Annotated in this window: 46 protein-coding genes and 1 riboswitch (2 of these 47 cut by a window edge); of the genes, 15 read left to right on the top strand and 31 right to left on the bottom strand. The window is 70.8% G+C overall.

Annotation, left to right across the window (positions count from 1 at the left end; genetic code table 11):
- Positions 1 to 1111 carry the 3' portion of a zeta toxin family protein gene (locus WJM95_RS18770; RefSeq protein WP_339130873.1) on the top strand. The gene continues 170 nt to the left of window position 1, outside the view, so the window shows 1111 of its 1281 coding nt (coding positions 171-1281); its start codon lies off the left edge, out of view; the stop codon is at positions 1109 to 1111.
- A gap of 71 nt (positions 1112 to 1182) precedes the next feature.
- Here WJM95_RS18770 and WJM95_RS18765 read toward each other — a convergent pair whose 3' ends face one another.
- The gene (locus WJM95_RS18765) at positions 1183 to 1716 is read right to left on the bottom strand and encodes a hypothetical protein (RefSeq protein ID WP_339130872.1); all 534 of its coding nucleotides are present in this window, start codon (positions 1714 to 1716) and stop codon (positions 1183 to 1185) included.
- A gap of 163 nt (positions 1717 to 1879) precedes the next feature.
- On the opposite strand from WJM95_RS18765, the gene WJM95_RS18760 reads away from it, so the two are divergent.
- Together WJM95_RS18760 and WJM95_RS18755 are read left to right on the top strand one after the other, a co-directional pair.
- The gene (locus WJM95_RS18760; protein ID WP_339130871.1) at positions 1880 to 4423 is read left to right on the top strand and encodes a hypothetical protein; all 2544 of its coding nucleotides are present in this window, start codon (positions 1880 to 1882) and stop codon (positions 4421 to 4423) included.
- Positions 4424 to 5074: 651 nt separating this feature from the next.
- Entirely contained in the window at positions 5075 to 5659 is a 585-nt protein-coding gene (locus WJM95_RS18755; protein ID WP_339130870.1) for an NAD(P)H-dependent oxidoreductase, read from the top strand.
- Positions 5660 to 5668: 9 nt separating this feature from the next.
- On the opposite strand, the gene WJM95_RS18750 is transcribed toward WJM95_RS18755, so the two are convergent.
- Genes WJM95_RS18750 through WJM95_RS18740 form a run of 3 tightly spaced genes read right to left on the bottom strand, consistent with a single transcriptional unit; the run spans position 5669 to position 9067 of the window.
- Positions 5669 to 6580: an ABC transporter permease gene (locus tag WJM95_RS18750; protein WP_339130869.1), complete on the bottom strand. Its 912-nt coding sequence runs from the start codon at positions 6578 to 6580 to the stop codon at positions 5669 to 5671.
- The gene (locus tag WJM95_RS18745) at positions 6567 to 7760 is read right to left on the bottom strand and encodes an ATP-binding cassette domain-containing protein (RefSeq protein WP_339130868.1); all 1194 of its coding nucleotides are present in this window, start codon (positions 7758 to 7760) and stop codon (positions 6567 to 6569) included. Before WJM95_RS18745 ends, WJM95_RS18750 begins: the two co-directional genes overlap by 14 nt.
- A 32-nt stretch (positions 7761 to 7792) precedes the next feature.
- Entirely contained in the window at positions 7793 to 9067 is a 1275-nt protein-coding gene (locus WJM95_RS18740) for a DUF2092 domain-containing protein (RefSeq protein WP_339130867.1), read from the bottom strand.
- A 345-nt stretch (positions 9068 to 9412) separates the two neighbouring features.
- On the opposite strand from WJM95_RS18740, the gene WJM95_RS18735 reads away from it, so the two are divergent.
- Positions 9413 to 10006, top strand: a complete 594-nt coding sequence (locus tag WJM95_RS18735) for a hypothetical protein (RefSeq protein WP_339130866.1) — start codon at positions 9413 to 9415, stop codon at positions 10004 to 10006.
- A 235-nt stretch (positions 10007 to 10241) separates the two neighbouring features.
- Here the strand turns inward: WJM95_RS18735 and WJM95_RS18730 are convergent, their stop codons facing one another.
- Positions 10242 to 11252: a polyprenyl synthetase family protein gene (locus tag WJM95_RS18730; RefSeq protein WP_328554042.1), complete on the bottom strand. Its 1011-nt coding sequence runs from the start codon at positions 11250 to 11252 to the stop codon at positions 10242 to 10244.
- A 521-nt stretch (positions 11253 to 11773) separates the two neighbouring features.
- Here WJM95_RS18730 and WJM95_RS18725 point away from each other — a divergent pair.
- Complete coding sequence (locus WJM95_RS18725) at positions 11774 to 13768, top strand: CocE/NonD family hydrolase (protein ID WP_339130865.1); 1995 nt, start codon at positions 11774 to 11776, stop codon at positions 13766 to 13768.
- An 863-nt stretch (positions 13769 to 14631) separates the two neighbouring features.
- Positions 14632 to 14824, top strand: a riboswitch (cyclic di-AMP (ydaO/yuaA leader).
- Positions 14825 to 14827: 3 nt separating this feature from the next.
- The gene (locus WJM95_RS18720; RefSeq protein ID WP_339130864.1) at positions 14828 to 15598 is read left to right on the top strand and encodes a LysM peptidoglycan-binding domain-containing protein; all 771 of its coding nucleotides are present in this window, start codon (positions 14828 to 14830) and stop codon (positions 15596 to 15598) included.
- Between the two features lie 149 nt (positions 15599 to 15747).
- On the opposite strand, the gene WJM95_RS18715 is transcribed toward WJM95_RS18720, so the two are convergent.
- Positions 15748 to 16557: an HAD family hydrolase gene (locus tag WJM95_RS18715; protein WP_339130863.1), complete on the bottom strand. Its 810-nt coding sequence runs from the start codon at positions 16555 to 16557 to the stop codon at positions 15748 to 15750.
- Positions 16558 to 17123: 566 nt separating this feature from the next.
- Between WJM95_RS18715 and fahA the strand changes: the two genes are divergently transcribed.
- Complete coding sequence (fahA, locus tag WJM95_RS18710; RefSeq protein WP_339130862.1) at positions 17124 to 18353, top strand: fumarylacetoacetase; 1230 nt, start codon at positions 17124 to 17126, stop codon at positions 18351 to 18353.
- A 227-nt stretch (positions 18354 to 18580) separates the two neighbouring features.
- Here the strand turns inward: fahA and recQ are convergent, their stop codons facing one another.
- Positions 18581 to 20641 carry a DNA helicase RecQ gene (gene recQ, locus WJM95_RS18705; protein WP_339135667.1) on the bottom strand — a complete coding sequence of 687 codons (2061 nt, stop codon included), beginning with the start codon at positions 20639 to 20641 and terminating at the stop codon, positions 18581 to 18583.
- Between the two features lie 290 nt (positions 20642 to 20931).
- Here recQ and WJM95_RS18700 point away from each other — a divergent pair, with 290 nt between their 5' ends.
- Positions 20932 to 21675: a hypothetical protein gene (locus tag WJM95_RS18700; RefSeq protein WP_339130861.1), complete on the top strand. Its 744-nt coding sequence runs from the start codon at positions 20932 to 20934 to the stop codon at positions 21673 to 21675.
- 59 nt (positions 21676 to 21734) lie between these two features.
- Here the strand turns inward: WJM95_RS18700 and nuoN are convergent, their stop codons facing one another.
- From nuoN to WJM95_RS18630, 14 genes are read right to left on the bottom strand one after another with little or no spacing between them, the layout of a single operon-like run.
- Entirely contained in the window at positions 21735 to 23393 is a 1659-nt protein-coding gene (gene nuoN / locus WJM95_RS18695) for an NADH-quinone oxidoreductase subunit NuoN (protein ID WP_339130860.1), read from the bottom strand.
- A complete protein-coding gene (locus tag WJM95_RS18690; RefSeq protein ID WP_339130859.1) occupies positions 23390 to 24961 on the bottom strand; it encodes an NADH-quinone oxidoreductase subunit M in 1572 nt (523 codons plus the stop codon). Before WJM95_RS18690 ends, nuoN begins: the two co-directional genes overlap by 4 nt.
- A gap of 5 nt (positions 24962 to 24966) precedes the next feature.
- Positions 24967 to 26880, bottom strand: a complete 1914-nt coding sequence (nuoL, locus tag WJM95_RS18685; protein ID WP_339130858.1) for an NADH-quinone oxidoreductase subunit L — start codon at positions 26878 to 26880, stop codon at positions 24967 to 24969.
- A 14-nt stretch (positions 26881 to 26894) separates the two neighbouring features.
- Positions 26895 to 27194, bottom strand: coding sequence for an NADH-quinone oxidoreductase subunit NuoK (gene nuoK, locus WJM95_RS18680; protein ID WP_009190046.1), 300 nt, complete (start codon positions 27192 to 27194; stop codon positions 26895 to 26897).
- Entirely contained in the window at positions 27191 to 28009 is an 819-nt protein-coding gene (locus WJM95_RS18675) for an NADH-quinone oxidoreductase subunit J (protein ID WP_339130857.1), read from the bottom strand. Before WJM95_RS18675 ends, nuoK begins: the two co-directional genes overlap by 4 nt.
- Positions 28006 to 28635, bottom strand: a complete 630-nt coding sequence (gene nuoI / locus WJM95_RS18670; protein ID WP_339130856.1) for an NADH-quinone oxidoreductase subunit NuoI — start codon at positions 28633 to 28635, stop codon at positions 28006 to 28008. Before nuoI ends, WJM95_RS18675 begins: the two co-directional genes overlap by 4 nt.
- Positions 28628 to 30001 (bottom strand): NADH-quinone oxidoreductase subunit NuoH, encoded by a 1374-nt coding sequence (gene nuoH, locus WJM95_RS18665; RefSeq protein WP_339130855.1) that lies wholly within the window; start codon positions 29999 to 30001, stop codon positions 28628 to 28630. Before nuoH ends, nuoI begins: the two co-directional genes overlap by 8 nt.
- Positions 29998 to 32502 (bottom strand): NADH-quinone oxidoreductase subunit G, encoded by a 2505-nt coding sequence (locus tag WJM95_RS18660; RefSeq protein ID WP_339130854.1) that lies wholly within the window; start codon positions 32500 to 32502, stop codon positions 29998 to 30000. Before WJM95_RS18660 ends, nuoH begins: the two co-directional genes overlap by 4 nt.
- Positions 32499 to 33851: an NADH-quinone oxidoreductase subunit NuoF gene (gene nuoF / locus WJM95_RS18655; RefSeq protein WP_339130853.1), complete on the bottom strand. Its 1353-nt coding sequence runs from the start codon at positions 33849 to 33851 to the stop codon at positions 32499 to 32501. Before nuoF ends, WJM95_RS18660 begins: the two co-directional genes overlap by 4 nt.
- Positions 33848 to 34690, bottom strand: a complete 843-nt coding sequence (nuoE, locus tag WJM95_RS18650) for an NADH-quinone oxidoreductase subunit NuoE (protein ID WP_339130852.1) — start codon at positions 34688 to 34690, stop codon at positions 33848 to 33850. The genes nuoF and nuoE overlap by 4 nt, the downstream gene beginning before the upstream one ends.
- Positions 34687 to 36027 (bottom strand): NADH-quinone oxidoreductase subunit D, encoded by a 1341-nt coding sequence (locus tag WJM95_RS18645; protein WP_339130851.1) that lies wholly within the window; start codon positions 36025 to 36027, stop codon positions 34687 to 34689. The genes nuoE and WJM95_RS18645 overlap by 4 nt, the downstream gene beginning before the upstream one ends.
- Complete coding sequence (locus WJM95_RS18640; protein WP_339130850.1) at positions 36024 to 36764, bottom strand: NADH-quinone oxidoreductase subunit C; 741 nt, start codon at positions 36762 to 36764, stop codon at positions 36024 to 36026. The genes WJM95_RS18645 and WJM95_RS18640 overlap by 4 nt, the downstream gene beginning before the upstream one ends.
- Complete coding sequence (locus tag WJM95_RS18635) at positions 36761 to 37315, bottom strand: NADH-quinone oxidoreductase subunit B family protein (protein ID WP_339130849.1); 555 nt, start codon at positions 37313 to 37315, stop codon at positions 36761 to 36763. The genes WJM95_RS18640 and WJM95_RS18635 overlap by 4 nt, the downstream gene beginning before the upstream one ends.
- Before the next feature lie 14 nt (positions 37316 to 37329).
- A complete protein-coding gene (locus tag WJM95_RS18630) occupies positions 37330 to 37689 on the bottom strand; it encodes an NADH-quinone oxidoreductase subunit A (protein ID WP_037627175.1) in 360 nt (119 codons plus the stop codon).
- A 723-nt stretch (positions 37690 to 38412) separates the two neighbouring features.
- Between WJM95_RS18630 and WJM95_RS18625 the strand changes: the two genes are divergently transcribed.
- Positions 38413 to 39246 (top strand): C40 family peptidase, encoded by an 834-nt coding sequence (locus WJM95_RS18625; protein WP_339130848.1) that lies wholly within the window; start codon positions 38413 to 38415, stop codon positions 39244 to 39246.
- A 99-nt stretch (positions 39247 to 39345) separates the two neighbouring features.
- Here the strand turns inward: WJM95_RS18625 and WJM95_RS18620 are convergent, their stop codons facing one another.
- Positions 39346 to 40647 carry a geranylgeranyl reductase family protein gene (locus WJM95_RS18620; RefSeq protein ID WP_339130847.1) on the bottom strand — a complete coding sequence of 434 codons (1302 nt, stop codon included), beginning with the start codon at positions 40645 to 40647 and terminating at the stop codon, positions 39346 to 39348.
- Between the two features lie 98 nt (positions 40648 to 40745).
- Between WJM95_RS18620 and WJM95_RS18615 the strand changes: the two genes are divergently transcribed.
- Positions 40746 to 41252: a GNAT family N-acetyltransferase gene (locus tag WJM95_RS18615; RefSeq protein ID WP_339130846.1), complete on the top strand. Its 507-nt coding sequence runs from the start codon at positions 40746 to 40748 to the stop codon at positions 41250 to 41252.
- 176 nt (positions 41253 to 41428) lie between these two features.
- A complete protein-coding gene (locus WJM95_RS18610; RefSeq protein WP_339130845.1) occupies positions 41429 to 41761 on the top strand; it encodes a PASTA domain-containing protein in 333 nt (110 codons plus the stop codon).
- 60 nt (positions 41762 to 41821) lie between these two features.
- Here WJM95_RS18610 and WJM95_RS18605 read toward each other — a convergent pair whose 3' ends face one another.
- The 5 genes from WJM95_RS18605 to WJM95_RS18585 all read right to left on the bottom strand — a co-directional run bounded on the left by WJM95_RS18605 (position 41822) and on the right by WJM95_RS18585 (position 48058).
- On the bottom strand, positions 41822 to 42517 hold the full coding sequence (locus tag WJM95_RS18605; RefSeq protein WP_339130844.1) for a demethylmenaquinone methyltransferase: 696 nt from the start codon (positions 42515 to 42517) through the stop codon (positions 41822 to 41824).
- A 143-nt stretch (positions 42518 to 42660) separates the two neighbouring features.
- Positions 42661 to 44193 (bottom strand): reprolysin-like metallopeptidase, encoded by a 1533-nt coding sequence (locus tag WJM95_RS18600; protein WP_339130843.1) that lies wholly within the window; start codon positions 44191 to 44193, stop codon positions 42661 to 42663.
- A gap of 116 nt (positions 44194 to 44309) precedes the next feature.
- Positions 44310 to 45494: an acyltransferase gene (locus WJM95_RS18595; RefSeq protein ID WP_339130842.1), complete on the bottom strand. Its 1185-nt coding sequence runs from the start codon at positions 45492 to 45494 to the stop codon at positions 44310 to 44312.
- Positions 45495 to 47699, bottom strand: coding sequence for a glycosyltransferase (locus tag WJM95_RS18590; protein WP_339130841.1), 2205 nt, complete (start codon positions 47697 to 47699; stop codon positions 45495 to 45497).
- A complete protein-coding gene (locus WJM95_RS18585) occupies positions 47696 to 48058 on the bottom strand; it encodes a hypothetical protein (RefSeq protein WP_339130840.1) in 363 nt (120 codons plus the stop codon). Before WJM95_RS18585 ends, WJM95_RS18590 begins: the two co-directional genes overlap by 4 nt.
- A 308-nt stretch (positions 48059 to 48366) precedes the next feature.
- Here WJM95_RS18585 and WJM95_RS18580 point away from each other — a divergent pair, with 308 nt between their 5' ends.
- Positions 48367 to 49395 (top strand): chitinase, encoded by a 1029-nt coding sequence (locus tag WJM95_RS18580; RefSeq protein WP_339130839.1) that lies wholly within the window; start codon positions 48367 to 48369, stop codon positions 49393 to 49395.
- A 278-nt stretch (positions 49396 to 49673) separates the two neighbouring features.
- On the opposite strand, the gene WJM95_RS18575 is transcribed toward WJM95_RS18580, so the two are convergent.
- From WJM95_RS18575 to WJM95_RS18560, 4 genes are all read right to left on the bottom strand, one after another.
- Positions 49674 to 50273, bottom strand: a complete 600-nt coding sequence (locus tag WJM95_RS18575; protein WP_339130838.1) for a hypothetical protein — start codon at positions 50271 to 50273, stop codon at positions 49674 to 49676.
- Between the two features lie 7 nt (positions 50274 to 50280).
- Positions 50281 to 51480, bottom strand: coding sequence for a cyclic dehypoxanthinyl futalosine synthase (gene mqnC / locus WJM95_RS18570; RefSeq protein ID WP_339130837.1), 1200 nt, complete (start codon positions 51478 to 51480; stop codon positions 50281 to 50283).
- Positions 51481 to 51624: 144 nt separating this feature from the next.
- Complete coding sequence (locus WJM95_RS18565; protein ID WP_339130836.1) at positions 51625 to 52362, bottom strand: A24 family peptidase; 738 nt, start codon at positions 52360 to 52362, stop codon at positions 51625 to 51627.
- A gap of 131 nt (positions 52363 to 52493) precedes the next feature.
- Entirely contained in the window at positions 52494 to 55526 is a 3033-nt protein-coding gene (locus WJM95_RS18560; RefSeq protein ID WP_339130835.1) for a BTAD domain-containing putative transcriptional regulator, read from the bottom strand.
- Positions 55527 to 55991: 465 nt separating this feature from the next.
- On the opposite strand from WJM95_RS18560, the gene WJM95_RS18555 reads away from it, so the two are divergent.
- The 3 genes from WJM95_RS18555 to WJM95_RS18545 all read left to right on the top strand — a co-directional run.
- A complete protein-coding gene (locus WJM95_RS18555) occupies positions 55992 to 56843 on the top strand; it encodes a helix-turn-helix transcriptional regulator (RefSeq protein ID WP_339130834.1) in 852 nt (283 codons plus the stop codon).
- Between the two features lie 9 nt (positions 56844 to 56852).
- Positions 56853 to 57056 carry a DUF397 domain-containing protein gene (locus WJM95_RS18550; protein WP_339130833.1) on the top strand — a complete coding sequence of 68 codons (204 nt, stop codon included), beginning with the start codon at positions 56853 to 56855 and terminating at the stop codon, positions 57054 to 57056.
- A gap of 105 nt (positions 57057 to 57161) precedes the next feature.
- Positions 57162 to 57671: the 5' end (the start) of a putative adhesin gene (locus WJM95_RS18545; protein ID WP_339130832.1), read on the top strand. The gene runs 1080 nt beyond the window's last position; the window shows 510 of its 1590 coding nt (coding positions 1-510); it begins with the start codon at positions 57162 to 57164; the stop codon falls past the right edge of the window.

Below are 57671 nucleotides of genomic sequence, written 5' to 3'. Positions count from 1 at the left end.
CTCCGCGATCCTGGAGGAGTTCACGGCGCGCTGCACGGGCATGCCCCGCGACGGCCATGCCGCTCTGCTCACCGCCGGGGCGCCGGGGGCCGGGAAGGGCGGCGCGCTGCGCGGGCTCGGCGAGTGGCAGGGGCGCGACGACGAACTGGGCCGGGCCCTGGAACGGGCACACGGCATCGACGTCCGCGACTACGTGGTCCTGGACCCCGACCAGTTCAAGGTCGCGATCTTCGAGCACGGCGGCTCGCCCCATCTGCCGCACCACGCAGGCGCGTTGTCCGACGGGCGACCGCTCGCGCCGTCCGAGACGGCTTCGCTCACGCACCGCGAGTCGGCCTTCCTCCAGGATGTCTTCGAGCAGTGGGCACGCGGCGAGGGCTACAACCTCCTCTACGACGCGACCCTGCGCGACCAACGCTGGAACGAGAAGCTCCTCGGCGATCTGCGCGCCGACGGCTACGACCGGCGCGTCCTGCTCTCGGTCGAGGTCCCCGTCGAGCAGTGCCTCGCGCAGAACGCGGCCCGCTGGCAGCACGGCCGCACCGAGTTCGACGCGGGCCGTGACCGGTACGGCGGGCGCATGGCCCCCGAGGTCATGATCGAGGACCTGTACGCGCGCAGCACCTCGGGGCGCGGGTTCTCCGTCGGCCGCGAGAACGCGGAGAAGCTGGTCGAAGGGGGACTGGCCACCGCGCTGATCACCTCGGAGCGGGGGGTGTTCCCCGGCGGCCGGGGAACGGGGGCGGCTCTGGGTGCGGCTCCGGGGGTGGCCCCTGTGTCGGGGCTTGGTGTGTCGGTCGGGGTGGGGTCGGGGGGCGGTGTGCCGGTTGGTGCGGTTCCAGGGGGCGGTGTCCCGGGCGGGGTGGCGCCGGGGGGTGGCGTGCCGGGCGGGGTGGTGTCGGGGGGTGGTGTGCCGGGCGCGGTGGTGCCGGGGGGTGGTGTGCCGGGCGGGTTTCGGGTGGGCGATGCCACTGTTCGGGTCGCCACCGCGGCCCGGCTGCGGTCCGGTGGCGGGAGCGCCGTCCCGGCGGCCGGGCGGACACCGGGCGCCGCGTCCCCGGCGGCCGCAGGCGTACCGCGCGTGGTCCCCCGGGCCCCGCGAACGCCGTGAGTGCGGGGAGCCCCGCGGGTGCGGGGAGCTCGGGAGCCGGGGTGGGGCTATGCCCCCGGCCGGGGGCCGACCTAGTCGAGGCTGTCGAGGATGCGGCGCTTGCGGGCGATGTTCTCGAGGAGCGCGGTCCGCTCGAAGCGGTGCGGGGTCCTGTCGTACATCGCGCGGCCGCGCTCCGAGGTGAACAGCTCCTCGGGGACGCGATCGGCGTCCCGCGGAAGGAACTTGAGGACTTCCTCGACCGCGGCGAGCGCGAACGCGGAGCCCTCGCGCTGCTCGTGGCGCCCGGCGGGCGGTGTGTGCAGCAGCCTCAGCCCGGTGTCCGTGGCCACCTGGTCGGCGACCCACAGGAACTCCCCGGGGTCAATGATCCGCGAGGGCTCGGATCCGCCGAACGCCGGTGGCGCGGGCGGGAGTTCGTCGGTGAGCCGGAACGCGAACGAGCGGGCGCGGCCGCACTGGGGGCAGACACCCTCGTACACCGCGACCAGGACACCGTCACGCTCGTCGAGACGGTGCTCGCGCTCGAAGCTCTCCACCCCGCACGCGCACGCGTGCAGGTCCATGTAGAGGTGTGCTTCCTGCGTCGAACGGGCGATCAGCATGCCGAGATCTTACGTGCCACGAGGCCGTTCAAGGGGGAAAGCGCCAGTGGAGCAGGAACCGCTCGACCGCGGGAACGCCGGCCGTTCCGACCGGCCCGAGGTCCGGAGGGACGCGCGTCCCGGCCCTTCCGGCCCGGGTGCGGGACCGCGCGCGGAGCCCGTCGTGATCACCGCGACCGACGTCGCGGGCAGCCGTTTCGTCTCGGGCACCGGCGCCGCGCCGGAGCCCGGCCGGCAGGCTGCCGTCGTCGCCCAGGCGGAGAGCACGCTGCCGATGGTGGTGCGGAGCCTGTACGGGCAGCGGCTCGGCTCCGTCGAGCTGCGGTCCGGTGCCGCGGGCGACCGCTTCTTCGCGCTCACCGACGACCGGGGCCGGAACCTCACCCTGCGGCTGGACGCCGTACCGCTCCCCTCGGGGACGGTCGCGCGGACCCACGTCAACACCACCTCCGACCAGCACGTCGTCCAGCTCTCCGACCGGATGGACCCGCGCCAGGTGGGCCGGGCGCTGAGCCACGAGGTCGGCGAACTGCTCGCGGTGCGGGACCGGGCCACCCGTGCCGCCGCCGGTGACCCCGAGGTCGCGGGCGTCGCCCCGAACCGCGGTGACCTGCTGTCCCGCGGCGGGCTCGGGAACGCGGAGCGGCGCCTTGGCCTCACCGAGGAGGACCTCGGCCGGATCGGCGAACTGAACCACCTGGCCGCCCTGATGAACGACGCCACCCTTGACGCCTCCCAACGCGCCGAAGCCAGAGGCGAGTTGTCGGCGCTCATCGATCACATGGGGTTGCGTCCGCAGGCTCCGGCCGATGCGGACCAGCGCGCGGCGGAGCTCCAGGCCGCCGAGGTCCGCCGTGACCTCGCCGACCCCCATCTGACGCCGATGGCGGTCGGCGCTCTGCGCGAACTGGCCGTCCCCGTCGAGCGGTTGGGCGCGGCCGATGCGGCCGAGCTGTACGCGTTCCGGTCGCGGGCCGAGCACGCCCGGCCTCTCGGCGCGTCCGTCGCGGCCCCGCCCCTGCCGGGGCTGCGGCCCGACGGTTCCCCCGTCCCCCGCGAGGAGCTCGCCGCCGCGGCGGCCCGCGCGGCCGACGAGCGCACCCGGGCCGGAGCCGCCACCCTGGACGAGCTGCGCGCGGAGATCGCGGCGACCGGCGAGTGGCCCACCCGTCAGGTCGTCGTCGGCGGCGGGGCCAGCCTCGTCGGACGCGACCCCGGAGCCCTGCTCGTCGACGCACGCGGCCGCTGGCATCTGGACCCGGGCGAGGGCATCGTCCAGTCCCCCGACCAGACGCGGGACATGCGGGCCAGCGGGCTCGGCGACGCCCACCAGTTCGCCGACCCGACCTCGCGGGTACCGCGCGACGCGGTCCGCCTGTGGGAGGACCAGCTCGCCGTGCGCGGACCGCTCGTCGACGGGACCGCAGCCCTGGTGCCGGGTCCTGACGGCCGTCTCTACGCCCACATCCGGCCCGCCGACGGCTCTCCCGAGCTCTATGTGAAGGTCGAGGGCACGCCGACCGTGGCCACCGGGCTGCCGCCGGAGATGGTGCCCGGCGTCGACCGCTGGGACGCGGTGAACCTGCCGGAGGCGCTCGACGCCGTACGGGGGCGGCTGCCCGCCGATTCACCGGCGCACGACCGGCTGACCGGGGAGGTCGGCGCGGAGCGGGCGCTCCAGGTGCTGCGGGAGGAAGGGGTCCTCGACACGCTGCGCTCGGACGGCGGGGCGCGGGCCGCGCTCCAGACGCTGGACGCGACCGCCCTGTGGGAGCGGGCGCGGGCCGCCGCGCCCGGGCGTGTCTTCATCGGGGACGAGATCGCCGAGGGCCGCTTCGACGCGCGTGCCGCGGGCGCGGCGGATGCCCCGAAGACGTGGCTGGTCGCGGGCGCCGGCGGTACGGGGGTGGCGAACGCCGAGATCATCCTGGAGGCCGACCCCGAGGCGCGGGTCACCGTCTACGGGCCGAACCTGCCTCCCGCGCTGGAGAACCAGGTGCAGTTCACGGCGCTGCGGGAGCGGTTCGTGAGCGAGTACGGCGGGGACGGCCGCCTCACCATCGACATCGCTCCCGGCAACCGGGTCGGTGCCGTGCGGATGTCCACCGGGCCGGACGGCAGGGCTCGGTTCCGGGAGGGGAGCGTGGAGGCGGAGGCGTATGTGGCGAGCCTCGGGCGGACCGCGCCGATGCCGGAGGCTCTCCGGGAGCTGAGCGAGCGGACGCGGGCCGGGGGTGGGCGGGTGCGGGGTGACTTGATGTTCGACCGGGACCGGCAGTACCTCGGGTACGGCGTGACGTTCGAGGCGGGGGGTGGGCAGCACCGGGTCGAGGTGACCGGTGCGGCGTCGCAGTTGCTGCCCCGGGACGTCTTTCCCCGGGACACCCAGGCCGCCCTGACCGCGATGGCCGTCCGGCAGGTGCCCTCCCAGAGCGGCAACGCGGCTCCGGGGTTCGCTCCCGTGGCGCAGCAGACGGCGTTGCTCGCGGAGGCTCGGGTGCGGGGGACGGTGGAGCGGCACGCGTCCGTTCCGGAGAGCTGGGGGAGGCCGGCGGTGGCGGGCGCGACGGCACCGGCCAATCCCGTGGCGAACGCGGCCCGACTTCAGTCCGGGCGCCGGTCCGCGCCTCCGGGCGGGGGCGTGCCGGGCGCTGCCGCTCCGGGGCCGGCTCCCCGGGTGCAGCGTCCTCCGCGTCCGGGGCGGTAGGCAGGTGGGTGGGTGGGTCGGGGCCGTGCCGGTGCATCAGCCCGTCGCCGTTGGGTGAGGAGTGACCGTCGGTGGCGACGGGCATCGATGTACCGGCACGGCCCCTCGCGCCCGGATCCCGGCTGCGGGTGCGGTGCGTCGTGGTGCCCGGTCCACCTTCCAGCCCCGGCCGCGGAAGGCTTCAGCCCCCGGCCGCGGAGGGCTTCAGCCCCCGGCCGCAGAAGGTCTCAGCCCCCAGCTGCGGAAGGTTTCAGCCCACGGGCCCGCGAATCGTCAGCCCCGGTCGCGGAAGATTCGGCCCCTGGCTGGCGAAACGTCAGCCCAGGCTGCCGCAACGTCGGCCCAGGCCGTGGCCATGTCAGCCCCGGCCGGCGAAGGTTTCAGCCCCTCCGGCGTTTGAGGAGCGGGGGCTGGGGCGGAGCCCCGGGGGTGGTCTCCCTCTCCCCACCCCTTTGGGTCCGGGGAGCGTTCAGCCCCTCCGGGGATTGAGGAGCGGGGGCCTGGGGGCGGAGCCCCGGGTTCGGGTTGGGTAGGGGCGGAGGGGGCGAGAGAAAGGAGCCGGCCCAGTTGGAGGAGGGTGGCCTGGACGTGTAGATGCGCGTGCATATATTGTGGGCGCGTGTAATCGGCCGCCGCCTCCCAGGGGGAACCATGACTCGCAGATTCCTGTTCGTGCTCGGCAGCAGCCGCCCCGGCGGCAACACCGAGACCCTGGCCCGCAGAGCGGCCGAACAACTCCCCGCGGACACGGAGCAGCGCTGGCTCTCCCTGACAGAACACCGGCTCCCCGACTTCGAGGACCTCCGCCGGGACAGCGAGCACGTACGCCCACCCGCCCCGAGCCCGGCGGCCACCCTGCTCGACGCCACCATCGCGGCCACCGACATCGTGATCGCCTCGCCGCTGTACTGGTACTCGGTGTCCGGACAGACCAAGCGCTACCTGGACCACTGGTCCGGCTGGCTCCGTACACCCGGCGTCGACTTCAAGGCCACCCTGGCCGGCCGCACCCTCTGGGGCGTCACCGCGCTCGCGCACGAGGAGCCCGAGGTCGCCGGCCCGCTGATCGGCACGCTGAACCACACCGCGGCGTACATGGGGATGCGCTTCGGCGGAGTCCTGCTCGGCAACGGCAGCAAGCCCGGCGACGTACTGAACGACACGGGCGCGCTGACCCGCGCGAAGACCTTCTTCGCCCAGGAGGCACCGCTCGCCCGTTTCCCGTACGAGCGGTGACGCGTCCGCTCAGGCGGTGATGTCCTTCGTCGTGAACCGCGCCCATGCGGCCGACCCGAACACGGCGACGTACAGGCCCTGGAGGCCCAGGTCGCGGACCAGGCCGTCCCAGTAGACGGGGTCGCGCATGAGGTCGGCGAAGGACAGCCAGTAGTGCGAGAAGAAGTACGGCTGGAGCGCGTGCAGTTGCGGGATCTGGTCGAGGATCTGGACGGTGATCAGGAGGCCGACCGTCGTCGCCATGGCCGCGATGCCGCTGTTGGTGAGCGTGGAGACGAACAGGCCGAGCGCGGCGACCCCCGTGAGCGACACGGCCACGACCAGGGCGATGAGCAGCGCCCTGCCGAGCCCCTCGGCGAAACCGATACGGGTCCCGGAGATCGTCGTCAGCTCACCCAGCGGGAACAGCAGGGCGCCCACCGCGAAGGCCGACACCGCCACCACCAGCGTCGCCACCAGGCAGAAGGTCATCGTCGTCGCGTACTTCGTGAGCAGCAGCCGGGTACGTCCCGCGGGCGCGACCAGGAGATAGCGCAGGGTGCCCGCGTTGGCCTCGCCCGCGATCGCGTCGCCCGCGATGACGCCGATGGCCATGGGCAGGAAGAACGGGAGCGTCGCGGCCAGCCCGGTGAAGACCAGGAACAGGCCGTTGTTGGTGATCTGCGCGATGAACGCGGGGCCCTGACCGCCGTCCCCGCCCGCCGACGAGCCGCCGTTCGTCTCGACCTTCACGGCGACACCGATGAGGATCGGCACGGCCGCGAGCACGCCGAGCAGCGCGATCGTCCGCCAGCGACGGAAGGTGGTGACGAGTTCGTCGCGGAAGAGCCCGAAGGTCCACAGCGGGCTCGGCCCACGGCGGGCTCCCGGTTGCGCGGCCGTCCGCGCGCCCCGCTCCGGCAGACTTTCAGCCCGCGACATCGAATCCCTCCCCGGTCAGTGCCACGAACGCGTCCTCCAGCGAGGCCCGTTCGACCCCGAAGCCGCGGACCCGCACGCCCGCCGTGACCAACGCGGCGTTCAGTTCGGCGAGTTCACGGTCGGGCGGCTCCGCGCTCACTCCCGTCTCGGTGACGACGAGATCCAGGACGCCCTGCTCCTTGAGGACCCGCGCCGCCTCCCCGGTGTCCGGGGTCGTCACCACCAGCCGGCCGCGCGCTCCGGCCGCGAGATCGGCCACCGGGCCCTGGACGACGAGCCGCCCCCGGGTCATCACGGCAGCGTGGGTGCAGACCTGCTCGATCTCGTCGAGCAGGTGCGAGGAGAGGAAGACCGTCGTGCCGTCGGAGGCCAGTTCCCTGACCAGCGAACGGATCTCCCGCATGCCCTGAGGGTCGAGGCCGTTGGTCGGCTCGTCCAGGACGAGCAGCCGGCGGGGCTGGAGCAGCGCCGCCGCGAGTCCCAGCCGCTGCTTCATGCCCAGGGAGTACGCCTTCGCCTTCTTCCCCGCCGCCGCGGCCAGTCCCACCCGGTCGAGCGCGGACTCGACGCGTGCCCTGCGGGTGCGGGGATCGGCGGTGGGGTCCGCGGAGTCGTACCGGATGAGGTTGTCCCGCCCGGAGAGGAAGCCGTACAGCGCGGGCCCCTCGATCAGGGCCCCGACGTGCGGGAGCACGGTGCGCGCGGACCGGGGCATGGGCCGCCCCAGGACGCTCGCCGTGCCCGAGGTCGGCTCGATCAGGCCCATCAGCATGCGGATGGTGGTGGTCTTGCCCGAGCCGTTCGGTCCGAGGAAACCGAAGACGCTGCCCGCCGGGACGGTGAGGTCCAGGCCGTCGACGGCGAGCTGTCCGCCGCGGTACCGCTTGGTCAGCCCGCGGGTCGCGATCACCGCGTCCCCGCCGGCGGCCACGGCACCGACGGCCCTCGGCCCCCGCGCGGGCCCGGCCGCCACGTCTCCCGGCCCTCGCGCGGGCCTGGCGACCGTATCCCCCGGCTCCCGCGCGGGCGCCACGTCTGCGGCTTCCGCCCACGCGGGTGCCACGTCTGCGGCTTCCGCCCACGCGGGTGCCACGTCGGCGGCTTCCGCCCGTACGGGCACCAGGTCAGCGGCTTCCGGCTCCCGCGCGGGGCCGGGTTCGTCGGCGGACAGCTCCTCCATGGGCTCCCTCGGTTCGCTTCTCCCGGCCGCGCCTAGTGGGCCGCGTTCGCGGCCTTCACCAGCGCGGCCTTGGTGACGGCACCGGCGTACACCTTGCCGTCGTCCGTGATCAGCGCGTTGATCAGTCGGGTCGAGTAGACCGTGCCCGAGCCGAACGAGCCGGTCACGTGGTCGCCGAGGGAGTTCAGGAAACCGTCGACGTTGCTGTTGCCGGTCGAACCGGACGCGCCCGAGGGCACACCCTTGCCCCCGGTGCCGAGGACGACGATCGAGTTCCAGCCCTTGCCGATCGTCTTCGGACCGCCGAGGCCGTCGGCGGCTCCCTCGTGACCCTTCGGCGCGCCCTTCTCCACGCGCTTGGGCTCGGCGCCCTTCGGGCTCTTGGACTCGTCGCCCTTCGCGCCCTTCAGCGTGTCGCCCTCGGTGACCTTCGCGCCCTTCGGCGGGGTGAAGGCGAACGTCGAAGCGGCCGGCCGGGAGAAGTCGACCCGGGTGAAGCCCGCGTCCACGACCGCCGCGCCACCGCTCGCCGGGGTCAGCGTGAACTTCAGCGGCAGCCCCGTCTTCGCGTCCACCGCGATGCTGATGGCGCCGACCGTCGTGCCGGACTGCCGGGGCTTGATGACCAGCTTGTAGGCGTCACGGCCCGCGACGTGCGCGGTGCCGTCGACCTTCACCGAGGTCGTGGAGTCGACGGACTTGAGCACCTCGTCGGCGAAGTCCTTGGGCGTGGCGGGAACGTCCCGCGGCGCCTTGTCCCCCGCCTTCTCGCCGGCCTTACCGGACTCGGCGGACGTCGAGTGGAAGACCTCGTTCGACTTGCTGTCGTATCCCCAGACGTCCTTGCCGTTGTGGATGACGCTGTACTCGGCGGCGCTGTCCAGCAGGGAGACCTTGCCCCGGTCCGGTCCGTCGGCCGCCACGCGCAGCGTGTGCGTGCCCGCGGCGAGTTCGAGGAGCTTGGACTGCGGGTCGGCGGACGAGCCGTCGTGGCCCTTGGCCGCGCCGGACAGCAGGCCGCTCTCCAGACCGCCCAGGTCGGGCAGCCCCAAGTCGGTGGTGATCTTGACCGTGCCGGACAGCTGCTGGACGTCCGACTTGGCGATCTTCTCGATGAGTTGCTGCGCGGTGACCTTCGGAAGGTTCGGGTCTCCGGAGTCGGCGAGCGCCGGGACGAGTCCGATCGTCGCCGCCGCCACCCCCACCACCGCGACCGGAACGACGTACCGCGCGGCCTTGCGTCGCCCGTCGAGCGTGTCGTCGGCCTCCGCGGCCCTCGCGCTGTCGTCGGATTCGTACGGTGCCATGTGTGCCTTACCTCCGTCGTCGGCGGCGGCCCTGCCCTCGTTCCGTGCTCCACCCCTAAGCCGCCATTCTCACCCGGACCGGTGAGGAGTGGTGTTCTCCATCTGACCAAATACGGCGGAAGAACGCGTCAACCCGCGGGCTCAACTCCGCGTAGTCCTGCGGTATGACGCGAGGGGCCGGTACCTCCCCGCGACCCGTAGGGGTAGCCCCTCTCCTCGCCCGCGTCACCCGGAAGCCATCGAATACCTCGGTCATTCGAGTAAAAAATGGTGCGAATCCGTACTTACGGGTGGCAGCGATCGGATCGCACAGCTCTCCAGGGATCGAAGGATCGAGGGATCGCCATGTTCGCCATCAGGCACGTCACGGGATACGCCGCCATGGGCGCCGCCGCCCTGGCGCTCACGCTCGCCGGATGCGGAAGCGGGGGCGGGGGAGGCGGCAGCAGCAGTAGCAGCGGGGCCAGTACTCCGCAGAGCAGCGGTACGGCGCAGAACGCGGCCAAGGGATCGGCCACGTCGATGCTGACCACCGCCAAGGTCGCGAAACTGGGCACGGTCGTGACCGACGGCAAGGGCTTCGTCCTGTACCGCTTCGACGCGGACTCGGCGAACCCGACCAAGGTCAGCTGTTACAGCACCTGCGCCGCGCTCTGGCCGGCGGCCACGACCACGTCCAACGGCTCGGTGACCACGAAGGGCATCGACAAGAGCCTGGTCTCCACGGTGAAGCGCAACGACGGCAGCACCCAGATCACCCTCGCCGGCTGGCCGCTCTACCGGTACGCCAAGGACGACGCACCGAAGGAGCCGTACGGCCAGGGAGTGGACGGAACCTGGTGGGCCGTCACCCCCAGCGGAGCGAAGATCACCACACCCGCCTCGGAGTCGTCGGCACCGTCGCCTTCCAGCACGAACACGGGCGGCGGCGGGTACTGACAACGACCCCGGCCTCCGTGAGCACGCGAGGCGACGAATACGGACAGCGGCGCCGGCCTCCGCGAGCACGGAAGGCGGCGGAGACTGCACCGACGAACACGCGCGGCTCGGAGACGGGCGTCGGCAGCTCTCGGGCCGCCCCGGAGACCGCGTCGGCAGCTCTCGGGCCGCCCCGGAGACCGGCGCCGGTGGCTCGCGCCGGCCCCGTGGGCGTGGTGATCCTCCGGTCGGCCTCTCAGCCGGCCCGGTGCACCACCGCGTCCACCAGCTCGACCAGCGCGGCCTTCGCGTCGCACTCGCGCAGCGGGGCCAGCGCGGCCCGCGCCTCCTCCGCGTACCGGACGGTGTCCCGGCGCGCCTGCTCCAGCGCGGGGTGTTCCCGCAGCCGGGCCAGAGCCTCCGCGTGCCGCGCGTCGTCCGTCAGGTCGGAGTCGAGCAGCTCGCACAGCGCGATGTCCTCGGCGAGGCCCAGGCGCTCCGCGCGCTCGCGCAGCCGCAGGACCGGCAGCGTGGCGATGCCCTCACGCAGGTCCGTCCCCGGCGTCTTGCCGGACTCGTGCGAGTCGGACGCGATGTCGAGAACGTCGTCCGCGAGCTGGAAGGCGACGCCCAGCCGCTCGCCGTACTGCGTGAGCACGTCCACGACCGTCTCGTCGGCGCCCGACATCATCGCGCCGAACCGGCACGCGACCGCGACCAGCGATCCGGTCTTGCCGCCGAGCACGTCGAGGTAGTGGTCGACCGGGTCGCGGCCGTCGCGCGGCCCCGCGGTCTCCAGGATCTGTCCGGTCACCAGGCGCTCGAACGCCTCGGCCTGGATCCGGACGGCCTCGGGCCCGAGGTCGGCCAGGATGTAGGAGGCGCGGGCGAACAGGAAGTCGCCGGTCAGCACGGCCAGCGAGTTGCCCCAGCGCACGTTGGCGCTGTCCACTCCGCGCCGGACCTCGGCCTCGTCCATGACGTCGTCGTGGTACAGCGTGGCGAGATGGGTCAGCTCGACGACCACGGCCGAGGGCACGACACCCGGCGCGTAGGGGTCACCGAACTGGGCGGCGAGCATCACGAGCAGCGGCCTGAACCGCTTCCCGCCGGCCCGCACGAGGTGCTGGGCGGCTTCCGTGATGAACGGGACCTCGCTCTTGGTGGCTTCGAGCAAACCCTCCTCGACAGCCGCCAATCCGGCCTGGACATCGGCTTCGAGAGCCTGGTCCCGCACGCTCAGCCCGAACGGCCCGACGACGGTCACGAGAGGTTCTCCTGTCTGCTGACGATCACATGGCGAACTCGGTCGATCATTCGGTCGATGACACGGTTTGTCGATGTGTCGCTGCCATCACTCAAGTCAGCGTATCCGGTCACGTTTCGATCACCGCGAGCGCCCACCGTCCCCCGGCCCACTTCGCTCCGCCAGGAGGTATGCGGGAGTACACCCGGAAGGCATACGGGAAGCACCTGCGTGCCCCAACGGCGGGTACCCCGGTTCACGGGCGCCACCCGATCATGGACGGTATGTTCATGATCGGATGATGTGAACCGACATGCGATGACATGCGCAGAAGTACCCGGAAGGGGTGACCGTGTCCCACGGCCGTGCCCGCTCCCGCGTACGGCCGGGATCCGACGGTTCTCCCCGCGCGCGACCGGGACCCGACGACCCGTCCCACACCCGACCGGGACCCGACGGCCCGTCCCCCGCACGGCCGGGACCCGACGGTTCCGTTCCCGGGCCGTGCCGCACGAGGCATTCCGTCCACCGAGGTGACGCTCATGCACATCCGTACGTCCTTCCCCTACGAGACCACTCATGAGGACGCCCTCGTCCCTCTCCCGGACGGCACCCGCCTGTACGCCCGGATCTGGCGGCCGCTGACCGGGGAACCCGTACCGGCGCTCCTCGAGTACCTCCCGTACCGCCTGACCGACTGGACGGCCCCGCGCGACCAGCAGCGCCATCCCTGGTACGCCGGGCACGGCTACGCCTCCGTGCGCGTGGACGCGCGCGGCCACGGGAACTCGGAGGGCGTGCCGGGCGACGAGCACGCGGAGACCGACACGGACGACGGGGTGGAGGTGGTCTCCTGGCTGGCCGCCCGGCCCTGGTGCACGGGCCGGGTCGGCATGTTCGGGATCGCGTGGGGCGGTCTCCACTCCCTTCGCGTCGCGGCCCGCGCGCCCGCGCCGCTCAAGGCGGTCGTCACGGTCTGCCCGAGCGACGACCTCCCTGACAACGACGCCCACCACGCCGGAGGTTCCGTTCCCGCCGTCGGCACATACGCCCGGTCGGCCGCCCGGCTCGCCTTCGCCGCCCGCCCGCCGGACCCCGCGCACGTGGGCGAGGGGATGTGGCGGGACATGTGGGAGAAGCGACTGGCGGCGGCCGCGCCCTCCACGCACACCCGGCCGGAGCACAGGACCGACGACCCGTACGGCCCTCACGGCACCCGCGAGGAGTACGGGACCGTCCGCGCGGCGGTCCTCGCGGTCGGCGGCTGGCACGACCCGCACCGCGACACGGTGCTGCGCCTGGTGCGGAACCTTCCCCCGGATCGCGTACGGGGTCTCATCGGCCCCTGGTCCCGCCAGTACCCGGACCGCGACCTGCCGCCCGGGCCGGCGATCGGCTTCCTCCAGGAGACGCTGCGCTGGTGGGACCACTGGCTCAAGGACAAGGAGACGGACCCGCTCTCCGTGCCCCTGCTCCGCTCGTACGTGATGGACGCGCATCCTCCGGCGACCGTGTACCCGCGCATCCCCGGCCACTGGGTGGGCGAGCCTGCCTGGCCCTCACCCTCGGTGACCCCGGTCGCGTACGCGCTCCAGGGAACCCCGGTGCCGGTGCGGTCCCCACAGCACACGGGGGTCGACGCGGGCCGCCCCTTCCCCTTCGGCGACGACGCCGGCCTGCCGCCCGACCAGCGGGAGGAGGACGCCCGGTCGGCCTGTTTCGAGTTCGAGGTGACGGAGGAGACCTGGGTGCTGGGCCGCCCCCGGGTCAATCTGCGGCTGACGTCCGCGGTGCCCAGGGGCCAGGTGATCGCCCGGCTGTGCGACGTGGCGCCGGACGGAGCGTCCACGCTCGTCACCCGGGGCGCCCTGAACCTGTCGGCGCGCCGGGGTCCCGGCCGGACGGTTCCCTGGACTCCGGGCAGCACGGAACACGTGGTGTTCGACCTGAACGCCATCGGCTACGCCTTCCCGGCGGGCCACCGCATCCGGCTGGGCGTGTCCTCCGCGTACTGGCCCTGGATCTGGCCCGAGCCGGGCTCGGAGGCCGGTTTCACCCTGGAGCCGATCGGCAGCGTCCTCGAACTCCCCGTACGGACACGGGAGTCGGACCCGTCGATCACCTTCGGCGAACCCGAGGAGTCCGAGCCCCTCGGGGTGACCGTCTCCGCGACCCTGGACGAGCCCCCGCCGCAGCGACTGGTGCTGCGGGACGTGGCCGCGGAGACCTGGCGTCTGGAGGTGGCCTCGGGCCAGGGCGGCACCCGTGTCCATCCCGACGGCCTCGAATGCACGGAGGAGGGGCGGGAGACGTACACGATCGAGACGTCGGACCCGCTGTCCGCGCGCGCCCGCTCGACCTGGTCGATCCGGCTGCACCGCCCGGACCTGCCCTGGGACGCCCGCGTCGAGACGACCTCCACCACGACCTGCGACGCGCGGGACTTCGTCACGACCGACGAACTCGTCTGCAAGGACGGCGACGAGGTCGTCTTCCACCGGACCTGGGAGAAGAGAACCCCGCGCACCTCGGGCTGACAGGGCTCAGGGGGTGCGGGGGCTCAGAGGGTGCGGGGGCCGGGGGGTGCGGGGGCCAGGGGGGCGGGGGCCAGGGGGGCCGGGGGCTTGCGAGGCAGAGAGCTTTGCGGCCCAGCAGGCTCGCGGGGCAGAGACCTTTGCGGCCAAGGGGGCTTGCGGGGGTGCGGGTTACGCGCAGGGCGGCCGCTGGCGGCGCGGGACGCTTCCCTGGGCGGAAGGCCTGCCTGGGCGGAAGGCCTGCCTGGGCGGGACGCTGCGAGGCAGAGCGCTTGCGAGGTAGGGGGCTTGCCTCGGCTCAGGAGGCTTGCGAGGCAGGGGCTCGCCGCGGCTCAGGAGGCTTGCGGGGCAGGGGAGTTCACCGGGTCGGGCCACGCCCCGACCCGCGCCCGCCTCGCCTGCGCCCCCGCCCGCAGGCCGGGGCACCGAACGCCGAACCCCGTTGCCGCGCGCGGCACTTCACCTCGCGTCCGCCCGGGCCCGGCCGGCTCCCGACCGGTGACCCCACCCACCCCTCGCGGAGGCGGCCCCGCCCGCCCCGACGTGGTCCACGCCACAATTCCCGCCCCACCAGGGGACGCTCGGCGCGCTCGGGAGGTCCCGGTGACGCCCTTAAACGCGAGCGTGATGCCCGAATTGCCCCTCGTGCCGCGTTAACGCCCTTTGGTCTCGTGAGTTGAGTCACCGGCGAGCCGGGCTCCCGCCCCGAGGCCCGCTCGACCCAACCCCTTTGCCATAGGCAAGTTGAGGATCCAATTCCGGTACAAACGGACTTTTTACCCCGCCCTTAACCAGGAGAAAGCGATCTTCGCGGTCAAATCTCGTCTTGTTTCGGACATGTGCTCTCGCATACGTTCTGGTCGACCCCGGGCGGATCGCCGAATCCTGCCGCCGCCCGGCAACCCATCGACCCACGCACGGCAGGAGCGGGGGAACCACAGGTAAGCCGCCGATCCGGACATACCGGACCGGCTTGGGGTGAAGCCGCGCCCACAGCGCGGCCGGGCATCTCCCGCCCGAACCCGACAGCTCACCTCGCAGGCGTCGGAGAGGAAATTCGTCATGCCCGTACGAGGCAAGCACCGCAGCAAGAAGTCCAACGTCATCACCCGGGGCATGCTCGCCGCCGGCACGGGCGGCATCGCCCTCGCCCTCCCGCTCGTGAGCGCCACCGGCGCCAGCGCCGCCACCCCGGCGCAGGCCCCCCAGATCGCGAAGACGGCCCACACCGCGGTGGTCCCCAACGTGCAGCTCGTCACCTACAAGGTCGTCGCCGGCGACACCCTGTCCAAGGTGGCGCAGAAGTACCCCAAGAGCGGTGGCTGGAAGAAGCTGTACGCGGCGAACCGCGCGGTCATCGGCGACAACCCCGCCCTGATCCGCCCGGGCCTGAAGCTGACCGTCGGCACGAAGTCGCTGGGGTCGACGACCGTCCGCACCACGGCGAACGCGACCGCCGCCGTGGCCAAGACCACGACCGCCACGGTCACCCAGGCCTCCGCCAAGACGTACGCCAACAACCTCGATGGCTGGATCAAGGAATCCCTCGACGTCATGGCCAAGGCGGGCATCCCCGGCAGCTACGACGGCATCCACCGCAACGTGATGCGCGAGTCCTCCGGCAACCCCAACGCCATCAACAACTGGGACTCCAACGCCGCCGCAGGCATCCCCTCCAAGGGTCTGCTCCAGGTCATCGACCCGACCTTCCAGGCGTACCACGTCGCCGGCACGTCGATGAACATCTACGACCCGGTCGCGAACATCACCGCCGCCTGCAACTACGCGGCCAAGACCTACGGCTCCATCGACAACGTCAACGGCGCCTACTGATCCACCCCGACACCTCGTTCTTCCCCCGCACCCGCCGACGGCTCCTTCTGGGACCGTCGGCGGGTGCGGGTGCAGATACGGGTGCTTCGCGGGCGGGTGCGCCTCCGCCGGCAGGCGCACCGGTTCGGCCGGCGAGCGCACCGGCGCCGTCAGAAGCCGAAGACGCGCTCCAGCACCACCGCGATCCCGTCGTCCTCGTTCGACAGCGTGATCTCGTCGGCCACCGACTTCAGTTCCGGATGCGCGTTGGCCATCGCCACACCGCGGGCCGCCCAGTCGAACATCGGAATGTCGTTGGGCATGTCCCCGAAGGCGAGCGTCGCGGACGGGCTGAGTCCGAGATGCGCCGCGGCGAGAGCGAGACCCGTCGCCTTGGTCACCCCGCATGGCTGGAGTTCGACGGTACCGGGCCCCGACATGGTCACCGTCGCCAGCGAACCGACCACTCCCCGTGCCGCTGACGCCAACTCGTCGTCGGACAAGGACGGGTGACGGAGCAACACCTTGCTGATCGGCTCCGCCCAGAGGTCGTCCCGCCGTGGCACCCGCACCGCCGGCAGCGTCGGATGCGGCATGACATAGCCCGGCTCGATGAGCGTCAGACCGTCCACGCCGTCCTGGTCGACCGCCGCGTACAGCATCCCGACCTCCGCCTCGATCTTGCCGAGCGCCGTCTCCGCCAGCTCTCTCTCCAGCGTCACCGACCACAGCATGCGGTCCGTGGCGGCGTCGTAGAGCTGCGCCCCCTGCCCGCACACCGCCAGTCCCTCACCGCCGAGTTCGTCGAGAAACGGTCGCACGCGCGGTGCGGGTCGGCCCGTGACCACGAGATGCCGGGCACCTGCCCGGGTCACCTTCGCCAACGCGGCGCGTGACCGGTCGGAGAGTGTGTCGTCGCCGCGCAGCAGCGTTCCGTCCAGGTCAGTGGCGATGAGTGAATATGCAGTCGGAGCGGCCATGATCCGAAGAATACGGATCCCACGACTCATCGGCCCGGCGTGAACCGGACGACGTCCGGTATCCCGTCTGCAACGCCGTTCACCGTACGGCGGTAAGCGCGTTGCGACCGATTCGGATCACCCAGGCTCCGCTTCCGCCCACACCGACTTTCCCGAACACGACCGACCACAACACCCCAACACCCCCTGGACGCAGGGCAACCAGTGTCCTCACCTCCTCAACGCGCCTGCGCGACAGCCGAATTAGCGATCCGGAGAACGCCGCCGAAGCCTCCCGAGGAGGCCCGGCGAAGTGCGCCGAAGCCCGGGCGAAGCCCTCACCGGGACACCCCGCGAAAACCTGTCACGGTGGTCCCCAGGGGTGTTCAGGGGTGTGCCCCACGGGGAGCCACGAGCCACGCCGAGCCGGAATCTCCGTGCCCGACACGGCCAATTCGGACATTGCCAACCCTTTAGGCCCTGCCACAGCGGGGCCCCTCCCCCGTAACGTGTGCCCCGACCACATGAAACGCGTGGAACGCATGGCTCACATGGCGAGTACGAATCCGAAAGCGAGGCACCAACCGATGCCCCCCTTCGATGTCCCCGAGGGCGATCCCTTCGGCCCGCACAACCTGCCGTACGGCGTGTTCTCCCTGACCGACCCGGCCGGCGACCCCGAGCGACGCGTCGGCGTACGACTCGGCGACCACGTGCTCGACGCGGGCGCCGCCGCCCGCTCGCTCGGCTCCCCCTACGCCGGGCTGCTCGCACAGCCGAGTCTGGATCCGCTGCTCGCCGCGGGCCGCACCGCGTGGTCCGACGTCCGGCGCGCGCTGACGGCCTGGGTGACCGTCCCGGCCCACCGGGAGACCCTCGCTCCCCACTTCCACCCGCTGTCCGACGTGACCATGCACCTCCCGTTCACCGTCGCCGACTACGTCGACTTCTACGCCTCCGAGAACCACGCCCGGAACGTCGGCCAGATCTTCCGCCCGGACGCCGCCGACTCCCTCACGCCCAACTGGAAGCATCTGCCGATCGGTTACCACGGCCGATCGGGCACGGTCGTGGTGTCCGGCACGGATGTCGTCCGTCCTTCGGGCCAGCGCAAGGCCCCCGCGGACGCCGCCCCGGTCTTCGGCCCCTCCGTCCGTCTGGACATCGAGGCGGAGGTCGGCTTCGTCGTCGGCACCCCCTCGCAGCAGGGCCGGCCGGTGCCTCTCGGCGACTACCGCGACCACGTCTTCGGCCTCTGCCTGCTCAACGACTGGTCGGCCCGTGATGTCCAGGCCTGGGAGTACGTCCCGCTGGGCCCCTTCCTCGGCAAGTCCTTCGCCACCTCCGTGTCGGCGTGGATCACCCCGCTGGACGCCCTGGACGACGCCCTCGTGGCCCCGCCCGTCCGCACGCACCCCCTCCTCCCCTATCTCGACGACGCCACCGAGGAGCCGGGTGGCTACGACCTCCGGATCTCCGTGGCCATCAACGGCCACGTCGTCTCCGAGCCCCCCTTCTCGACCATGTACTGGACGGCCGCCCAGCAGCTGACCCACATGACGGTCAACGGCGCCTCCCTGCGCACCGGTGACCTCTACGGCTCCGGGACCGTCAGCGGCCCCACCGAGGGCGAGCGCGGCTCCCTGCTCGAACTCACCTGGAACGGGCGCGACGCACTCGAACTCCCCGACGGCAAGCGCACGTTCCTCGAGGACGGCGACGAGGTCACCCTGACGGCCTGGGCTCCGGGACCGGGCGGGACCCGGGTGGGCCTCGGCGAGGTCCGGGGCCGCATCACGCCGGCCGTCTCCCTGTAAGGGACCCGGGAGCCGCCCCGCAGGGGGAACGAGGTCCGTGTCACGGTGGCCAGAGCCCTGGCCACCGTGCCCCACGGAGCCCGGAGGGACCGGCAGGGCCGACGGAGCCCGGAGCGGCATCCGGGGCCGACGGAGCCCGGAGAAGACCTGCGGAGCCGACGGTGCCCGGAGGGACGTGCGGAGGCTCGCCTCCGCCCCGCGCCTGCCCGCACCCCTGCCGCGAACCGCTACATCCAGTCCTCGGGCGGCTCCTGGTCCAGCTCGGGCCAGTCCGGGTCCGGTCCCGCGGCGGGCACCGGAGCCGGTACGGCCGCGGGTCTTCCGGCGGTCGGAACGGCCCGAGTGGCCGGAGCGGTCGGAGCCGGCGGAGTCGCCGGAGCGGTCGGAGTGGCCGCGGGCGGGCCGTCGGCCAGTGAGGCCAGCACCGCGACGACGCCCTCTCCGTACGTGGCCAGCTTCTTCTCGCCCACCCCGCTGATCCCGCCCAGGTCCTTTACGGAGGTGGGCCACACCGTGGCGATCTCCCGCAGCGTGGCGTCATGGAAGATGACGTACGCCGGGACGCCCTGTTCCCGGGCCTGATCGCCGCGCCAGGCCCGCAGCGCCTCGAACGCGGGAACGAGCTCGGCGGGCAGCTCGGCCGCGGCCGACTTGGCCTTGCGCTCGCCCTTGGACCCCGACGACCTGGACGTGGCCGGCTTCGGCGCCTCCTTGCGCAGGGGCACGTCGCGCTCACGCCGCAGCACGGTCCCACTGGCCTCGGTGAGCACCAGCGTCCCGTACTCGCCCTCGACCGCGATCAGCCCCTGGGCCAGCAGCTGCCGTACGACACCGCGCCATTCGGACTCCGCCAGCTCCTCGCCGATACCGAAGACGGACAGCTGGTCGTGGTCGAACTGGATCACCTTGGCGGTCTTCCGCCCCAGCAGGATGTCGACGATCTGGCCCGCGCCGAACTTCTGCCCCCGCTCGCGCTGGAGGCGTACCACCGTGGACAGCAGCTTCTGCGCCGCGACCGTGCCGTCCCAGGTCTCCGGCGGTGTCAGACAGGTGTCGCAGTTGCCGCAGGCCGGGGTGTCGGGGTCCTGGCCGAAGTAGGCCAGGAGCTGGGAGCGCCGGCACTGGGCCGTCTCGCACAGGGCGAGCATCGAGTCCAGATGGCTGGCGGCCCGGCGTCTGAACGCCTCGTCGCCCTCCGAGCCCTGGATCATCTTGCGCTGCTGGACCACGTCCTGAAGGCCGTACGCCATCCAGGCCGTGGAGGGGAGTCCGTCACGGCCGGCGCGGCCCGTCTCCTGGTAGTAGCCCTCGACCGACTTCGGCAGGTCCAGGTGGGCGACGAACCGCACGTCCGGCTTGTCGATGCCCATGCCGAAGGCGATCGTGGCGACCACCACGAGGCCCTCCTCGCGCAGGAAGCGGGACTGGTGCGTGGCACGGGTGCCCGAGTCCAGGCCCGCGTGGTACGGCACCGCCTCGACGCCGTTGCGGGAGAGGAACTCCGCCGTCTTCTCCACGGAGTTGCGCGAGAGGCAGTAGACGATCCCGGCGTCGCCCGTGTGCTCCTCGCGCAGGAAGGACAGCAGCTGCTTCTTCGGGTCGGCCTTGGGAACGATCCGGTACTGGATGTTGGGGCGGTCGAAGCTCGCCTCGAAGTGGCGGGCCGCGGGCATGCCGAGGCGCTGGGTGATCTCCTTGTGCGTCGCACGGGTCGCGGTGGCGGTGAGCGCGATGCGCGGGACGTCCGGCCAGCGTTCACCGAGCAGGGAGAGCGCCAGATAGTCGGGACGGAAGTCGTGGCCCCACTGGGCCACACAGTGCGCCTCGTCGATCGCGAAGACCGAGATCTTCCCGCGGGACAGCAGGTCCAGCGTGCTGTCGAGGCGCAGCCGCTCGGGGGCGAGATACAGCAGGTCGAGTTCTCCGGACAGGAACTCCGCCTCGACCACGCGCCGCTCGTCGAAGTCCTGGGTGGAGTTCATGAACCCGGCGCGCACGCCCAGCGCCCGCAGCGCGTCCACCTGGTCCTGCATGAGCGCGATGAGCGGGGAGACGACCACGCCCGTACCTGGTCTGACCAGGGAAGGAATCTGATAGCAGAGGGACTTCCCGCCACCGGTCGGCATCAGGACGACGGCGTCGCCGCCCGCCACCACATGCTCGACGATCGCTTCCTGTTCGCCGCGGAAGGCGTCGTACCCGAAGACCCGGTGGAGGGTGGCCCGTGCCTCGCTCTCGCCCGGCTTCTCCGTCGCGTCCGCTCCGGTCATCACACCCGTCCCGCCCATCGTTCCGTCCCCCGTACGCCGCATCTCGACCACTGCGTCCACGATAGGGGTCCGCGCCGACAGTCCGAGAGTTGTCCACAGGCTGCGACCGACCGGCTTCCCCGCGTACCGGCGCCCGTCGCGTCTCACTCCCCCGCGCGGCGCGCCCCGGCCGGGTTCAACCCGTTGGCCCCGCCCGCATGGCGGCGCCTCGGAGCCGAGGGCCATGCTGCTCGGGCGGGAGGAGGGGGCCCGCAGCCGACGGACCCGTGCAGTCCGTACGCCTCTCTCGTGTCTCTAGGAGTCATCGCATGTCCCAGCGTCCCCTCAGGACCGCCATCACCCTCATGACAGCCGCCGCGGCCTCGCTCGCCCTGTCCGCGGCTCCGGCCCCGGCCGCGAACCGCCCGGTCGACCCGAAGGCCATGCGGGACCTGGTCACCGCGTACGTGGCCAGCGTCAAGTACCTCGACGAGAAGGTCGCCCTGGCCGACGGATACGTCCCGCACCAGTGCTCCTCGGATCCCGCGGGGCACGGCAGCATGGGCTACCACTACTTCAACGAGTCCCGCTACGGCTCGCTGGATCCGGCGAAGCCCTCGGCCCTCCTCTTCGAGGACGGCAAGGACGGAAAGCGCAAGCTCGCCGGGGTCGAGTGGATCGTCCTGGACTCCGACCAGAACATGAAGACCACCAAGGACCGGCCGTCGATGTTCGGCGGCCAGAAGTTCGACGGCCCGATGCCGGGCCACTACCCCGGTATGCCGATCCACTACGACCTGCACGTCTGGCTGTGGAAGCAGAATCCCAACGGGCTGTTCGACCGCTGGAACCCCAGGGTGAAGTGTCCGGCGGCCCCGGCCCACACCGGCAAGGCGGACATGGGGCACACGAGCTCGTCCGGGACGGCCCACACCGGCTCGTCTTCCACGGCTCACACCGGCTCGTCGTCCACGGCCCACACCGGTTCGTCGTCGGCCGCGCACAAGGGGTCGTCCTCCACCGCGCACACCGGTTCCATGGGTACCGCCCACACCGGGCACACCGGGCACTGAGAACGGCCCGGGCCCCGCTCCCCCCGAGGGAGCGGGGCCCGGGCCGCGGGCGGGCCTGCTCAGCGCACGAAGACCCCGGCCTGGCCGGCCAGGTTCAGGAAGTACTGCGGCGCCACACCGAGCACCACCGTGACCGCCACACCGACCGCGATGGCCGTCATGGTCAGCGGGGACGGCACGGCGACCGTCGGCCCCTCGGGCTTCGGCTCACTGAAGAACATCAGCACGATCACGCGGATGTAGAAGAACGCCGCGATCGCCGACGAGATCACACCGACCACGACCAGCGCGCCCGCGCCGCCCTCGGCCGCCGCCTTGAACACGGCGAACTTTCCGGCGAATCCCGAGGTGAGCGGGATACCGGCGAAGGCGAGCAGGAAGACCGCGAACACCGCGGCCACCAGAGGCGACCTGCGTCCGAGGCCCGCCCACTTGGACAGATGCGTGGCCTCTCCGCCCGCGTCCCGTACGAGCGTGACGACCGCGAAGGCGCCGATCGTGACGAAGGAGTACGCGGCCAGGTAGAAGAGGACCGAGGAGACACCGTCGGGCGAGGTCGCGATGACACCGGCGAGGATGAATCCGGCGTGCGCGATCGACGAGTACGCCAGGAGCCGCTTGATGTCGGTCTGGGTGATCGCGACGATCGCGCCGCCCAGCATGGTGACGATCGCCACGGCCCACATGACCGGCCGCCAGTCCCAGCGCATGCCCGGCAGGACGACGTACAGCAGGCGCAGCAGCGCGCCGAACGCCGCCACCTTCGTCGCCGCGGCCATGAAGCCGGTGACCGGGGTCGGCGCGCCCTGGTAGACGTCGGGCGTCCACATGTGGAAGGGCACCGCGCCGACCTTGAAGAGCAGGCCCATGACGACCAGCGCCATGCCCATGAGCAGCAGTACGTCGTTGCCCATGGTGCCGGCGAGCGCCGGGTCGACGTTCGTGATCGTGCCGTCGACGACGTGCGCGATCGTCGCGTACGACACCGAGCCCGCGTAGCCGTACAGCAGGGCGATGCCGAAGAGCGTGAACGCGGAGGCGAAGGCTCCGAGGAGGAAGTACTTGACCGCCGCCTCCTGCGACATGAGCCGCTTGCGGCGGGCCACGGCGCACAGGAGGTACAGCGGCAGAGAGAAGACCTCCAGGGCGACGAACAGCGTCAGCAGGTCGTTGGCCGCGGGGAAGACCAGCATGCCGCTGATCGCGAAGAGCAGCAGCGGGAACACCTCGGTGGTGGTGAACCCGGCCTTCACTGCGGCCTTCTCGCTGTCGCTGCCGGGCACCGACGCGGCCTGCGCGGCGAAGGCGTCGACCCGGTTTCCGTGCGCCTGCGGGTCGAGGCGCCGCTCGGCGAACGTGAAGACGCCGAGGATTCCGGCGAGCAGGATCGTGCCCTGGAGGAACAGGGCCGGTCCGTCGACGGCGATCGCGCCCATGGCCGCGATGTGCGCCTTCGTGGTGCCGTATCCGCCCGCCGCGAGCGCGACGACCGCGGAGAAGGCCGCCGCCAGGGCGACGACGGCGACGAACACCTGCGCGTAGTAACGGGACTTGCGCGGAACGAAGGCCTCGACCAGAACCCCGATGACCGCCGCGCCGAGAACGATCAAGGTGGGCGACAATTGCCCATATTCGATCTTCGGTGCGTCGATCTTGGAGATCGGCTGGGCCGCGGTTGCCGCTGTTGTCCACAGGCTGTGGACGGCTGATGCGCTCACTTGGCCGCCTCCACCGCGGGCTGGGGGTCCGTCTTGTGTACATCTGACATGGTCTGCTTGACCGCCGGGTTGACGATGTCGGTGAGCGGCTTCGGGAAGACGCCCAGGAAGATCAGCAGAGCGATCAGCGGGGCGACCACCAGGAGCTCGCGCACCCTGAGGTCCGGCATCTCGGCCACCTCGGCCTTGACCGGGCCGGTCATCGTCCGCTGGTAGAGCACGAGGGTGTACAGCGCGGCGAGGACGATGCCGAAGGTGGCGATGATGCCGACCACCGGGTATCGGGTGAACGTGCCGACCAGGACCAGGAATTCACTCACGAAGGGCGCGAGCCCCGGGAGCGAGAGCGTCGCGAGGCCGCCGATCAGGAAGGTGCCGGCGAGCACCGGGGCCACCTTCTGCACCCCTCCGTAGTCCGCGATGAGACGCGAGCCGCGGCGCGAGATCAGGAAGCCGGCCACCAGCATCAGGGCGGCGGTCGAGATCCCGTGGTTGACCATGTAGAGCGTCGCGCCCGACTGGCCCTGGCTGGTCATCGCGAAGATGCCCAGGATGATGAACCCGAAGTGCGAGATCGACGCGTAGGCGACCAGCCGCTTGATGTCCCGCTGTCCGACCGCGAGCAGTGCCCCGTAGACGATGCTGATCAGCGCCAGGACGAGGATCGCGGGCGTCGCCCACTTGCTCGCCTCCGGGAAGAGCTGGAGGCAGAAGCGGAGCATCGCGAAGGTGCCGACCTTGTCGACGACCGCCGTGATCAGCACCGCGACCGGTGCGGTGGCCTCGCCCATGGCGTTGGGCAGCCAGGTGTGCAGCGGCCACAGGGGCGCCTTCACCGCGAAGGCGAAGAAGAAGCCGAGGAAGAGCCACCGCTCGGTGCTGGTCGCCATGTGCAGCGACCCGTTGGCCCGCGCGTGGACGATCTCCTGGAGCGAGAAGCTCCCGGCCACCACGTAGAGGCCGATCACGGCGGCCAGCATGATCAGGCCGCCGACCAGGTTGTAGAGGAGGAACTTCACCGCGGCGTACGAGCGTTGGGTCGCCGCCGCCTCGTCGCCGTGCTCGTGGGCCCGGTCCCCGAAGCCGCCGATGAGGAAGTACATCGGGATCAGCATGGCTTCGAAGAAGATGTAGAAGAGGAAGACGTCGGTGGCCTCGAAGGAGATGATCACCATCGCCTCGACGGCCAGGATCAGGGCGAAGAAGCCCTGGGTCGGACGCCAGCGCCTGCTTCCGGTCTCGTGCGGGTCGGCGTCGTGCCAGCCCGCCAGGATCACGAACGGCATCAGCAGCGCGGTGAGCGCGACGAGCGCCACCCCGATGCCGTCCACGCCCAGTTGGTAGCGCACCCCGAAGTCCGGGATCCAGGCGTGGGACTCGGTGAGCTGGTAGCGGGCACCGCCCGGGTCGAAGCGCACCAGGGTGACCGCGGCGAGTGCCAGCGTGCCCAGGGAGACGAGCAGCGCCAGCCACTTGGCCGCGACGCGCTGCGCGGCCGGCACGGCGGCCGTGGCGATCGCCCCGAGGGCCGGGAGCGCCGCCGTCGCTGTCAGCAGAGGAAAGGACATCGGTATCAGACCGCCCTCATCAGCAGGGTCGCGGCGACGAGGATCGCCGCGCCGCCGAACATCGAGACCGCGTAACTGCGCGCATAGCCGTTCTGGAGCTTGCGCAGCCGTCCGGAGAGGCCGCCCACCGAGGCGGCCGTCCCGTTGACGACCCCGTCGACCAGGGTGTGGTCGACGTACACCAGGGAGCGGGTGAGGTGCTCACCGCCGCGTACCAGCACGACATGGTTGAAGTCGTCCTGGTAGAGGTCGCGCCGGGCGGCGCGGGTGAGCACGGAGCCGCGCGGGGCGACCACCGGGACGGAGCTGCGTCCGTACTGGAGGTAGGCGATGCCGGCACCGACGACGAGCAGCACCATGGTGGCCAGGGTGACGGTGAGGGCGCTCACGGGCGAGTCGCCCTCCGAGTGTCCGGTGACCGGCTCCAGCCAGTGCAGGAAGTGGTCGCCGAAGCTGAAGAAGCCGCCCGCGAAGACCGAGCCGAAGGCCAGCACGATCATCGGGATCGTCATGGAGCTGGGCGACTCGTGCGGGTGGGGCTCATGGCCCTCGCCGTCGGGCTGCCAGCGCTTCTCCCCGAAGAAGGTCATGATCATCACGCGCGTCATGTAGTACGCGGTGATCGCGGCGCCCAGCAGGGCCACGCCGCCGAGGATCCAGCCCTCGGTGCCTCCCTTGGCGAAGGCCGCCTCGATGATCTTGTCCTTGGAGAAGAAGCCGGACAGGAACGGGAAGCCGATGATCGCGAGATAGCCGAGACCGAAGGTCACGAACGTGATCGGCATGTACTTCCTGAGGCCGCCGAACTTCCTCATGTCGACCTCGTCGTTCATGCCGTGCATGACCGAACCGGCACCGAGGAAGAGCCCGGCCTTGAAGAAGCCGTGCGTCACCAGGTGCATGATCGCCCAGACGTAGCCGATCGGGCCGAGGCCCGCCGCCAGCACCATGTAGCCGATCTGCGACATGGTCGAGCCGGCGAGCGCCTTCTTGATGTCGTCCTTCGCGCAACCGACGATCGCACCGAACAGGAGCGTGACCCCGCCGACGACGGTGACGACGAGCTGGGCGTCGGGTGCCGCGTTGAAGATCGCGGCCGACCGCACGATCAGGTACACGCCCGCGGTCACCATGGTGGCGGCGTGGATGAGGGCCGAGACCGGGGTCGGGCCCTCCATCGCGTCCCCGAGCCAGGACTGGAGCGGCACCTGGGCCGACTTGCCGCACGCGGCGAGCAGGAGCATCAGCGCGATGGCGGTGAGCTTGCCCTGGGTGGCGTCCCCGGCGATCCCCGCGTGGCCCTCGGTGCCGAGCAGCGGCCCGAAGGCGAAGGTCCCGAAGGTCGTGAACATCAGCATGATGCCGATGGACAGGCCGATGTCGCCGACGCGGTTGACCAGGAAGGCCTTCTTGGCGGCGGTGGCCGCGCTGGGCTTGTGCTGCCAGAAGCCGATCAGCAGGTACGAGGCGAGACCGACGCCCTCCCAGCCGACGTACAGCAGGAGGTAGTTGTCGGCGAGGACGAGCAGCAGCATCGCCGCCAGGAACAGGTTCAGATAGCCGAAGAAGCGGCGGCGGCGCTCGTCGTGCTCCATGTACCCGATCGAGTACAGGTGGATCAGCGAGCCGACGCCGGTGATCAGCAGGACGAACGTCATCGACAGCTGGTCGAGCTGGAAGCCGACGTCCGCGCGGAAGTTTCCGACGGCGATCCAGCTGAACAGATGCTGCGTGAACGTCCGGTCGTCCGGACTCTTCCCCAGCATGTCGGCGAAGAGCACGACGGCGATCACGAAGGAGGCGGCCGCGAGCACGGTGCCGATCCACTGACCGACGGCGTCCAGCCGACGTCCGCCGCACAGCAGTACGGCCGCTCCGAGCAGAGGCGCCGCGACAAGCAGCGCAATCAGGTTCTCCACGATTCAGCGACCCCTTACAGCTTCATCAGGCTGGCGTCGTCGACCGAGGCCGAGTGGCGGGAACGGAACAGCGACACGATGATCGCGAGCCCGACCACGACCTCCGCGGCGGCGACGACCATCGTGAAGAAGGCGATGATCTGGCCGTCGAGATTGCCGTGCATCCGGGAGAAGACGACGAAGGCGAGGTTGCAGGCGTTGAGCATGAGCTCGATGCACATGAACACCACGATCGCGTTCCGTCTGATCAGGACACCGGTGGCGCCGATCGTGAACAACAGAGCGGCGAGATAGAGGTAGTTGACCGGATTCACTTGGACGCCTCCTCCGGCTTCGTGCGCTCCAGGCGCTCCTCGGAACGCTGCTCAAGCGCCTTCAGGTCGTTCAGCGCGTCGGCCGACACGTCACGGATCTGCCCGCGGTCGCGCAGCGTCTTGCTGACGGTCAGCTCGGACGGGGTGCCGTCGGGGAGCAGGCCGGCGATGTCCACCGCGTTGTGCCGGGCGTAGACACCCGGTGCCGGCAGCGGCGGCAGGTGCTTGCCCTCGCGCACGCGCTGCTCGGACAGCTCGCGCTGGGTCTTGGCGCGCTCCGTGCGCTCGCGGTGGGTGAGCACCATGGCGCCGATGGTGGCCGTGATGAGCAGGGCGCCGGTGATCTCGAAGGCGAACACGTACTTCGTGAAGATGAGGGCGGCGAGGCCCTCCACGTTGCCGGCGGAGTTCGCCTTCGACAGGCCGTCGAAGTCCTGGATGGACGCGTTGCCGATACCGGCGAACAGCAGGATGCCGAAGCCGAGTCCGCAGAGCAGGGCCAGCCAGCGCTGGCCCTTGATGGTCTCCTTCAGCGAGTCCGCCGCGGTGACACCGACGAGCATGACGACGAAGAGGAAGAGCATCATGATCGCGCCGGTGTAGACGACGACCTGGACGATGCCCAGGAAGTAGGCGCCGTTGGCGAGGTAGAACACCGCCAGGATGATCATGGTTCCGGCGAGACACAGCGCGCTGTGCACGGCCTTCCTCATGAAGACGGTGCACAGGGCGCCGATCACCGCGACGGTCCCGAGGACCCAGAACTGGAAGGCCTCCCCGGTGGAGGTCGCGTACGCGGCCAGGTTGGCGGTCATGCCTGCGCCCCCTCTCCGGCGGACGGGCCCGACGGGCTCGCCGAGGGGTGCGACTCGCCCTGGGAGACGGCCACCTGGCGCTCGGTGCCGGGCGCCGCCTCGGTCACCAGGCCTCGGTAGTAGTCCTGCTCGTCCGTGCCCGGGAAGATCGAGTGCGGTGTCTCGACCATGCCTTCCTGGAGCCCGGCGAGCAGCTGCTCCTTGGTGTAGATGAGGTTGGCGCGACTGCTGTCCGCGAGCTCGAACTCGTTCGTCATCGTCAGCGCGCGCGTGGGGCACGCCTCGATGCACAGGCCGCACAGGATGCAGCGGGCGTAGTTGATCTGGTAGACGCGGCCGTAGCGCTCACCCGGGGAGTAGCGCTCCTCCTCGGTGTTGTCCGCGCCCTCCACATAGATCGCGTCCGCCGGACAGGCCCAGGCGCACAGCTCACAGCCGACGCACTTCTCCAGGCCGTCCGGATGGCGGTTGAGCTGGTGCCGGCCGTGGAACCGCGGTGCGGTCGTCTTCTGCTGTTCCGGGTACTGCTCGGTCAGCCGCTTCTTGAACATGGCCTTGAAGGTCACGCCGAAACCGGCGACGGGGTTCTGGAAACCCGGTTTGGTCTCCTTCGGCTCCTCAGCCATCGGACCCCTCCTTTCCGTCACGAGATCCGGTAACCGATCCATCACTCGCAGTATCGGACCCGCCACTGACAATCAGCTCCCGCTCGCGGCGCGGACGGCGCCGCGGTACCGGCGGCAGCTCCTGTCCGGGCAGCGGGGGCACGGGGAATCCGCCGGCCATCGGGTCGAAGGCGGCGGGCTCTGCGGGGGGCGTCTCCCGGCCCTGCTTGTCGCGGAAGATGTCCGCCACGAACGACAGCAGCAGCAGGGCGAGGACGCCTCCGCCCACGTACAGGGCGATGTCCGCGAAGTCGTAGTGCTCGTTGCGCAGCGTCCGCACCGTCGCGACGAGCATCAGCCAGACCACGGAGACCGGGATGAGCACCTTCCAGCCGAGCTTCATCAGCTGGTCGTAGCGGACACGCGGGAGCGTGCCGCGCAGCCAGATGAAGAAGAACAGCAGCAGCTGCACCTTCACCACGAACCAGAGCATCGGCCACCAGCCGTGGTTGGCGCCCTCCCAGAAGCTGCTGATCGGCCACGGGGCCCGCCAGCCGCCCAGGAAGAGCGTCGTGGACACGGCCGAGACCGTCACCATGTTCACGTACTCGGCGAGCATGAAGAGCGCGAACTTGATCGACGAGTACTCGGTGTTGAAGCCGCCGACCAGGTCGCCCTCGGACTCCGGCATGTCGAACGGGGCCCGGTTGGTCTCGCCGATCATCGTCACGACGTAGATCAGGAAGGAGACCGGCAGCAGGACGATGTACCAGCGGTCGTGCTGCTGCTCGACGATCGTCGAGGTCGACATCGAACCGGAGTAGAGGAACACGGAGGCGAACGCGGCACCCATGGCGATCTCGTACGAGATCATCTGGGCGCAGGAGCGCAGGCCGCCGAGGAGCGGGTAGGTGGATCCGGAGCTCCAGCCGGCCAGCACGATCCCGTAGATGCCCACCGAGGCCACCGCGAGGATGTAGAGCATCGCGATCGGCAGGTCGGTGAGCTGCATCGTGGTGCGCTGACCGAAGATCGAGACCTCGTTGTCCGCCGGCCCGAAGGGGATCACCGCGATCGCCATGAAGGCCGGGATGGCCGCCACGATCGGCGCGAGGACGTAGACCACCTTGTCCGCGCGCTTGACGATGACGTCTTCCTTGAGCATCAGCTTCACGCCGTCGGCGAGCGACTGGAGCATGCCCCAGGGCCCGTGCCGGTTGGGGCCGATGCGCAACTGCATCCAGGCGACGACCTTGCGCTCCCAGACGATGGAGAAGAGCACGGTCACCATCAGGAAGGCGAAGCAGAACACCGCCTTGACGACGACCAGCCACCAGGGGTCGTGGCCGAACATCGAGAGGTCTTCCGTGGCGAGGTACGGCCTCATGCCTCCACCTCCTTGGGGGCCTCGGCGGCGACGGTCGCCGGGCCGATGCGGACGAGTGCGCCGGGCAGCGCCCCGGTGTCGGAGGCGACGCCCCCACCGGTCGAGTTCAGCGGGAGCCAGACCACGCGGTCGGGCATCTCGGTGATCCGGAGCGGGAGTTCGACCGCTCCGGCGGGACCGGTCACGGCGATGAGGTCTCCGTCCTTGACCCCCGCCTCGGCGGCGGTGGCGGCCGACACGCACGCGCGTGCGGCGTGCCGGGTCCCGGCGAGCGCCTCGTCGCCCTCCTGGAGGCGTCCCTGGTCGAGCAGCAGCCGGTGCCCGGCCAGTACGGCCTCTCCGGCGGCGGGACGCGGCATCTGCACCCCGGCCTCACGCGGTTCGTCGGCCCTCGGCCCGTCCCAGGCGCCGAGCCGGTCGAGTTCCGCGCGCGTGGTGCGAAGATCCGGCAGCCCGAGGTGTACGTCCATGGCGTCGGCCAGCATCTGGAGGACCCGCGCGTCGGCGGGCGCGAGACGCCGGGTCATCTGGTCGGGCTTGAGCGCGGCCTCGAAGGAGCGGACCCTGCCTTCCCAGTTGAGGAAGCTCCCGGCCTTCTCGGCGGCCGCGGCGACCGGCAGGACGACGTCGGCGTACTCGGTGACCTCGCTGGGCCGCAGTTCGAGCGACACCAGGAAGCCCACTTCGGACAGGGCCGCACGCGCGCGTGCCGGATCGGGCAGGTCGGCGACCTCCACGCCCGCGACCACCAGGGCCCGTAGTTCGCCGCCGACGGCCGCTTCCACGATCTGGCCGGTGTCACGGCCGTAGCGGTGCGGGAGTTCGGAGACGCCCCAGGCGGCCGCGACCTCGTCCCGCGCGCGCGGATCGGTGGCCGGACGGCCGCCCGGCAGCAGCGACGGAAGCGCGCCGGCCTCGACCGCACCGCGTTCTCCGGCCCGGCGCGGGATCCACACCAGCCGGGCGCCCGTGGCGGTCGCGGTCCGCACGGCGGCGGTCAGCCCGCCCGCCACGGCGGCGAGCCGCTCGCCGACGACGATCACGGCGCCTTCGGTGCGCAGCGCCTCGGCGGCCCTGCTGCCGTCCTCGTCCAGGCCGACCCCGCTCGCGAGCGCGTCCAGCCACTCGGTCTCGGTGCCGGGAGCCGCGGGCAGCAGCGTGCCGCCCGCCTTGTCCAGACCGCGGGTGGCGTGCGTGGCGAGGGAGAAGGTCTTCTGACCGTGCCCGCGCCACGCCTTGCGCAGCCGCAGGAAGACGCCGGGCGCCTCCTCCTCGGACTCGAAGCCGGCCAGCAGGACGGCGGGTGCCTTCTCCAGCGAGGTGTACGTGACACCGGTTCCGTCGAGGTCCCGGCCGCGTCCGGCGATCCGGGCGGCCAGGAAGTCGGCCTCCTCGGAACTGTGCACGCGCGCGCGGAAGTCGATGTCGTTCGTGTCGAGGGCCACGCGCGCGAACTTGCTGTACGCGTAGGCGTCCTCGACGGTGAGCCGGCCGCCGGTGAGGACACCGGCCCGGCCGCGGGCCGCCGTCAGGCCCTGCGCGGCGGCTTCGAGGGCCTCCGGCCAGGAGGCGGGTTCGAGGACGCCCTCGCTGTTGCGCACCAGGGGGGTGTCGAGGCGGTCGCGCTGCTGCGCGTACCGGAACCCGAACCGGCCCTTGTCGCAGAGCCACTCCTCGTTGACCTCGGGGTCCGGTGCCGCGAGCCGCCGCATCACCTTGCCGCGCCGGTGGTCGGTGCGCGTGGCGCAGCCGCCGGAGCAGTGCTCGCACACGGAGTGCGAGGAGATGAGGTCGAAGGGGCGCGAGCGGAAGCGGTACGCCGCCGACGTGAGCGCGCCCACCGGGCAGATCTGGATCGTGTTCCCGGAGAAATACGACTCGAAGGGGTCGCCGTCACCGGTGCCGACCTGCTGGAGTGCGCCCCGCTCGACCAGTTCGATCATGGGGTCGCCCGCGATCTGGTTCGAGAAGCGGGTGCAGCGGGCGCACAGCACGCACCGCTCGCGGTCGAGCAGCACCTGCGTGGAGATGGGGACGGGCTTCTCGTAGGTCCGCTTCCTGCCCTCGAACCGGGACTCGGCGTTGCCGTGCGACATCGCCTGGTTCTGGAGGGGGCACTCGCCTCCCTTGTCGCAGACCGGGCAGTCCAGCGGGTGGTTGATGAGCAGCAGCTCCATCACACCGTGCTGTGCCTTCTCGGCGACCTGGGAGGTGAGTTGAGTCTTGACGACCATCCCGTCCGTACAGGTGATCGTGCAGGACGCCATGGGCTTGCGCTGGCCCTCGACCTCGACGATGCACTGGCGGCAGGCACCGGCCGGGTCGAGGAGCGGGTGGTCGCAGAACCGGGGGATCTCGATGCCGAGCTGCTCGGCGGCCCGGATGACCAGGGTGCCCTTGGGCACGCTCATCTCCACGCCGTCGATCGTCAGCGAGACGAGGTCCTCCGGCGGGACCGACGCTTCCCCGCCTCCGGAGGGAGCGCTGGTGGTCACTGTCATGCGTTCACCTCCGTGTGCTTGTCCGCCCAGACCGTGGACCTGGCGGGGTCGAAGGGGCAGCCGCGGCCCGTGATGTGCTGCTCGTACTCCTCGCGGAAGTACTTGAGCGAGGAGAAGATCGGCGAGGCGGCACCGTCGCCGAGGGCGCAGAAGGACTTGCCGTTGATGTTGTCGGCGATGTCGTTCAGCTTGTCGAGGTCGGACATGACGCCCTTGCCGGCCTCGATGTCACGGAGCAACTGGACGAGCCAGTACGTTCCTTCGCGGCAGGGCGTGCACTTGCCGCAGGACTCGTGGGCGTAGAACTCGGTCCAGCGGGTGACGGCGCGGACGACGCACGTCGTCTCGTCGAAGCACTGGAGTGCTTTCGTGCCGAGCATGGAACCCGCGGCGCCCACTCCTTCGTAGTCAAGAGGGACGTCGAGATGCTCGTCGGTGAACATCGGGGTCGAGGAGCCGCCCGGCGTCCAGAACTTCAGCCGGTGGCCGGGACGCATCCCGCCGCTCATGTCGAGGAGTTGACGAAGAGTGATGCCGAGCGGTGCCTCGTACTGGCCGGGGCTGGCGACGTGGCCGCTGAGCGAGTAGAGCGTGAAGCCCGGAGACTTCTCGCTGCCCATCGACCTGAACCATTCCTTGCCTTTGTGGAGAATTGCGGGAACTGACGCGATGGATTCGACGTTGTTCACAACAGTTGGACACGCATAGAGGCCCGCGACAGCAGGGAAAGGGGGACGAAGCCGCGGTTGGCCGCGACGGCCTTCGAGCGAGTCGAGCAGTGCGGTCTCCTCACCGCAGATGTACGCGCCCGCGCCCGCGTGCACGGTGAGCTGGAGGTCGAGTCCGCTGCCCAGGATGTTCTCGCCCAGGTAGCCCGCCGCGTAGGCCTCACGTACGGCCTCGTGCAACCGCCGCAGTACCGGGACCACTTCACCGCGGAGATAGATGAAGGCATGCGAAGACCGAATGGCATAGCACGCGATCACAATGCCCTCGATGAGGCTGTGCGGGTTCGCGAAGAGGAGCGGGATGTCCTTGCAGGTTCCCGGCTCCGATTCGTCGGCGTTGACAACTAGATAGTGAGGTTTGCCGTCTCCCTGGGGAATGAACTGCCATTTCATTCCGGTCGGGAAGCCGGCCCCGCCGCGACCGCGCAGTCCGGAGTCCTTGACGTACGCGATCAGATCGTCCGGCGACATGGCGAGTGCCTTGCGCAGGCCCTCGTACCCCTCGTGCCTTCGGTAGACGTCCAGCGACCAGGACCTGTCCTCGTCCCAGAAGGCCGACAGCACGGGTGCGAGCAGCTTTTCGGGACTCGTTTCGTTGATCTCGGCTGCCAAGGTCATCACTCCCCCTCCTCTGCCACGGGACCCGCCGGGTGGGACGGGTCGGAGGCCGACGTGTCCTGCGGCGCGTCGTGCGAGCTCGGGTGCTCGGCGGGCCGCTGGTTCTGAGGTGCTCCTCCGCCGCGCGGATGCACCACGCGCGCGGGGGCGCTCTCCCCCTTGGCCAGGCGCAGGCCCACCAGGGAGGCGTGGCCCGCGCTGCCGCCGCCGTCGACCGCGCCCTCGCGCTCGTCGGGGAAGCCCGCCAGGATCCGGGCGGTGTCCTTGAAGGTGCACAGCCGGGCGCCGCGGGTCGGGTCGACGTCGACGCCGGAGCGCAGGTCGTCGACGAGACGCTTGGCCGAGTCCACGGTCTGGTTGTCGAAGAACTCCCAGTTCACCATCACGACGGGCGCGAAATCACAGGCCGCGTTGCACTCGATGTGCTCCAGGGTGACCTTGCCGTCACCGGTGGTCTCCCCGTTGCCGACGCCGAGGTGGTCCTGGAGGGCCTCGAAGATGGCGTCGCCGCCCATGACGGCACACAGGGTGTTGGTGCAGACACCCACCTGGTAGTCACCGCTGGGCTTGCGCCGGTACATCGAGTAGAAGGTCGCGACGGCGGCGACCTCGGCCGTCGTCAGGTTCAGCACCTCCGCGCAGAACCGCTGTCCCGTGCGGGTGACATGGCCCTCCTGCGACTGCACGAGATGCAGCAACGGAAGGAGCGCCGAGCGGGAGTCGGGGTAGCGGGCGATGATCTCGCGCGCGTCCGCCTCCAGTCGGGCCCGGACGTCGGCCGGGTAGTCGGGCGCGGGCAGTTGGGGCATGCCCAGGCTGACGCCCTCGGGGGTGGTGGTCATCGGTCGACGCCTCCCATCACGGGGTCGATGGACGCGACGGCGACGATGACGTCGGCGACCTGGCCGCCTTCGCACATGGCCGCCATGGCCTGAAGGTTGGTGAAGGACGGGTCGCGGAAGTGGACCCGGTAGGGGCGGGTGCCTCCGTCGGAGACGACGTGCACCCCGAGCTCGCCCTTGGGCGACTCGACCGCCGTGTACGCCTGTCCCGGCGGCACGCGGAATCCCTCGGTCACCAGCTTGAAGTGGTGGATCAGGGCCTCCATGGAGGTGCCCATGATCTTCTTGATGTGGTCGAGGGAGTTGCCCAGACCGTCGGGGCCGAGCGCGAGCTGGGCGGGCCAGGCGATCTTCTTGTCGGCGACCATGACCGGGCCGGGCTGGAGCCGGTCCAGGCACTGCTCGATGATCCGCAGCGACTGGCGCATCTCCTCCAGGCGGATCAGGAAGCGCCCGTAGGAGTCGCAGGTGTCGGCGGTCGGGACCTCGAAGTCGTAGGTCTCGTAGCCGCAGTACGGCTGGGACTTGCGCAGGTCGTGCGGCAGGCCCGCCGATCGCAGGATCGGGCCGGTGGCGCCGAGGGCCATGCAGCCGGCCAGGTCGAGATAGCCGACGTCCTGCATGCGGGCCTTGAAGATGGGGTTCCCGGTGGCGAGCTTGTCGTACTCGGGAAGGTTCTTCGTCATCTTCTTCACGAACTCGCGGATCTGGTCCACCGCGCCCGGGGGCAGGTCCTGGGCGAGTCCGCCGGGGCGGATGAACGCGTGGTTCATCCGCAGGCCCGTGATCAGCTCGTAGATGTCGAGGATGAGCTCACGGTCACGGAAGCCGTAGATCATGATGGTGGTGGCGCCCAGCTCCATGCCTCCGGTGGCGATGCACACCAAATGGGAGGAGAGTCGGTTCAGCTCCATCAGGAGCACCCGGATGATCGAGGCGCGGTCGGGGATCTGGTCGGTGATGCCGAGGAGCTTCTCGACGCCGAGACAGTAGGCCGTCTCGTTGAAGAACGGCGTCAGGTAGTCCATGCGCGTCACGAACGTGGTGCCCTGGGTCCACGTGCGGAACTCGAGGTTCTTCTCGATGCCCGTGTGGAGGTAGCCGATGCCGCAGCGGGCCTCGGTGACCGTCTCGCCGTCGATCTCCAGGATGAGCCGGAGCACGCCGTGGGTGGACGGGTGCTGCGGGCCCATGTTGACGATGATGCGCTCGTCGTCGGACTTGGCCGCCGACTGGGCGATCTCGTCCCAGTCGCCGCCGGTGACCGTATATACGGTGCCCTCGGTCGTCTCGCGGGGCGAGGCGGCCGATGCCCCGGAAGGGGTCTGCGTGCTCATGAGTACGACCTCCGCTGGTCCGGAGCCGGGATCTGGGCGCCCTTGTACTCGACGGCGATGCCGCCGAGGGGGTAGTCCTTGCGCTGCGGGAAGCCCTGCCAGTCGTCCGGCATCATGATCCGCGTCAGCGCGGGGTGGCCGTCGAAGATCAGGCCGAAGAAGTCGTACGTCTCGCGCTCGTGCCAGTCGTTCGTCGGATAGACGGAGACGAGCGAGGGGACGTGCGGGTCCGCGTCCGGGGCGCTGACCTCCAGCCGGATCAGCCGGTTGTGGGTGATCGAACGCAGGTGGTAGACGGCGTGCAGCTCGCGTCCCTTGTCCTGCGGGTGATGCACGCCGGAGACCCCGGTGCACAGCTCGAACCGGAGGGCCGGGTCGTCGCGCAGCGTCTGGGCGACGGGGAGCAGGTACTCGCGTTCGACGTGGAACGTGATCTCGTCGCGGTCGACGACCGTCTTGTCGATGACGTTCTCGGGGACGAGTCCCTGTTCCTCCAGGGCGCCCTCCAGCTCGTCGGCCACCTCGTCGAACCAGCCGCCGTAGGGGCGGGTGGCCGCTCCGGGCAGCCGGATCGAGCGGACCAGGCCGCCGTACCCGGAGGTGTCGCCTCCGTTGTTGGCGCCGAACATGCCGCGCTGGACGCGGATCTCCTCGCCCTTGTCGCCTCGCTGGCCGGGAAGGTTGGAGGCGCCCAGGTCCTTCTCGGGGTTGACCCCGTTGCCGTTCGCGTCGCTCACCGCAGCAGGCCCTTCATCTCGATGATGGGAAGCGCCTTGAGCGCCGCTTCCTCCGCCTCGCGGGCCGCTTCTTCGGCGTTGACGCCGAGCTTGGTGCTCTGGATCTTCTGGTGGAGCTTGAGAATCGCGTCCATCAGCATCTCGGGCCGCGGCGGGCATCCGGGCAAATAGATGTCGACCGGGACGATGTGGTCGACTCCCTGCACAATGGCGTAGTTGTTGAACATTCCGCCCGACGAAGCACAAACCCCCATGGAAATGACCCACTTGGGGTTGGGCATCTGGTCGTAGACCTGCCGCAGCACCGGCGCCATCTTCTGGCTCACCCGGCCGGCCACGATCATCAGGTCGGCCTGGCGGGGCGACCCGCGGAAGACCTCCATACCGAAGCGGGCCAGGTCGTAGCGCCCGGCGCCGGTCGTCATCATCTCGATGGCACAGCAGGCGAGCCCGAATGTCGCGGGGAAGACGGACGCCTTGCGCACCCAGCCCGCGGCCTGCTCGACGGTCGTCAGCAGGAATCCGCTCGGCAGCTTTTCTTCGAGTCCCATGTCTTAAAGGCCCCTCAGTCCCATTCCAGGCCGCCGCGTCGCCACACATACGCGTAGGCGACGAAGACGGTGAGCACGAAGAGCAGCATCTCCACGAGCCCGAAAACACCCAGGGCGTCGAAGGTGACGGCCCAGGGGTAGAGGAAGACGATCTCGATGTCGAAGACGATGAAGAGCATCGCCGTCAGGTAGTACTTGATGGGAAAACGCCCACCGCCGACCGGCGTGGGGGTCGGCTCGATGCCGCACTCGTACGCGTCGAGCTTGGCGCGGTTGTACCGCTTCGGACCGATCAGCGTGGCCATGACCACGGAGAAGATCGCAAAGCCTGCCCCGAGGGCTCCCAGTACGAGGATCGGCGCATACGCGTTCACGCTCCTCGCTCCTCTCAGTCGGCACTGACTGGTGGCGGTTCGGCGAGCCTGCACCCCTGCCTCGCCAGCACCGCGAACCCCGCCCGTCCCGGCGAAGATCGCGGACATGTGAAGCAGGTCACAAGCCCAACTGCCTCGCATCTTATGCCCGGCGGTCTGTGATCTGCGACACGGGGTATTGCCTTAGCTTTGTGATCTCCACCACCTGACGAACGATCATGAAGTCGGATGAGCAGTGATCTTCACACGCGAAGCGTCAGGTCGATCACGAGACGTGACATTTTCGCTCATTACCGCAGGCCCAGAGGGTCGTCTCAATATCAAGAGACTTCCGCTGCATGCAAATTGGCGCTGGACGCAACCCCTTGATAGAGGGACGCGTTCACACTTCGGAGGGACCGAGGGGACCGATGTGGACACGTGCACGCGTTCACGAGCGACGGCGGACCGGGGCCGGCCGGCCTTCCCGCGCGGGACGCGAGCGCCCGGGTGACCGTTCCGTGACCTGCGCCACATCTACCTATGGGTCAGATAAGCCGGGCTTGGCCATCCTCTTCAACCGGTGGTAGGTGGCGGGCAATTCGGACGTAATGCTGAAAGGCCATGATCACGGCCCTGATGGACAGTGTCCGCAATGCCCGTTACGGCGTCAATAAAGAGTGACAGGCGACGAATTCGGCGGCCGATTGAACAACTGTGGCGCACCACACGTTTCTTGAAGGTATGGAGGAGCCCCTGGTACCGCTAGTACCCATGTCCCACACCGCACACATACGAAGCCACCGGAAGCCCCGTCGCAACGCCCCGTCGCTCGCGATGCGCGCCGGAGTTGCCGGTGGCGTCCTCAGCACCCTGGCCGTGGCCGCGGCCGCGGGTTCGGCGAGCGCCGCCGAGCCCGTGACCCAGACCATGGAACTGCCGACCCTGACGGCCGACCTGGCCACCCAGGTCGCCGAGTCCGCGGACGCCACCCAGCAGGCCGCGGCCAACTACCAGCTCCAGGCCGAGCGCGACGCGGCGGCCGCCAAGGCCGCCAAGCAGGCCAAGGCCGACCTGGCGGACGCCAAGAAGAAGGCAGAGGCCAAGAAGAAGGCGGAGGCCGCGCGAAAGGCCGCCGCGGCCGACGCCGTCTCGCGTTCCTCGGCGCGGACCGTCCTGTCTGCCAGCGCCTCCACGTCCACGAACGTGGCCGCGCCGGCCAGTGGCAGCGTCGCGACGGTCATCGCCTTCCTCAAGGCGCAGGTCGGCGACGCGTACGTCATGGGCGGCACCGGACCCAACGCGTGGGACTGCTCCGGTCTGGTGCAGGCGGCGTTCAAGCAGGTCGGCGTCGACCTGCCGCGTGTCTCGCAGGACCAGTCGGTGTCCGGTACGCCGGTTTCCCTGTCCAATGTCCAGGTCGGCGACATTCTGTACTGGGGCTCGGCGGGTTCGGCCTACCACGTCGGGGTGTACATCGGTAACGGTCAGTACCTCGACGCCGCCAACCCGTCCAAGGGCGTCGTGATCCAGGACCTCTCGGGCTACCCGGCCACGGGCGCGGTGCGCGTGCTCTGAACCCCCGGGTGAACAGCCGAAAGGACCGCTTCCTGTGCGGGGAGCGGTCCTTCGGGCTGTCCGGCGGGGTATCCGGGACGGAGTTCCCGGCGGGGCGGGTCAGGCCTTCGGGGCCACCTTCGAGAGACCGTTGATGATGCGGTCCATCGCGTCGCCGCCGGTCGGGTCGGTGAGGTTCGCGAGCATCTTCAGGGTGAACTTCATCAGCATCGGGTGGGTCAGACCGCGCTGGGCGGCGATCTTCATGACCTTCGGGTTGCCGATGAGCTTCACGAAGGCACGGCCGAGCGTGTAGTAGCCGCCGTAGGTGTCCTTGAGGACGCGCGGGTAGCGGTGGAGGGCCAGTTCACGCTGGCCGGGAGTGGCGCGCGCGTGGGCCTGGACGATGACGTCGGCCGCGATCTGGCCGGACTCCATGGCGTAGGCGATGCCCTCGCCGTTGAAGGGGTTCACCAGGCCGCCGGCGTCACCCACGAGCAGCAGGCCCTTGGTGTAGTGGGGTTGACGGTTGAAGGCCATCGGCAGGGCCGCGCCGCGGATCGGGCCCGTCATGTTCTCCGGGGTGTAGCCCCAGTCCTCCGGCATCGAGGCGCACCACGCCTTCAGGACCTCACGCCAGTCGAGCTCCTTGAAGGAGTCGGAGGTGTTGAGGACGCCGAGGCCGACGTTCGAGGTGCCGTCGCCCATGCCGAAGATCCACCCGTAGCCGGGCAGCAGACGGTCCTCGGCTCCCCGGCGGTCCCACAGCTCCAGCCACGACTCCAGGTAGTCGTCGTCGTGGCGCGGCGAGGTGAAGTACGTACGGACGGCGACGCCCATCGGGCGGTCCTCGCGGCGGTGCAGGCCCATGGCGAGGGAGATACGGCTGGAGTTGCCGTCCGCCGCCACCACCAGCGGGGCGTGGAAGGTCACCTCCCGCTTCTCCTTGGAGTCGGCGTCGCCCAGCTTGGCGTGCACGCCGATGATCCGGCCGGTGCGCTCGTCGAGGATCGGGGCGCCGACGTTGCAGCGCTCGTACAGCCGCGCTCCCGCCTTCTGCGCCTGCCGTGCCAGCTGCTCGTCGAAGTCGTCGCGCTTGCGGACGAGTCCGTAGTCGGGGAAGGAGGCGAGATCCGGCCAGTCGAGCTGGAGGCGGACACCGCCGCCGATGATGCGCAGGCCCTTGTTGCGCAGCCAGCCGGCCTCCTCGGAGATGTCGATGCCCATCGACACCAGCTGCTTGGTGGCGCGCGGGGTCAGTCCGTCACCGCAGACCTTCTCGCGCGGGAAGGCCGTCTTCTCCAGCAGCAGGACGTCGAGCCCCGCCTTCGCCAGGTAGTAGGCGGTGGTGGAACCGGCTGGCCCGGCCCCGACGACGATGACGTCGGCGGTGTTCCCGGAGAGGGGCTGGGGCTCGGTCACGGCGGGGTCTCCCCAAGACTCGAAATCAACGTGCCGACGGGCACTGGACATGGGCAGTCTATGCAGCGGTACCGATCACCCGGCTGAAGGGCTGCCCCGTGAACCGAGCTCTCCCCGATGTACGCCTGCGCGTGCCCACCGACGAGGACGCCCTCGCGTGGCACCGGGTCTTCGACGATCCCGAGGTCATGGAGTTCCACGGGGGCCGCGCGGCCGAGCGGTCCGTCTACGAGGAACTCACCGCGCGCCAACGCCGGCACGACGCGGAGCACGGGTTCTGTCTGTGGACGATGCTCGGTCCCGGGGACGAGGTGCTGGGCTTCACGGGCGCGCAGCCGTGGCCGCACACCTGGGGTCCGGCCGGGAAGATCGAGATCGGCTGGCGGCTGGGGCGGGCGCACTGGGGCAAGGGGTATGTCACGGCGGCGGCGCGCATCACCCTGGAGCGGGTCCGCGCGGCGGGCGTCACGGACGTCGTCGCCATGGTCAACGCGGGCAACGCCCGTTCCATCGCGGTGACGAGGCGGCTCGGGATGGAGCTGGCCGAGCGGTTCACGCTGCCCTCGTCCCGGCAGGAGGGGCACCGCTACCGGCTGGCCCTGTGACCGCTCCCGGGACCGGGCCCCGAGCCGGGGCCGAGCCGCGACCCGAATCGGGGTCCGAGCCGCGACCCGAGCCGCGACCCGAATCGGGGTCCGAGCCGGGGTCCGGCGCGTCTCCCGACGGCTTCCGGAAGGGCGGGGCGAGGCTTACCCTTCCGGTACCGCTGGGGGTGACGTCTGTGCGCATAACACCCAAGACACCCGAAGTGCGCGTGCCGCGGCTGGTCGGTCTGATGGCCGTGGACGCGCGTGAGACGGCCGAGGCTCGCGGTGTTCTGCTCGCCGCGCCCGACCGGCCCGATTTCCATCGGACGGTCGTCGACTACGTCGTACGGCAATTTCCGCAGCCCGGGGCCGAGGTGCCGCGCGGGGCCGTCGTCACGGTGTGGTTCGACCTCGGGGACGCGGAGGGAGGCGCCGGGGTGCGTGAGCCCCGCCCGCCCCGCCCGCCCTCGGGCGGACTGCGCCGCGAACTCGACCTGCCCGGGCTGCCGTTCGAGGTCCTCGGGTAGCCGCGTCCGGAAGGCGAGCCCTTGCCGGGGCCGCGTCCGGCGCGATCCGGCCTCGCGGGGTCAGACCTGCTTGTAGCCCCGGTGGAGGGCCACGATGCCGCCCGTCAGGTTGCGCCAGGCCACCTTCGACCAGCCGGCCTTGATGAGCCGCTCGGCCAGTTCCGGCTGGGTCGGCCAGGCGCGGATGGACTCGGCGAGATAGACGTACGCGTCCGGGTTGGACGAGGCGGCGCGGGCGACCGGGGGCAGCGCGCGCATCAGGTACTCGGTGTAGAGCGTGCGGAACGGCGCCCAGGTGGGGTGCGAGAACTCGCAGATCACGACCCGCCCGCCCGGCTTGGTCACGCGGTACAGCTCGCGAAGGGCGGTGTCGGTGTCCTGGACGTTGCGCAGTCCGAAGGAGATCGTGACGGCGTCGAAGGTGTCGTCCTTGAACGGCAGCTTCGTCGCGTCGCCCGCGGTCAGCGGCAGCCAGGGGTGGTTGCGCTTGCCGACGCGGAGCATCCCGAGGGAGAAGTCGCAGGGGACGACGTACGCGCCGGTGCGGGCGAAGGGCAGCGACGAGGTCGCGGTGCCGGCCGCGAGGTCCAGGATCTTCTGCGCGGGGCGCGCGTCGACCGCCTTCGCGACCTCCTTGCGCCACGCCCGGTCCTGGCCGAGCGACAGCAGGTCGTTCGTGAGGTCGTACCGTTCCGCCACGTCGTCGAACATCGAGGCGACTTCGTGCGGCTGCTTGTCCAGGGATGCGCGGGTCACCGTCCCATTGTGGCAGTACGGTCCCGACGGCTCCGAGGCGCCCGGCCGCGGACACCGTCCGTATACGAAAGAGCGCCGTACCCGCCCCCTGAGGCACGGGGTGGGTACGGCGCGGTCCGGCGGCCGGTGTCCGGCGCCCGGTGCTACTGCGGGGGCTCCGGGATCTCGGTGAACTGCGCGGTGATGGTGCGGTTGGCGTTCATCGTGATCGTGTACTCGGGTGTGGTGTCGGTCTGGGGCACACCGTCGACCTGCCAGCCGCTGAACTGGAAGCCCGGGCTCGCCTCGGCGGTGACGGTGACCTGGGTCCCGGGGTCGTACGGTCCGTACTCGCTCGGCTTGAGCCTGCCTCCGGCGACGGGGCTGGAGTTCATGGTGAGGGAGACCCGGTTGGTGACCAGGGAGGTCCGGTATCCGGCCAGGAACTCCGCGGCCCGCGTCGCGACGGCGGCGTTGTTGTTGTTCTCGTCGCCGAGAGCCTGCCCGTTGAGCAGGTTGACGGTGTTGGAGTACTGGTTGACGACCGTGCACGCCTGGGTGCAGGCGCTGGAGTAGGCCATGACCGTGTGGTGCCGTTGGTCCGCGGTGACCCAGCCGTAGTTGAAGGTGCCCACGGGGGTCGTGCCGCCCTGGGACAGCACCGTCTTGCGGTCGTGCATCAGACCGAAGTTGTGGCCGATCTCGTGCGCGAGGTTCTCCCACGCCGTGATGGAGAAGGCGCTGGTCACCGAGAAGGCGTTGTTGCTGGTCCCCGGGCCCGCCGGGTTGGGCAGGTTGGCCTGCCCTGAGCTGTCCTCCGGCGGGATGGCGGCGATGAGCGCCACCAGGTCGGCGCCGAAGGCGGTCCGCTGGGCGGCGGCCGTGGCTCCGAGGGTCAGGTTCGCGGGATTGCTGATCATGCTCAGCAGGGTTCCGGCGTTCTCACGGGCGACGCCGGTCGCCGCGGTCTGGTACGTGTTCACGACATGCACGCTGGCGGGCACCTCGCTGGTCGCGAGCGCCCTGTTGAGCTGGTTCACGCCGTACCGGATACGGCTCTGGACCGCGGCGACCGAACCGAGTTCGGTGACGGTGGCCGGGGTGTAGGCGACGACGATGTCGATGGCCGCCGGGTTCTCGGGGGTGGCGACCCGCAGACCCGGCTGCGGCCGGACCGACCTGGTCGGCGGCACGGTCACCGTGTCGACGCCCTGTCCGCTCGGCGGCAGTTTCAGGGCGTCGATCTCCTGGAGCAGGTACCTGCCCGGCCGCTTGGGCAGCGGCTTGTACACGTACTGCCGGAAGCCGTCCTCGATCTCGCCGGACAGGGTGACCGGACCGGCGACACACGCTCCGATGACGGACACGGAGATCGTGTTCTCCGGATGCTTCGGTTCGTGGCCGGACCAGAACACCGTGCCGTCCGGGTCCTGCCGCTTGAAGTCCTCGATCGCCGTGAAGCCCCTGCCGTGCTCGAAGAGCGGGAAGGTGCGGACCTCCGGGACCCCGTCCTTGTGTCTCTTGCACAGCGAATGGAAGTCCTTGGGATTCGCGCGCATCACGGCGCTGCGCTTCACCCAGGGTTCGGGGTCGTGCCCCCGGCCGGTTCCGGCGGCGGCGGGTGTGTTCAGGGCGAGCGACAGGGCGGCGGTGAGCGCGGTCGCCGCGGTGGCCGCGGCGAGCAGGGAACGACGCATGGGGGACGTCAGCCTCTCTGTGGGGATTTCCCTCATGCTCCGTAACCAAGATCGCACCTGGCTCGTTGTACGCGTCCGCGCACGGCCAACCGGGGCCAGATTCACCCTTCGAGCCGCTACGGCAGCAGCCGGGGCCTCTTCCGCGCGGCCACGTCCTCGACCCAGCCGAACAGGGGGATCGCCGTCCAGATCAGCACCCATCCGACGGCGAACAGGAACCACTGGCTCTCCAGGGGCAGCCACTTCTCGAACGCCGGCACCTGCCAGAACCGGTCGATCAGCGGGACGGCCAGGATCAGCGCGATCTCGTGCCAGAGGTAGATCGTCACCGCGCGCGCGTTGAAGACCGTCACCGTCCGGTCGAGCCGCCTGAAGCGGGCCAGCCAGGCGAAGTCGACGCCGTTGTACGCCTTGAAGTACATCAGCGGCGTCACGAAGCCCGCCGACCAGAAGGCCTGGGCGAGGGGGTTCTCGTCGAGGTCGTACGTGCCGTACTCCGACCGGTGCGCGAGGGCGTACCAGCCGCCGTACGCGAGGGCGGCGATCGAGCCGAGGACGACCACGGCCGGCCTCAGCCGCTGGAGCACCCCCTCGCGGTGGGCGAAGCCGAGCAGCCAGCAGGCGAGATAGGTGGCGAGGTCCGTGAGGGCGCTGCCGAAGCGGTCGTACGACGGCTGCCATCCGTAACGGAAGACCACGATCGGGACGAGCGAGAGGAGCAGCACCGGCACCGGGGCCCTGCGGAAGATCTTCAGCAGCAGGGGGGAGAGCAGCACGAACCAGAGGTACGTCCGCAGGTACCAGAGGATCTCCCAGGCCTGCACGCCCCACTGGTCGCCCGGAGGGTCGCCGACCGGGACGACCCAGAACACGATCTGCCAGCCCGGCATCCAGCCGTGGATCAGCATGGCCGGCACGACGAAGACGCCCCAGAACCAGAACGGCGGCAGCAGTCGCCGCATCCGGCTCCGGACCACCTCGAAGGCGGGACGCTCCAGGGAGCGGGCCATCAGGGTGCCGGCGAGCGCGAACATCACGCCCATCGAGGGGAAGACGAGGCCGGCCCAGGCCCAGCCGAAGGTGTGGTAGGCCACGACACGGACCAGGGCGATGGCACGAAGGGCGTCGAAGTACCGGTCGCGGCCCCCCGATCCACCTTCCGGGGCCGCGGGGGCCCTGTGGGTCGCCGGGGCCCTGTGGGTCGGACGGGCCCTGTGGGTCGGACGGGCCCTGTGGGTCGCGGGGGCCCTGTGGGTCGCGGGGGCCCTCGGCGTCCCGTGGGGAGTCGGCTCCCGGCTCATCTAGTTCACTCCTGCCGGGGTTCCGACCTCGCCCGTGCGTTTGAGCTTCTGCCAGCGGAGGCGGCCGCCGGTCAGGGCCGTGACGCAGGAGTGGATCAGAACCAGGTACATCATCTGGCGGTAGGCGAGTTGCTGGAGCGGCAGCATCGCGAGGTAGCGGTACTTCTCCCGGTCGAGACGGAACGCGTAGGCGGCGCAGACCAGTTGGACCGCGAGGACGGCGAGCCAGGCGAGCAGCGCGGCCCGGAAGTCCACGAAGAGCATCGAGTAGGCGGTGAACACGTCGATGAGCGGGGCGAACACCGGCGTGACGATCTGGAAGAGCACCACCAGCGGCATGCCCACGCGCCCGAAGCGCCCCGAAGGGCCCCTGTCCGTCAGGGACTTGCGGTGCTTCCACAGCGCCTGCATGGTGCCGTACGACCAGCGGTAGCGCTGCGACCACAGCTGTTTGAACGAACCGGGCGCCTCCGTCCAGGCCTTGGCGTGCTCCTCGTAGACGACCCGCCATCCCGCGCGGTGCAGGGCGATGGTGATGTCGGTGTCCTCGGCGAGCGTGTCCTCGCTCATGCCGCCGGCCTCCAGGACCGCGTCCCGGCGGAACGCGCCGATGGCGCCGGGGATGGTGGGCATGCAGCGCAGCAGGTCGTACATGCGGCGGTCGAGGTTGAAGCCCATCACGTACTCGATGTGCTGCCAGGCGCCGATCATGGTGGTGCGGTTGCCGACCTTGGCGTTGCCCGCGACCGCCCCGATCCCCGGGTCGGCGAAGGGCTGTACGAGCCGGCGCACGGCGTCCGGTTCGAAGACGGTGTCGCCGTCCATCATCACGACGATGTCGTGACGGGCGTTGCGGACACCGTTGTTGAGGGCGGCGGGCTTGCCTGCGTTCTCCTGCCGGAGGACCCGGACGTTCGGCATGCCGAGCGACTGCGCTATCCCGGCCGTGCCGTCCTCGGAACCGTCGTCGACGACGATGATCTCGATCGGATGCGTGCTCCTCGCCAGCGAGTTCAGGGTGTTGGCGATGCATTCCTTCTCGTTGTACGCGGGCACGATCACGGTCACCGGCCGGGTGACCGCAGGCCCCCAGCTGAACGTCCCGCCCCGGCGGCGTCCGCGGTTGCGCTGCCGGTGGTGGCGGCGGGCGAGGACCAGCATCATCGCGAACCGGCCCATGACGGCGACGCCGACGACGAGGAGGAACCAGGACAGCGCCGGTACGACCCATTCGGCGACCGCCACGGCGCAGACGAGCGCCTCGCCCTCGTAGAGGGTCGCGCCGGTGGCCTTCCGCTGGGCGGCCTGAGCGACACGGTTCGCCCCGAGCATGGCCTGGGCGCCGCTGACGGTGGTGAAGGTGTAGCCCTTCGCCTTCATCTTCCTGATGTACGAGCCGAGCGCGGCGATCGTCTGCGAGCGGTCGCCGCCCGCGTCGTGCATGAGGACGATGGCGCCCTCGTCGTTCTTGGGCGTCGCCCACCGGACGATCTTCGAGACACCCGGCTTCTTCCAGTCGTCGCTGTCGGTGTCGACGAAGACGCTGGTGTAGCCGAGGCCGCCGAGTTCCTTGTAGACGGGCCAGCTGTAGTTGTCGACGGCGCTGATCTCCGACGAGTACGGGGCACGGAACAGCGTGGTGGTGATCCCGGCCGCGCCCGCGAGGGCCAACTGCGTCTGCTTCAGCTCGCGTTGAAGACGTGCGGTGCTCTGGTAGGAGAGGTCGACATGGGTGAAGGTGTGGATGCCGACCTCGTTGCCCTGGTCGACGAGGGTCTTCACCACGTCCGGGTAGCGGGAGACCATCGAGCCGACCATGAAGAAGGTGCCCTCGACGTCGTTCTCCTCCAGGACCTTGAGGACCTGGGGCGTCCAGTTCGCGGTCGGCCCGTCGTCGAAGGTCAGCACGATCGTCTTCCTCGGCACGGACTGCGTCCTCGCGGTGCCGCCCGCGAACGTCAGGATGGGTCCGCCGTCGAGGATCTTCTGAGGGACCTCGTCGTAGGCCGCGCCGTCGCGGACCCGGGCGTCGTTGCCGATCTCGGACCGCAGATAGCCGTCGAGCAGCATCACGCTGACGAGCGCCAGCAGGAGCAACAGGGCGAGGACGACACGGGGTTTCTGAAGCGCCGCGGCCTTTCCGGCGGCCCGCTCCATCCTGGAGGGGGCGCGCCTGCGGCCACGCGTGGGGCTGGTGGTGGTCATGGGAGCGTGTGCTCCCCGTCGCCGGCGGCGGCTCCGCCTCGCGGCCCGCCGTAGCCCGCGCCGTAGCCCGCGGCGGGGGTTGGACCGTAGCCCGCGGCAGGGGCCGAACCGGCCCGGCCGCCGTCGAAGGGGAGGAGCGAGGACGGGGTGAGCGAGGTGCCCCAGCCCATGAAGGCCATTCCGAGCACGACCGCGTAGCCGAGGCAGACGACGCCGACGAGCATGCCGATTCTGCTCAGCAGGCGGGCGCGGCGCCCGGAGCTGTCGACGAACACGGGGCCGTCCACGGCCGCGCTGCCGCGTTTGCGGCGACGGCCACGCACCTGGGCTGGGTTTTCGATGGCGGACTCGGATTGCATTCCGCAGACGGTAGGGCGCGTTTATGTGCCGGAAACTCCGAATTCCGTGTGAACGGCCCATGAGGGATGCCTCAGCCTGTAGTTTCCCTATGAGAATCAGGGAAGGCCCACGCGACTCGGACCCGAAGCGCATGAGGCATTTGCACCGTTCGAGGGCCCGTATCACCCCGTTTGTCGGCGTGGACTCCCCCGATTTCCCTGTGCGATCTCCATTCGGTAATCCGTTCCGGGTGTGACACATTCCCAGTCGGGAAACGACCGTTTGTTTCCGTCCTGAGACAGACATCACGAGAGCGGGTGCGTGCACAATGCGGAGTTTCCTGAAGCAGGCCACGGGGCTTCTGTGCCTGGCGGTCCTGGCCTGCACGGGGTGCTCCTCGGGCGGCGGCGCGTCCGGCCCGGCGTCCGCGGGAACCGGCCGGACCACGGCGGCGGCTCCGAACCAGGGCGCGTCCTCGGCCACCTCGTACGCCCCCTACGTGAGCGCCACGACCGCCGCCGGAACCGACACCGCGGGGTCGCCGGCCACGTACAACCTGGCCTTCGTCATCTCGGACGGCAGTGGCTGCACACCGAAGTGGGACGGCATGTACGCGATCGGGGACACGGCCGTGAAGTCCCGTGTCTCGGCGCTCGCCAAGTCCGGCGCCGGGGTTCGGGTGTCGTTCGGCGGCGCGTCCGGCAAGGAACTGGCCTCGGCCTGCGACAGCGCGAGCGACCTCGCCGCCGCCTACGGCGCGGCACTGGACGCCGTCGGCTCCACCCGGGCGGACTTCGACATCGAGGGAACCGAGTTGAGCGACTCCGCCTCGGTCGCGCTGCGCTCCGAGGCCATCGCTCTGCTCCAGAGGAAGCGCCCCGGGCTGACGGTCTCATTCACCCTGCCCGTGATGCCGTCCGGCCTCGACTCCGACGGACTGGCCCTCCTGGAGTCCGCCAACGACCACTCCGTGGACGTCTCCACGGTCAACATCATGACCATGAACTACGGCAGTTCGTACGCCGGAGACATGGGCGCCTACGCGATCACGTCCGCCGAGGCGGCCCACGGTCAGCTGAAGAAGGTGTTCGGGCTGTCTGACGCCGCCGCCTGGCAGGGGCTCGCGCTCACCTCGATGATCGGCGTCAACGACGTGGGCAACGAGACGTTCGGGCTCGCGGACGCGGCGCAGGTGAGGGCGTTCGCCGAGAAGAAGGGCGTGGCCTGGGTGTCGATGTGGTCGACGTTCCGGGACCGGCAGTGCGAGAAGGGCAGCGCCACCGCGGGCGACGCGGCGACCGATTGCAGCGGCGTGAAGCAGCGTTCGGGCGCCTTCGCGCGGGCGTTCACGGGCTGAGGCCGCGGCCCGCGCGGTGATCGGCGCAGGGGCGGCGGGGTGATCGGCGCGAGGCCGACGGAACCGTCGGTCCGGCGCAGTGGTCGGCGCGAGACCGGCGCAGTGATCGGTGCGAGGCCGGCGCAGTGATCGGTGCGAGGCCGGCGCAGTGGTCCGCGCGAGGCCGGCGCAGTGGTCCGCGCGAGGCCGGCGCAGTGGTCGGCGCGAGGCCGGCGCAGTGGTCGGCGCGAGGCCGGCGGAACCGTCGGTGCGGTATGAAGGCCGAGCCGGCTCCGTGGTCAGCGGCCTCGGTACACCAGTCGCCCGCCGATCACCGTCGCCACGCAGGTCCCCGCACCGCGCCTGACCAGTTCGGCAGGGTCCGCGACGTCGAACACGGCGAACCGGGCGGGGCCGCCCGGCGCCAGCGCCGGCAGCAGGATCAGCGGGGCGGGGGACAGCGCGGGCGGCCCCGGGAGCCGGTCGGGACGCCGTCCCACCGCGAGTCCGGCCCTGCGCACCGCGTCGGCCACGGAGCGCGACCGCAGTTCGCCGGCCACCGCCACCGTGCCGTGCGCCAGCATCCGCTGGATCCCGCGCCGCGCGCTCGCGCCGAGGCGTGTGGGGTCCGCGCGGAAGATCCGCTTGGCCCGTTCCCCGCCGATGGGCTCGGTGCCGAAGCCCTCGGCCTCGCGCGGGTCCGGGTGGTACGTGGCCTCCAGGAGCTCGGGGCCGTACGGGTTCAGCAGCCCCGGCGTCAGGATGCCGGGCCAGCGCCGGACCTTGGCGCTCGGGTGGGCGGCGGCCAGATCCTCGTAGGGGCCGATGGCGGCCACGACCGCGCCGTCGACCAGGACCGCTGTCCCGGCCGACTCCTCGGCAACGTGAAGTGTCGTCATGGCGCGGCTAGTTGGAGGCCAGCAGCTTCAGCTCGGGGTGCGCCGTGCCGCCCTCGATCGCCGTCGAGGAGATGTGGGACATGACGCGCTCGTCCACCGGGTCGTTCGCCGGGTCGCCGTGGACGACGATGTGCTCGTACGTCGTGGTCCGCTGGGCGGGGACCCGGTCCGCCTTGCGGATCAGGTCGATGATCTCCATGCGGTTGGAGCGGTGCTTGGCGCCGGCGGAGGAGACGACGTTCTCCTCCAGCATGATCGAGCCGAGGTCGTCCGCGCCGTAGTGCAGGGAGAGCTGGCCGACCTCCTTGCCGGTGGTCAGCCAGGAGCCCTGGATGTGCGCCACGTTGTCCAGGAACAGACGCGCGATCGCGATCATCCGCAGGTACTCGAAGAGCGTCGCCTGAGTACGGCCCTTCAGGTGGTTGTTCTCGGGCTGGTAGGTGTACGGGATGAACGCGCGGAAGCCGCCCGTCCGGTCCTGTACGTCACGGATCATCCGCAGGTGCTCGATGCGCTCGGCGTTGGTCTCGCCGGTACCCATCAGCATGGTGGACGTCGACTCGACGCCCAGCCCGTGCGCGATCTCCATGATCTCCAGCCAGCGCTCGCCACTCTCCTTGAGCGGGGCGATCGCCTTGCGCGGGCGGGCCGGGAGCAGTTCGGCGCCCGCACCGGCGAAGGAGTCGAGACCGGCCGCGTGGATCCGCTGAATGGCCTCCTCGACGCTCACCTTGGAGATGCGGGCCATGTGCTCGACCTCGGAGGCACCGAGGGAGTGGATGACCAGCTCGGGGTAGGCGCCCTTGATCGCGGCGAAGTGCTTCTCGTAGTACTCGACGCCGTAGTCCGGGTGGTGTCCGCCCTGGAACATGATCTGCGTGCCGCCGAGTTCGACGGTCTCCGCGCAGCGGCGCAGGATGTCGTCGAGGTCGCGCGTCCAGCCCTTGGCGGTGTCCTTGGGGGCCGCGTAGAAGGCGCAGAACTTGCACGCCGTGACGCACACGTTCGTGTAGTTGATGTTGCGCTCGATGATGTACGTCGCGATGTGCTCCGTACCCGCGTACCTGCGGCGGCGTACGGCGTCGGCGGCGGCGCCGAGCGCGTGCAGCGGGGCATCGCGGTAGAGGACGAGCGCCTCCTCCGGGGTGATCCGCCCACCCTCTGCGGCACGGTCCAGCACGGACTGAAGGTCGGCCTTCTCGGTCACCGGGAGCGTCCCTTTCGTAAGGGTTGTGGACAGACTCAACCACCCTACGCCAGCTCACCGCAGCGGCCGACGCCAGCCCACCGACACCGGCCCGCCGACCCGGCCCGGCCCGCGGGTGACCCGGCCCGCCGACCCGGACGGGCGTCAGGCCGCGTAGGCCCCGATCAGCAGGCCCATGTACGCCCCGGCGATCAGGAACGGGCCGAACGGGATCGACGTCCTGCGCCCCGCACGCCGCGCGATCACCAGCGCCAGCCCGTACAGCCCGCCGAACAGGAACCCGGCGAAGGTGCCCAGGACGACCACGCTCCACCCGTACCAGCCGAGCACCGCGCCGAGACCGAGGGCGAGTTTCACGTCGCCGAAGCCCATGCCGTTCGGGTTGACGAGGAAAAGCACGAAGAACGCGCCGCCGAGCACGAGCGCCCCCAGGAGCGCCGTCAGCCACTCCCCCGCGTGTTCGGGCAGCAGGGCGGCCGCCCCCAGCAGTACCAGCGCCGCCGCCGCGAGCGGCAGGGTCAGCGGGTCCGGCAGCCGCTGCACCCGGAAGTCCACCACCGCGAGCAGAACGCCCAGCGGCGCGAGCAGCAGCCAGACGCCCAGCTCGGGACGTGTACCGGTGGCGAGGGCGAGCCCCGCGCAGAGCAGGGCGGTGACCGGCGCGACGAGGAGGACGCTGGGGCCGTAACGGGTTCCGCCCGGGGATCGGGCCGGCCCGAGCCATCCGCGCGCGGCCCCGGTGATCGGCCGCCCTTCGGGACAGCGGTCCCGCCACGGCTCGTCCGGGTCGACGGCGAAGCGGTAGGCGGGCCGGGGCACCAGAAGCCCCGCCGCCGCGCCCCACAGCGCGGCGGCGACGACGACCCAGAGATCGAGATCCACACGTTCCCCCAAGAGTCCGGTGTACCGGCCGGGCCGGGCGGTGAGTCGCACCGTCCGGCGGAGAGTGGCCGGTGAGTCGCGCCGTCCGGACGCGTGAGCGGCCGGGGTGCGGTCGGGCCAAGGGCCGAGCGTCAGCTCACCGCCGCCGTTCCGCTTCGCCAGGTCGGCAGGAGTTCGTCGAGCAGCGCCTCCGTCCGGGGCGGCAGCCCCCGGGCGCCGCTGCGGGCCACCAGGTCCGCGGCGAGCCGCTTCACCCTGCCCTCGTCCCCGGTCGCGTGCGTCGCGCGCAGCAGTTCGTTCCACAGCCGCTCGTCCGCCGGCGCCGAGTTCATCGACGCGTCCAGGGCCTCGATCGCCTTCTCCGCCCGGTCCTTCTCCAGATGGAAGGCGGACAGCGCGAGCCCGATGTCCGCCACGAGCAGCGGCAGTTGGGCGTCGATGATCTCGTGGGTGAGCCAGCCGTAACGGCCTTCGGGACGGTCCGCGAGCAGCTGGCCGCGGACGAGGACGAGCGCGTCGGTGAGCAGGCGCCCGCGGACGACCCGGCTGTCGGCGCCCCTGCCCTGCGTCGCCTCGTGATAGAGCGAGCGCAGTACGTCCAGGTCCGAGACGACGGACTTGGCGAGCGTGAGCCGTCCGGTCGCGTCGACGCCGAGGCGGGGCGTGCCGTCGGGGTCGTCGCCGAGCCAGCCGCGCAGCCGCTCGACGAGCGCGTCGCGGACGTCGTCGGTGACTCCGCGCGGCCACAGCGCGGAGGACAGCACCCGCGGGTGCACTCCTTCACGGTGCAGCAGGAGCAGCGCCAGCGCCTCGTGCAGCAGCGGACTGCGCTCGCCCTCGGGCGTGTCCAGGCCGATGATCTCGTACGGGCCCACGAGCCGCGCGTACACGGCCGGCCGGCCCTGTTCGCTGATGTCGACGAGGAACGGCGGGGAGTCGGTCGGGTCGTCGGGCCCGCCCTCCGGGTCCGCCTCGACGAAGAGTTCCACGACCGCCCGCTGCTGGGCGACCGGCAGCAGCTGCGCGTCGAGTTCGAGGCCGAGGAGCGGCGCGAGCAGCCGCCCCTCGGAGGTGATCTCCATCTCCCAGGCCGCGCCGGGGAGTTCACCGGACTCGGTCCCGACGAGATAGCCGATGCCCAACCGACCGGCGTCCGCGGCGAGTTCGGCGAGCCTGAGGGCGTCGACCGGGGAGGGTTCGGCGGCCAGGAGGACCAGGTGTGGGGCCCAACGGGTGTGCTGGGCGGGCCCGGTGCGGCCGGTGAGCACGGAGTCGTGTCCGGCGGCGCCCAGCGCGCCGCGCCGCTGCCGCGTCTCGGCCTCCATGGTCTCGACGAGGGCCTCGACGCCGTCGAGGTGGCGCAGCCGGTTGGGCGCGAGCGGGGTCAGGTCCTCGCCGAAGCCGACGAGGGTGATCGTCATGCGGTCCGACCAGCCGTTGGTGGCCAGTTCGGCGGCGACGGAGGCGAAGACGCCCGCGCGGTCGGCCGCGCCGCCGCTCAGGGAGACGATGCCGGGCACGGCCTCCAGATTGAGCAGCAGCCGCGAGTCGTCCATGGTGCCGAGGCTGACGAGGCCCGGGTACGGGGCGGCGGTGTCGACCTCTTCGTACCGCTCGGCGTCCGCGCGTGTCAGCATCCAGAACGTCTGGTCCTGGCCGAGCCGCCACGGCGCGGGCGGCTTTCCTGCGGGCTGGGCGAGCTGGAGGTGCAGATCGCCGTTGCCGCCGAGCCAGGCCGCGTAGACGGTCGGCAGCGGGCGCGATTCGGCGGCCAGGGCGGCCGCGAGTCCGCGCAGCGACAGATCGAGGAGGCGTACGGCCTCGGGGTCGGCGCCGACGAGCAGCGCGTCCTGGGCGTCCGCGGCGGATCCCGTCGGGACCGGCGGCTCCATGCCGCGCCGCCCGCCGACCGCGCCGAGCGCCGATTGCCACAGGGCCTGACGGCGGCGCCGGCCGAGCGCGCCGAGGAGGCCCGCGGCGAGCAGGGGTGCGCCGAGGAGGGCGTCGGGCAGGCCGAAGGAGGAGCCGCTCCCCGCGGAGGCCGACCGCGTACCGTGTCCGTCGCGCGCGTTCACGGAGACCTCGTCGGAGGAGGCGCCCTCACGCTCCTGACCGTGCTCGCCGCCGACCCGCTGCTGGGGAACGCGGAACTGCGCGGTGTCCTGGTCGCTACGACCGCTCTGCTCGCCCTGCCCGCTCTGACTGCCCTGCCGGCCGTCCGCCTGCCGCTGGTCGCCGGTGTTCGCGTAGTCGTGGATCTGCTGCCGGACCTGCTCCGGGATCCCGGGCTTCGCGTCGGGCATCTCGACGAGCTCGCCGCCGTGGGCGTCGCCGGGCATCTCCATGATCCAGCCGGGCCTGATGAGACTGGCCTCGGACAGCTTGGACCCGTCGGGCTGCGTACGGTCCTTGTTGAGCTCGTAGATCTCCTTGTACCGGCGCCCGTCGCCGAGGTGGCGCTGCGCGATCTCCCAGAGCGAGTCGTGGTGGCGGCCCTCGGGGGGCTGGATCCGGTAGAACTTCGTGTCGCCGTGCCGGGCGGAGGCGCCGCCGTCCGCCTGGGACGCGGCCCGGGACGCGGCGTCGGCGGCCTGCTCGGCGACCGCGGCGGCGGCTCCGGCGGCGGCCCGCTCCTGCTGCGCGAACAGTCCGGGGGTCTGCTGGGCGGCGGCGACGGAGCCCTGCCGGCCGGCCTCCGGGCCGTGCCCGAGCTGGGAGAGCCCCGGGGTGAAGCTCGCGGCGGTGGCGCCGACGAGGAGCAGGGCCGCGACGAGCTGACGGGCCAGCAACTGGCTCGGCCCGGAACCCGGTACGCGGTTGGGCAGGCCGACACCGGACAGCGCGGCCTTCATCTCGACGAGGACGCACGCGGCGAACTGCGCCCACGCGAACCAGACGATGACGGTCAGCACATGGATGAACGTGCCGACGGTGATCTCCTGCTGGAGCCAGTCCAGCGAGGGAGCCCCGTGCGGCAGCGGGCGGCCCACGGCGACCACGAGCGCCGCGGGCACGCCGACGAGCAGCACCAGCAGGGCGGCGAACGCCCCGAACGCCTTCGCGAAGTCCCCGATCGTCCGGCGACGCCGGGGCAGGGGCTGCGGCGTCCGATTCCTCGGACCCGGCGAGCCGCCCGTCGGACTGGAGTTGGTGCGTCGGGCCATGGCGGGTGTCCTGGGGTCGTATGGGGAGGGCGCGAGTTCGGGGGTGAACCGAGCCTACTGAGAGTCTAAGGAGGGTGTCGAAGCCCGAACGGACGGCACCGCCACCACCCAACCCGTTCCCCCACCAACCGCCCGGGCCACCCGAGTTACCCCATCACCCTGCCCCCCGCCACCCACGTTGACCCCGCACACCTTTCACAACATCCACAAGAGGGTCTCGACAGCGGCGCCATGGTCCAGCTCCGCCCATGGCGATCGAGGGCGTTCTCCGGCGGCCGGCGCGACTGGCGCTGACGACCCGGACCTGTCGCCGGAAAACCCACACCAGGACATGGATTGGTTCCGTGCCTCTCAGAGTGACGCCTGGGTGACCGAACGTAGCCCTAACTCTTTAGATGCCTCGTGGCGGTCGCGTAATCTGCCCCCCGAACGTCACCTTCGTGGGTACGCCGAGAGGGGAAGCCGATGGCATTGAGGCGTGACCCGACAGCACGTCAGCTGCGGCTGGCGGCCGAACTGCGGCGGCTCCGGGAGGCGGCGGGGCTCGCGTCGCGGGAAGCGGCCACGCTCCTCGGCGTGAGCCCCGCGCAGATCAGCCAGATCGAAGCCGGCCTCGCGGGCGTGAGCGAGAAACGCTTACGCCGGCTCGCGGCACAGTACGTCTGCACGGACGAGGCGTTCGTGGAGGCCCTGGTCTCCATGGCCACCGACAGGACACGCGGGTGGTGGGAGCCGTACCGCGGCTCGCTGCCCACCCCGTTCCTCGACCTCGCCGAGCTGGAACACCACGCGACGTTCCTGCGGGACGTCCAGTTCCTCCACATCCCCGGCCTCCTCCAGACGGAGCGGTACGCGCGCGCGGTCTTCTCCTACCGGGTACCGGAACTTCCGCTCGACGAGGTGGAGTTGCGCGTGCAGCACCGCATGCAGCGCCAGGAACTGCTCGAAGGCCCCGCCCCCAAGCGGTACGACGGCATCGTGCACGAGGCCGCGCTGCGCATCATGGTCGGCGACCGTGCCACGTCCCGTGCCCAACTCACCCATGTGCTCGACCTCTGCGAGGCCGACCACATCACCGTGCGCGTCATCCCCTTCGACCTGGAGGGCTTCGGCGGCGCGGCGAGCGCCATGACCTACGCGGGAGGCACCGCGCCCAAGCTGGACACCGTCGTGCGCGACGCTCCCCAGGGCGCGGCGTTCATCGACTCCGAGGCCCAACTCAACGCGTATCGCACGCTCTTCCATAAAGTCGGGGACGTGTCGCTGGACTCCGACCGGTCCCGCGACTTCGTCCACAGGTTGACCAAGGAGCTGTGAGAGGCACCCATGACCACCCCTGACAACTGGCAGAAGTCGTCCTTCTCGGGGCCCGGCGACGGCGACTCCTGCGTCGAACTCGCCTCCACCCGCGCGGCCCTGCACCTCCGCGAATCCGACGACCCCGGCATCGTCCTGACCACCGCCCCCACCCCCGTCGGCCACCTCCTCCAGGCCATACGCACCGGGACGGTCGGCACACCCCGTACGTAACAGCCCCTCTACGCAGCCCTGTTCGGCGTTCCACTCGCAACGAGCGGCGCGATACGTTCACACGTACGTTCTGATGCAGAGGTTGCGGGTGTTACGGGGGAACACGTGTCGAACAGGCCGACGGACTGGCACATACTCGACCTGGACCAGGACCCGACGCCGGGCGACCCGCAACGCGTGCGCAAACTCGCGGCCTCGCTGCACGACTTCGCCGACGACGTCTCGGACATCCTGCGGGACGTCAAGGGGCTGGCCCACGACGACGCGGTCCTGAAGTGGGCGGGCAGGACGGCGGACTCCTTCGCCTCGGAGTTCGAGGACGTCCCCGGGCAGCTGAAGAAGCTCAAGAAGTCCTACGGCATCGCGGGCGACGCGCTCGCCTCGTACTGGCCCGACCTGGACGACGCCCAGCAGAAGGCGGACAGGGCGCTGCGCGACGGCCGCAAGGCCCGCCAGGACCTGTCCACGGCGAACACCGCGCTCTCCGGCGCCGACGACTGGGTGCACACGGCCACGGCGAAGGCCGACTCCTACGACCCGGCCAAGCATCCCGGCAAGGACGTGCCCCCGCCGGACGAGGCCGACGTCCGCCGCGCGACCCGGGACGCCCAGCAC

This window comes from Streptomyces sp. f51 (assembly GCF_037940415.1).
Lineage (GTDB): Bacteria > Actinomycetota > Actinomycetes > Streptomycetales > Streptomycetaceae > Streptomyces.
This window is presented reverse-complemented; position numbering and strand designations above follow the sequence as displayed.

What these genes read in the sequence shown, in the direction of transcription:
- recQ (WP_339135667.1), bottom strand. Translation starts at nt 20,641, where the DNA reads ATGGGCGGGACGGGTGTGATGACCGGAGCGGACGCGACGGAGAAGCCG.
- WJM95_RS18725 (WP_339130865.1), top strand. Translation starts at nt 11,774, where the DNA reads ATGCACATCCGTACGTCCTTCCCCTACGAGACCACTCATGAGGACGCC.
- WJM95_RS18575 (WP_339130838.1), bottom strand. Translation starts at nt 50,273, where the DNA reads ATGACGACACTTCACGTTGCCGAGGAGTCGGCCGGGACAGCGGTCCTG.
- WJM95_RS18585 (WP_339130840.1), bottom strand. Translation starts at nt 48,058, where the DNA reads ATGCAATCCGAGTCCGCCATCGAAAACCCAGCCCAGGTGCGTGGCCGT.
- WJM95_RS18590 (WP_339130841.1), bottom strand. Translation starts at nt 47,699, where the DNA reads ATGACCACCACCAGCCCCACGCGTGGCCGCAGGCGCGCCCCCTCCAGG.
- WJM95_RS18690 (WP_339130859.1), bottom strand. Translation starts at nt 24,961, where the DNA reads ATGTCCTTTCCTCTGCTGACAGCGACGGCGGCGCTCCCGGCCCTCGGG.
- nuoI (WP_339130856.1), bottom strand. Translation starts at nt 28,635, where the DNA reads ATGGCTGAGGAGCCGAAGGAGACCAAACCGGGTTTCCAGAACCCCGTC.
- WJM95_RS18645 (WP_339130851.1), bottom strand. Translation starts at nt 36,027, where the DNA reads ATGAGCACGCAGACCCCTTCCGGGGCATCGGCCGCCTCGCCCCGCGAG.
- WJM95_RS18735 (WP_339130866.1), top strand. Translation starts at nt 9,413, where the DNA reads ATGTTCGCCATCAGGCACGTCACGGGATACGCCGCCATGGGCGCCGCC.
- WJM95_RS18635 (WP_339130849.1), bottom strand. Translation starts at nt 37,315, where the DNA reads ATGGGACTCGAAGAAAAGCTGCCGAGCGGATTCCTGCTGACGACCGTC.
- WJM95_RS18580 (WP_339130839.1), top strand. Translation starts at nt 48,367, where the DNA reads ATGCGGAGTTTCCTGAAGCAGGCCACGGGGCTTCTGTGCCTGGCGGTC.
- WJM95_RS18675 (WP_339130857.1), bottom strand. Translation starts at nt 28,009, where the DNA reads ATGACCGCCAACCTGGCCGCGTACGCGACCTCCACCGGGGAGGCCTTC.
- WJM95_RS18755 (WP_339130870.1), top strand. Translation starts at nt 5,075, where the DNA reads ATGACTCGCAGATTCCTGTTCGTGCTCGGCAGCAGCCGCCCCGGCGGC.
- fahA (WP_339130862.1), top strand. Translation starts at nt 17,124, where the DNA reads ATGCCCCCCTTCGATGTCCCCGAGGGCGATCCCTTCGGCCCGCACAAC.
- WJM95_RS18715 (WP_339130863.1), bottom strand. Translation starts at nt 16,557, where the DNA reads ATGGCCGCTCCGACTGCATATTCACTCATCGCCACTGACCTGGACGGA.
- nuoH (WP_339130855.1), bottom strand. Translation starts at nt 30,001, where the DNA reads ATGAGGCCGTACCTCGCCACGGAAGACCTCTCGATGTTCGGCCACGAC.
- WJM95_RS18600 (WP_339130843.1), bottom strand. Translation starts at nt 44,193, where the DNA reads ATGCGTCGTTCCCTGCTCGCCGCGGCCACCGCGGCGACCGCGCTCACC.
- WJM95_RS18660 (WP_339130854.1), bottom strand. Translation starts at nt 32,502, where the DNA reads ATGACAGTGACCACCAGCGCTCCCTCCGGAGGCGGGGAAGCGTCGGTC.
- nuoE (WP_339130852.1), bottom strand. Translation starts at nt 34,690, where the DNA reads ATGACCACCACCCCCGAGGGCGTCAGCCTGGGCATGCCCCAACTGCCC.
- WJM95_RS18555 (WP_339130834.1), top strand. Translation starts at nt 55,992, where the DNA reads ATGGCATTGAGGCGTGACCCGACAGCACGTCAGCTGCGGCTGGCGGCC.
- WJM95_RS18560 (WP_339130835.1), bottom strand. Translation starts at nt 55,526, where the DNA reads ATGGCCCGACGCACCAACTCCAGTCCGACGGGCGGCTCGCCGGGTCCG.
- WJM95_RS18740 (WP_339130867.1), bottom strand. Translation starts at nt 9,067, where the DNA reads ATGGCACCGTACGAATCCGACGACAGCGCGAGGGCCGCGGAGGCCGAC.
- WJM95_RS18700 (WP_339130861.1), top strand. Translation starts at nt 20,932, where the DNA reads ATGTCCCAGCGTCCCCTCAGGACCGCCATCACCCTCATGACAGCCGCC.
- WJM95_RS18720 (WP_339130864.1), top strand. Translation starts at nt 14,828, where the DNA reads ATGCCCGTACGAGGCAAGCACCGCAGCAAGAAGTCCAACGTCATCACC.
- WJM95_RS18765 (WP_339130872.1), bottom strand. Translation starts at nt 1,716, where the DNA reads ATGCTGATCGCCCGTTCGACGCAGGAAGCACACCTCTACATGGACCTG.
- WJM95_RS18625 (WP_339130848.1), top strand. Translation starts at nt 38,413, where the DNA reads ATGGAGGAGCCCCTGGTACCGCTAGTACCCATGTCCCACACCGCACAC.
- WJM95_RS18550 (WP_339130833.1), top strand. Translation starts at nt 56,853, where the DNA reads ATGACCACCCCTGACAACTGGCAGAAGTCGTCCTTCTCGGGGCCCGGC.
- WJM95_RS18595 (WP_339130842.1), bottom strand. Translation starts at nt 45,494, where the DNA reads ATGAGCCGGGAGCCGACTCCCCACGGGACGCCGAGGGCCCCCGCGACC.
- WJM95_RS18750 (WP_339130869.1), bottom strand. Translation starts at nt 6,580, where the DNA reads ATGTCGCGGGCTGAAAGTCTGCCGGAGCGGGGCGCGCGGACGGCCGCG.
- WJM95_RS18745 (WP_339130868.1), bottom strand. Translation starts at nt 7,760, where the DNA reads ATGGAGGAGCTGTCCGCCGACGAACCCGGCCCCGCGCGGGAGCCGGAA.